This window comes from Prosthecobacter sp. (genome assembly GCF_044226605.1).
GTDB lineage: Bacteria > Verrucomicrobiota > Verrucomicrobiia > Verrucomicrobiales > Verrucomicrobiaceae > Prosthecobacter.
Window position 1 is genome coordinate 229,390 of record NZ_JBGAGS010000013.1, and the last position, 57,591, is coordinate 286,980.

Sequence of the window (57,591 nt, forward strand, 5' to 3'; positions counted from 1 at the left end):
GCGTTTTCTGACCACCGCAATGACACGCCTCGCCTACCTCTTTCTTCTTGGCCTGCCCGCCGCCGGATTCGCCGTCGATTTCAATCGCGATGTGCGGCCTGTGCTGGCGCAGCACTGCTTCAAATGCCACGGCATGGACGATCAGGGGCGCAAAGGCAAGCTGCGCCTGGATCTGCGTGATGCGGCGATTGGCCAAGGCAAGTCCGGAGAGCTGGCCATCGTGCCGGGCAAGCCGGATGCAAGCGAGGTGATCAAGCGCGTGTTCTCGAAGGACGAGGATGAAGTCATGCCGCCACCGCACACGAAGTCGGTGCTGCCGGAGAGTGCGAAGAACATCCTGAAGCAGTGGATCACGGAAGGGGCGCCGTATGAAGCGCACTGGGCGTATGTGCCGCCGAAGCAGGCGGCGCTGCCCACAGCGGGCATGCATCCCATTGATTCCTTCATTCAAGACCGGTTGAGGACGGAAGGACTGAAGCCTTCACCTGAGGCGGACCGTCACACGCTTGTGCGTCGTGTGTATCTGGACCTCACGGGTCTGCCGCCCACACCTGCAGAAGCGGATGCGTTTGTGAATGACAAGTCGGCAGATGCTTATGACAAGCTGGTGGACTCGCTGCTGGCCTCCAAGCAGTACGGCGAGCGCTGGGCGCGGCGGTGGCTGGACCTGGCGCGCTATGCAGATACAAACGGCTTTGAGAAGGACCGGCCGCGCTCGATCTGGCCCTATCGCGACTGGGTGGTGAAAGCGCTGAACGCGGACATGCCGTTTGACCAGTTCAGCATCAAACAGCTTGCGGGTGATATGCTGCCCAGGGCGACGCCGGACGATCTCATCGCCACGGGATTTCACCGCAACACCATGCTGAACGAGGAAGGCGGCATTGATCCGAACGAATACCGATTTTATGCGATGGTGGACCGGGTCAGCGTCACCGGCACGGCATGGATGGGACTCACGATGAACTGCTGCCAGTGCCACACGCACAAGTACGACCCCATCCTGCACACCGACTTCTACCGCACCATGGCGCTGCTGAACAACGCCAGCGAGCCGACCTACTACATATCCACGCCCGAGATCGAGGCCCAGCAGAAAGCTCATGCGGAGAAGATTGCCAGACTGAAGGCGGAACTCCCGGCAAAGTTTCCCGGCGGCAAGGCTGCCATGGAGAGCCGTTTTGCAGGCTGGGTGGAAGGAGAGGCACACCGCGCTTCCAAATGGGAGGTCGTGCGCCCGACGAAAATGGAAACAACCATGCCGCATCTGGAGCAGCAGGCGGATGGGTTCATCCTTGGCAGCGGCGACATCTCGAAGAGCGATGTTTATGATCTCAGCTTCAAGGCGCCGATCAAAGGTGTGCGTGCCCTGCGGATCGAGGTGACATCTCATCCAAGCCTGCCAAACAACGGCCCGGGACTGACCAATTATGAAGGTCCGCTCGGCGGCTTTTTCATGAGCGAGCTGCAGGCGTTTCAAAACGGCCAGCGCCTTAAGATCACCGCGGCGGAAGACACCAATGAAGATGAGGATGACCGCATCAATGACGCTGCTGCAGCCAACCCCAATCCCAAGGCCAAGGCAAAAGCCGCCGCGAAAAAGAAGAACAACGCAGGCGCCACGCTCGATGGCGAGATGTCCAGCGGGTGGCAGGTGCTGGGTGGTGATGGCGTGCAGCACGCGGCGGTGTTCCATTTCGAGCAGCCGGTCGATTTCACGAACGGCTTTGATTTGAAGCTGCTCTTTGAGAAGCACTTCGCCTGTCCGCTGGGACACTTCCGCATCTCCGTGACCACCAGCGACCACGCTGAAGCCACCGGGCTGCCGCCGGAAGTCGAGGAGGCTCTGGTCAGTGGTGACAAATCCAAACAAGACCTGCTGCTGAGCTGCTTCCTGGAAACGACGCCGGAAATGGAAAAGGCGGCGAAGCCGCTGCTGATCGCCCGCAAAACGCCGCCGCGTGGCCAGCCTACACTGGTTCTGGAGGAACGTCCGGCCAGCAACCCGCGCACCACGCATCGCTACCATCGTGGTGAGTTTCTGCAGCCGAAGGAGGAAGTGTCTCCGGCAGTGCCTGCGTTTCTCCCTGCTCTGCCGAAGGGTGCGCCCGCGAACCGGCTCACATTTGCGAAATGGCTTTTTGCACCGGAAAACCCTCTAACCGCCCGTGTGACGGTGAACCGCCAGTGGCAGGCATTTTTCGGACGCGGCATCGTGAAGTCGTTGGAGGATTTCGGTTATCAGAGCGATCCACCGTCACATCCGGAACTGCTCGACTGGCTGGCGGTGGAGTTGGTGAAGCAGGGGTGGTCGATGAAGAAGCTGCACCGGCTGATCGTCACCAGCGCGACGTACAAGCAGAGCAGCCGCATCACTCCCGAGCTCGCGCAGAAGGATCCGGAGAATCTGCTGCTGGCACGCGGGGCGCGTTTCCGCCTGGATGCGGAGGTCATCCGCGATTCCGCGCTGAAGGCAGCGGGCGTGCTTTCGCCAAAGATGGGAGGGCCGGGTGTGTATCCGCCGCAGCCTGCCAGTGTCACTTCCGAAGGCACGTATGGCAAAGTGGAGTGGAAAACCAGCGAAGGGGAGGATCACTTCCGGCGCAGCCTCTATACTTTTACCAAGCGCACTGCGCCGTTTGCGATGGCGACGACGTTCGACGCGCCCACAGGGGAGTCCTGCCTGGCGAAGCGGGAGGTGTCCAACAGCCCTCTGCAGGCGCTGACGCTGCTGAATGACCAGATGTTCATGGAGGCTGCTCAGGCTCTGGCAAAGAAGGTCATTGCGGAGTCTCAGACGGATGACGAACGCCTGCAAAACATCTTCCGCCGTGTGGCCACGCGGCCCGCGGCCCCAGACGAACTGGCCATGCTCAAAGCCTTTCTGCAAAAGCAGCGCGAGAGAAAAGTCACGGATGAAGCCCTCTGGGCGGACGTGAGCCGTGCCGCACTGAACCTCGACGAAGCCATCACGCATCCATGAACATCTCCAACATCACCCGCCGTCATTTCTTCCAGGACTGTGCTGTCGGTACGGGCAAGATCGCGTTAGCATCCCTGCTGGCCGAGTCGGCCTATGGTGCGGCACAGAGTCCGAATGTGCCTGCGCCGACGCATTTTCAGCCGAAGGCCAAGGCGGTCATCCACATGTTCATGGCGGGTGCTCCCTCCCAGCTCGAGATGTTCGACAACAAACCCATGCTGACGAAGTATGAGGGCAAGCCGCTGCCGCCTTCGATCATCGGCGGGCAGCGTTACGCCTTTATTCGGCCGGACGCGGCCGTGCTGGGTCCGCGCTTTAAGTTTGCGAAGCATGGGCAGTGTGGCGCGGAACTTTCCGAAGTGCTGCCGCATCTGGCCACCGTGGTGGATGACATCGCCATCGTGAAGTCCTGCCGCACGACGCAATTCAACCACGCACCGGCGCAGATTTACATGAACACTGGCTTCTCGCAGCCGGGGCGGCCGAGCATGGGGTCGTGGGTCACTTACGGACTGGGAGCCGACACGCGCGATCTGCCTTCGTTTGTGGTCATGAGCACGGGCAGCGGCATCAGTGGTGGTGCGGCGTGCTGGAGCAGCGGCTTTCTGCCGAGCGTGTATTCTGGAACGCGCTTTCGCAACACGGGCGATCCGATTTTGAATGTGAGCACGCCGCAGGGCATTGAGGCAGGCACGCAGCGCGACACGATTGAACTCATCAACGCGATGAACCAGCGCCGCCTCAAACTGGATGGCGACGGCGAGACGGCCACACGCATCGCCAATTATGAAATGGCGTACCGGCTGCAAAGCTCCGCGCCTGAGCTGATGGACCTGAGCAAGGAAGACGAGGCCACGCTGAAGATGTATGGCTGCGATCCGAAGGTGCCGTCGTTTGCACGCGCGTGCCTGCTGGCGCGGCGAATGGTGGAGCGCGGTGTGCGCTTCATCAACGTCTATAACGAAGGCTGGGATGCGCACAGCAACGTGGAGGGCAATGTGCGCAACAACTGCAAGGCTACGGACCAGGCCAGCGCGGCGCTGGTCAAAGACCTCAAGCAGCGCGGCCTGCTGGACAGCACGCTGGTGGTGTGGGGCGGGGAATTTGGGCGCACGCCGATGGTGGAGGCCAGCGTGTCACTGGGCCGCAGCCTGGGACGCGATCATCATCCGCAGGCTTTCACCATGTGGATGGCGGGCGGCGGCATCAAAGGGGGCGTGACACTCGGCGCGACGGATGAAATGGGCTTCAACATTGTGGAAGACGAGACGCATGTGGCGGACCTGCAGGCGACCATTCTGCACTGCCTGGGCATCGACCATGAGCGGCTGACCTTCAGCAAAGCGGGCCTCGACTTTAAGCTGACGGGTGTGGAGCCGTGTCATGTGATCAAGCAGATCCTGGCTTAGGGAGGCGAGAGCTTCACTTGTCTGATCTCAGCGGACTGCATGAACTCGTGAATCACGTCTTCATGCAGTTCGGTTGAGTCAATGCGATGGGCCGGAGATAGAGACAGCCAGGCCATAGGCCAGGGATAGCCGCCGCAAACCGCTTCACCGCCGTCGCCAAGTTTCAAAGCACATCGTGTGAGTTCTGTCTTGTAGGTGTCCCCGTTGAAAATCAAACCCGCCAACCCGGGCCTCAGATGGGCTCCGAAAGTCGTTTCCATCTTGTACGGAATCCCATCAGGCACTTCGTCTCCCCAGGGAAAGAGGTGCCCTCCCATGGCTGCCTCCAGTTCGTCTTCCGTAGGCAACCGCGTGCCAAACTGGGCAAGTACACGGTCCACGGCATCGCAATAGTCTTCAAGGGTCTCGATTTCTGCGAAAAGCTTTGGATTGAGATCCATCACGTTTTCCAGTTTCAGGCAGTTTTCAGAGATTTCAAAAGGTGGAAGCTGGACCTGCCGCTGCTTGGAGAGACGACAGGCAAATTCGTTCCAAGGCATCCAGACCTCCACGGATGCCACTGCATCCTTAGCCAATGAATGACGCCATCCCAGTTCCATGGTGCCGCCGGGAATCGATATGAAACTCATGAGTCATGTGTGGACGAAAGGACGAGAAAGGCAATCGTCTGGTCTGACCACCTTTATGAACTCTCCCAGCATGATCTCCGCCACCATCGTCCAGGGGCATCGCGTGGCTTCCGGCTTGAATGGGAACCCGAAGTTTCCCGGCGGCACGGTGCGCATGCAGCTGCCGTTTTTCAAGGAGCTGGGGCTGGATCTGAGCGCGTTTTATCCGGGGACGTTGAATGTGAGCATCGCGCCGCTGAGCTACCGGGTGGTGCAGCCGCAGCATACGTATCGGGCGTTGAAGTGGCATCCGGAGGATCCGGCGGAGGATTTTTCGTTCTTCGATGTCACCGTGCATCGAAAGGGCGCAGCGCCGGTGAGCGGGTGGATCTACTTTCCGCATCCGGACACGAAGCCGGTGCATTTTCAAAAGCCGGATGTGCTGGAACTGCTGCTGCCGTGGACGGCGGGGCTGGAGTATGGCACGAAAATCAGGCTGGAAGTCCCGGCGGAGCAGATGAAGTTCGAGCCATGAAGGTCCTGTTTTTCTTCCTGATTGTCCTTACTGCCACAGCACTCGCTGACACCCAGACAGACATTGAATATGCCAAAGTGGGAGAGGTTTCGCTCAAGCTGGACCTGCACCGGCCACCGGGTGAGAACCCACCTTTGCTGGTGTATGTGCATGGCGGCGGATGGCGTGCGGGATCGAAGGAGGATGTGCCTGTCGTGGATCTCTATGACAAAGGCTACGCCATCGCGAGCGTGGACTACCGTCTGTCCACCCAGGCGCCGTTTCCGGCGCAGGTGCATGACATCAAGGCGGCCATACGTTTTCTGCGGGCCAATGCAGGGAAGTATCACGTCAACGCCGGCAAGATCGCCATTCTCGGTTCATCAGCGGGAGGGCATCTGGCGGCGCTGGTGGGAGTGAGCAATGGGAGCAAGGAACTGGAGGGCAAAGTGGGGGAGCACCTGGACCAAAGCAGCGATGTGCAGGTGATCGTGAGTTATTTTGGGGCTTCGAATCTGGAGACGATTCTTGCCCAGAGCACGCCGAAGGGCCTGGAGTTTCGCATTCCGGCGCTGAAGCTGCTGCTGGGCGACACGCCGGACAAGAAGCCGGAGCTGGCACGTCTGGCGAGTCCGGTCGCGCATCTGGACAAGAAAGATCCACCGCTGCTGCTCATTCATGGCGATGCGGATCCGCAGATGCCGCCGCAGCAGTCCCAGGAGCTGGCGAAGGCCTATGAGGCGCTGGGGCTGCCGGTAACGCTGATCGTCATGCCAGGGAGCAGGCATGGCGGCGCGGAGTTTTATGATGAGGAACGCACGGCCATTGTTACCAAGTTTCTCGACAAGGTGCTGCGTTGAGCCAGAGTGAAGGTTCATGCGTAAACCACTCATCGCCATTACCATGGGCGACCCTGCCGGGGTCGGTCCCGAAATATGTCTGCAACTGCTCGCCAACGAGGCTGTGTGCGAAGTCGTCACGCCGGTGGTGTTTGGCGATGCGCGCCTGCTCTCGCGCTGTGCGCGGCAGACCGGCCTCCCTGCGCCCAACCGTATCATCAGTGAGATTGGCTGGGACGAGAAGTGCGGGGGCATCGAAGAGCCTGCTGTGCTGGATGTTTACGGATTTGATGCGGAGGATTTCACGCCAGGCACCGTGAGCGCCAAGACCGGAGCGGCCGGTTTTCGCTACGTGGAAAAGAGCATCGTGGCAGCGCTGGCGGGGCAGGTGGCGGCGGTGGCCACGGCTCCGCTGAACAAGGAGGCGTTGCATGCCGCAGGCATCACCTATCCCGGCCACACGGAGATGTTTGCAGAGAAGATGCAGGCGGAGCGCAGCTGCATGACCTTCTTTTCCGAGGAAATGATCTGCAGCCTGGTGACGGTGCACATCGGTTATCAGGATGTGGTGCCAGCTTTGACCACGCAGCGCATCCTGGATGTCATTGAACTCACCGCGGAATCGGTGCAGCGAGTGCGAGGGAAGAAGCCGCGCCTCGCGGTGTGCGGCCTCAATCCGCATGCGGGTGAGCATGGGCTGTTTGGTCGTGGCGAGGAGGAGAAGATCATTATGCCCGCCATCGCGGCGGCACGGGCCAAAGGCCACACGATTGAAGGCCCTCTCCCGCCGGACACCGCCTTCATCGCGCCGAAACGTCGCGCGGTGGACGCTTACATCTGCCTGTACCATGACCAGGCCCTCATCCCGCTCAAGGCGCTGGCGTTTGACACGGCGGTGAACACCACGCTGGGACTGCCCGTGCCGCGAACGAGCGTCGATCACGGCACGGCTTGTGACATCGCCTGGCAGGGCAGGGCGAATGGCCGCAGCCTCGTGGAAGCGGTGCTGCTGGCGGCGAAGATGGCGGGCTGATTACTTGCTGCGTTCCGCCACCCAGCGCGGCACACAGCCCTGATGGGCCTGCGTCACGGTGGCGGCGAAGTCTGCGAGGTAGCCGAAAGGATGGCTTACTGGAAAGATCGTGCGAGTCCGCGCATCGAGGTCCGCATTCACATGAATGGTGCCGGCGAGCAGATCGAATTCGATTTCATCGCCATCCTGCACCACGGCAATCGGGCCGCCGACGGCCGCCTCCGGGCTGCAATGCACCCCCACGGCACCGCCGGAAACGCCGGAGACACGCGTGTCTGAAAGCAGGGCGACCTTGCCATAAAGCTCAGGCACTGCGAGGGCGGCGCTGGCCACATGCATCTCGGGCATGCCGAGCGCCACCGGGCCGCAGCCGCGAATGACCACGATGTGGCCCGGCTTGATGCGACCGGCCGCGGCGGCATCAGAGACTCCTTTGGAATCCGTGAAACAAATCGCGGTGCCGCGGAACTTGGGTTCGTCCAGCGAGGAGACTTTGAAGACGACCCCGTCGGGGGCAATGTTGCCAAAGCAGATCTGGATGTCGGCGAACTCTTTGAACGGCGCATCGATGGGCGCGATGAGTTCATTGGGGAAGGGCACCTCAGCGGCATTGGCGAGGTTTTCCGCCAGGGTCTGACCGGTGACGGTGATGCAGGAGCCGTCCAGCAGGCCGGTTTTCATGATGTGCTTCAGCAGCATGGTGGTGCCGCCGAGGCGATGGAGATCCACCATGGTGCCGCGACCACGCGGGGCGAAATTGCACAGCACCGGCGTGCGACGTGCGATGGCCTGCACGTCCCGCAGGTCGAAGTCGACACCTGCCTCGCGAGCGACGGCGAGGATGTGCAGGACGCCGTTGGTGGAGCCGCCAATGGCGCAGATGGCGGTCATGGCGTTGGTGATGGAGGCCTTGGTGATGATGTCGCGCGGGCGCAGGTTCTTCTCCAGCAGGCGGCGCACTGCTTTTCCCACACGCAGGCATTCCTCGCGCTTGCCTGCTTCGATGGCAGGCATGGAGGAGGTGTCCGGCAGGCTGAGGCCCATGGCCTCAAGGGCGATGCCCCAGGTATTGAAGGAGGCGGCGATGCCGCAACCGCCCGCGCCAGGACAGGCGGTGCGGATGATCTGCTCGGACTCCTCATAGCTCATGGTGCCCTGCTTCTCCTTCGCGGCGGCATCGTACACATCGAGGATGGAAGTGGAATGCCCTTTGTGGCAGCCGGGCATGATGCTGCCGCCATTGACGATGAGGCCGGGATAATTGGTGCGGGCCAGGGCCATGGCAAAGGCAGGACCGTTTTTGTCGCAGTGATGCAGGCCGATCAGCGCATCGTAGCTGTGCGAGGTGCAAATCATCTCGGCACCATTGGCCATGAGATTGCGGGAGCACAGGGAGGCAGCGCCGCCAATGTTTCCCTGCGTGATGTTGTCACTTACCGGGGAGACGCCGAAGGGAAAGCCGATGAGTCCTGCTTCTTTGCAGCCCTGGGCGATGAGCTGGGCGAGCTCGTGGGCATGGACATTGCAGATGTTGCCGTCCAGCAGCGGCGTACCGATGCCGATCTGCGCCTTGTTGAAGTCTTCTTCTTTAAAACCCAGGCCCCAGAAGAAAGCGGTGACGCCGCGCTGCCAGCCGTGGGTGAGGTTGTTCGAATTCCAGTTAAGCGGGTGTTCAGTCATGCGGAGCAGATGCTAAGCAGGAAGAAGCGCCGCGCCAAAACAAAAGCTCCCGGCCAGTTGAACGGCTGGCCGGGAGCTACCTAATCAGATGTGTTTTTGTGAGGCATCAAGCCCCCGCAAATTAGAACGCGAAGCTCAGCTTGGTTCCCCAGTAGAACTCGTTCTGAGTCGTGTTGAGGGCGGCACGGAGCTTGTCGCTGTGGTTCAGCGCGACGTAGGTCGTCCAAGTGACGGCCTTGGTCAGCTTGACTGGCACGGCGATGGTGTAGAGCTGGTGGGTGAAACCAGTCTTCGGAGTGTTCTGCAGGCTCTGGCCGGCGTTGCCCACCAGACCGGTGCCGGCGGAGCCGTTGCCGGTGTAGTAGTCGATGCCGTAGCCAGTGGCAAAGGAAGGAACGATGCTCAGCCAGTCGTTGACAGCGAAGGTGTAATCAGCCCCGAGGGAGATGTACTGACCATTGACTCGGAAGTCATAGTAGTAACCTGCATAGAGGTTGAAGGACTTGATCGGCACGGTCACGGTCCAGCCAAGTTCACCCGCGCCTTTGAGCGCGAATTCTGGGTCGGAGCCGGCGTTTGGAAGGCCGTTCATGCTGCCACCGTAGTTATCGGGATAGAAGTAGTATTGGTACTGCATTCCCAGTTTGGCCCAACCAGCGTTGTAGGTCAGGTTGGTGATGGCATCGACTTCAGAATATTGGAAGCCCGAGGCGCTTTTGTTGCCAGGACCGTTTGGATAGGGAGTGCCGGCGGTGTTGATGTAGGCGCCGCCGATGCCCCAGGTCAGAGCTCCGACACCGTCTTCACCCGAGCCACCGAGGATCGGCACGGCGAGGTTGAAAGCGGACCACATGATGTTGTCAGCGAACCAAAGACCGCGGAAGTAGTAGCGGCTGTCGTAACCGGCGTCGAAGGTGGCGCCGATCGAGTCGAAGAGAGCGCCGGGTTCGGCGGGAGGCGGGACGGGGTTCTTGGCGGCAGGGCCTTTGGCTGCCGGAGTGTCAGCGGAAGCGTTCAGCGCTGCACAGGCAGCAAGAACGGTCACCGACTTGGCAATGAATGATGTCATGCTTTTGGGCTTCATGTGTTGGGTCGAGTTTAGTTATTGTTGGTGTTGAGGCGCCGAACTGACCGGGATGGCAGTGCAGCTAGCGATGTTTGATCAAGCAAGAGGCGTGCCAAGTTAAGGAGGGGTCCAAAATAGTTAAAATTTTATCAAAAACTGCGATATCCAGAATGGTATTGGCTTGGAGAAGGGGATTGCGTGGGTTGTCTGCCGATGTGACTCAGTATTTCTCTGACGTGGCTAAGGAGGCGAGCGGCCCCCCGTTCGCTCAGGAGGCGCGGACTGTGGCAAGAAGGGAGTGCAAAATGGGGCGCTTTTGTCGGGCGCTGGAAGCGTCTAGGCACAGGCTTCCACTTCCCGCCCTTCGCCCACCGTCTCTCTTCTAGTGGCAGCCGCTTTGAACTCACGTGCTTCGCTGGGATTCGAGCATGTGGAGATGCACACCGGTCGTTTTTCAGAACGGCTCTCAAGGGCCTTGTTGTGACCTTCTGCATCCAGGTGTGGAGTCTGTGCTCCATGGTTTGCCTTGCAGCCAATGCTCATGGCACGAGCCATAAAAACGGGGCCGGAAAGGCACGGACAGGCGCGGCGTTTGCTCCGGCCGTTGGCTGGATGTGCCTGCCTTCACATCTTTTCTGCGCTTCGCTACAATCTCCGCCAACCCGTCCGACCACGAGGGTGCGCGCATGCTCTGGCGTTTGCCTTACACTGACAAACGTGGCCGCTGCTGACACACCCATTCTAGAACGGCGGGCATGCAAGACACCGGCTGCTTGGTTAAGCCTGCCACACCAGCGCGCATAAAACCTGTTCTTCCAGGCTGAGTGTTTATTGGCATGAGGATTGCCTCGTGGTCGCGCGATCGTGGTGTCAGTCCAAAAAGCGAAGCTGGAATCAGGGCAGTGGAATACCATGCGTTCTTCGGAGGCCTGAAGCCTTCAATCGCAGCCGGAAACAGTCAGGCCTGTTCTCCAGAGGGACCAGCACTGCAAATGACCGCACGTGGGTTTCACAGGTTGGAGTGTGGAGGGCTGGTCGGCCTCGTCCGCTGACGATAAACAAAAAAAACCTCCCGGTTTGCACCGGGAGGTTTTGGAAAACCTTGGAAAGGTTGAAACCGTTCAGAGAACGATTAGAAGCGGACGCTCAGGGTCACGCCGTAGTAGGCAACGCTGTGGAAAGCGGTGGCAGGGCCGCCGCCGATGCCAGCGGCATACGGAAGGGTGGAGGAACGAGCCAGATTGGAGAAGGGGCCCATTGGCAGGTTGAAGGCGACGTAGGGGGTAAGGGTCGCACGGCTGTTGAGCTTGATTGGGAAATCAAGGCCAACGTTCAGTGCGGTCCAACCGGTGACGCCGTAACGAGCAGTGCTGGTGCCGAAGATGCCGCCGCCACCGATGAGGTTGCGGGAAGCCTGGGTGAAACCAGCATTGTAGTGCAGGCCGTAGCCAAGACCAGCGTGTGGGACGATGCTGATGGCATCGGTCACAGCGATGGTGGACTTGGCGTTCACGTCGAAGTACCAGCCCAATCGTGAGCTGCTGGATGTCGTTCATGCCGTAGCCGCCGCCGATGGGGGCGCCAAACTGGTTGATGCCCAGGCCGTTGGCCAGGGAGCCCATGTTGTGGATGAAGCTGTAGCCGAAGCTGACGCTGGCAGGACCGAAGTCATGCGAGACGGCGGCACCAAGCTGAAGGCGCTGGAAGGAATTGGTGGTCTTCACCACGCCTGCCAGAGGGGGGCCAAGGGTAGGGGAGAAGCTGTCCTGGTCGCCTGCAAGGGAACCGTAGTCCACATTCCAGAGGAGGGAGGTGCTGCCTGCACCGTCTTCGGCGGCACCGCCGACGAGGAGGAGGGCGCCATTGAGGCCGGCACGGACCCAATGCTGGCCGTAGTTGATGCCACGCCAGACGTAGTTGGAGTCATAGCCCAAGGAGGCGGTGATTCCAAGGTCGTCGTTCACCGGAGCGGGAGCGATCGGGTTCTTAACAGGGGCGGATGGTCCGGCCACAACGGGAGTGGCGGCCAGTGCCAAGAACCCCAGCGTTTTCAGCAATGCGTTCAATTTCATAGTCTGATTAGTTTGGTATTAGGTTGGTTGGTTTGAGGTCGGACACTCGCATGAATTGACACGGAACTTGCGTTCCGGGCCAAAGTACGTGAGCCGTTCAGACGGGAAACTAGCAGGTGCTGTAACTACTGGAAAGTATTTTCTTTACCTTAAAGTGTTTTTTCGCGCATTTTTTTGCCTATTATGAATGAAGGCCACCTGGGGTGATCACCCCGCGGCGCGGGGGCCTTAAAACTTGCTGGTTGAACGATATGCGCAGGGAGGCTAGAGAGCGGGATGTGCCGCCTGCTGATATTCTCTGCACTAGTTCTCGGCTCGTGTGTGGCGGGAGCTGCGGAAGAGCTTCCCCGGATCACTCTGAAGGTTCAAGCGCACTTGGTTAGATCAAAGATGAATCCCAGGTTGCAGACCACGCTTACGGAAAAGGAGGTGCGTGCACTCTTTGCCGAGGTGAATACGATCTGGGCACCCGCAGGAATTTACTTTGAACTGGAGGGGGTTGACACGCTGCAAGCCCACGAAATTCCTGCGAAAAGGTGGTTCATCAAGGATCGAAACTGGGTCAAGTCTGCCATCCCGACGCATCAATTCAGTCCCACGGCCATCGATGTGTGCTTTGTGCAGGACATGGGACCCAACGGCTTCTTTTATGGCGAGCCGGTCGTGGTGTGTGAGAATCCCGAGTTCCACAAGGTCACAGGCGGCACGGCAAACATTGTGGCACGGGTGACGGCGCATGAACTGGGGCATGTGTTGTTTTTGCAGCACCGGCAGGAACGAACCAACCTGATGGCCTCGGGGAAAAACGGGATCGCTCTGAACCGGCAGGAGGTCCAGGACGCGCGCAAACGGGCGCTGGAAATCTTGGGACAGCAACCCCGCCCGTGAGCCTCAAAGCAGACCTCGCAGAGCCCTGCCGAGGCCTTCGATCTGCGCGGTCGAATGGCACGCGCTGAGAGTGATGCGCAATCTGGCACTGCCCCGGGCCACCGTGGGGTAGCGAATGCAGGGGATGAGGAACCCTGATTCACGCAGGCGCGCGCTGAGATCCATGGCTCGTGACGCTTCACCCAAAATCACCGGCAGAATGGCCGCAGGCACTGGTACCGGAGCGAGGCCGATTTCCGACAACTGCTGCTGCATCTGCTGTGCATGCCCGTGCAGCCGCTGCCGCAGCGCGGTGCCCTGCTCGCTGCGGATCACTTCCAAAATGCTGCCCAGCGCATGGGCCAGATGGACAGGCGGGGCGGTGGTGTAGATGAAGCTGCGGGCGCGCTGAATGAGGAGATCCACAACCTGCCTTGAAGCGGCCAGATAGCCACCACTCAGGCCAAAGGCCTTGCTCAGGGTGCCCATGTGCAGATCCACCTGTTGATCGACGCCAAGCTCTGCAGCAAGTCCGCGACCCTGCGGTCCCAGCACTCCCACAGCGTGAGCTTCATCCACAAGCAGCCAGGCGCCATGCCGTGCTTTCAGCTCCACCATTTCGCGCAGCGGCGCGGCGTCTCCGTCCATGCTGAAAATCGACTCGGTCACCACCAATGCGCGTCCTTGTGCGGTTTGCAGCAGGCGCTCAAGCTTCTCGAGATGGTTGTGCGGGAAGACGCGGATCGTCGCTCCGCTCAACCGTGCGGCGTCCACCAGGCTGGCGTGGCAGAGTTTGTCCAGGATGATCGTATCCCCAGCCCCTACAAGCGCGGGGATGGTGCCCAGTGCGACTGCGAATCCGCTGCTGAAGGTCAGGGCCGCCTCCGTGCCTTTGAAATCCGCCAGGGCCTCTTCGAGCGCGGCATGAGCGCGATGGGTGCCGCAGACCAGCCGTGACGCGCCTGAGCCACCGCCATATTTGGCGATCCCTTTGGCCAGTGCGTGCTGCATCTCGGATGAATGAGCCAGGCCGAGGTAGTCATTGGAGGAAAAGTTGATCCATTCCCGTTCCCCAGTGCGCACGATGACACCTGCTGACTCGTCCAGCGGGCGCAGTTCCCGCCACAGACCCTGCACGCGCAGTTCTTCGAGTTGTGGAGCAAGATTCCAAGGTTCGGCGGATTTCTGCATGCGTCACTCCTTGAGCCGGCGTTCCACCACTTCATCCTTCGTCACGCCGAGCGCCAGCGCCTTTTCATAGTGCCTGCGCGCCAGCTCGATGGAGGGCGGGCGGCGTTCCAGAAACATCAGCGCCAGGTTGAAATGTGCGATGCCGTAGTCGGGTTTCAGCTCAATGGCACGGTGCAATTCCGACTCCGCCGCGTCCGACCAGCCGAGGTTTTTCGCAGCGATGGCGAGGTAGTTGTGCGGGCGTGCATCTTCCGGATCTTCATGGATCGCGCGCGTGAAGCAGGAAACTGCGCGGTAGGTGTCGCCCTGCTTTTGCAGCAGCAGGCCCAGCGCCGTCCAGGTCTGCGCGAGCTGCGGATTGATCTGGGTGGACTTCTCGAAGCATTCGATGGCGCGCTTGAGATCTCCCGCCTGCTGCTCCACGGCGCCCAGGTTGGCCCAGATGAGAGCGTTGCCGTCGTCGATCTCCAGCATTTCTTCGTAGGCTTTGCGTGCGGCGGGCCAGTCTTGTTTGCCGAAGGCTGCTGCGGCGCGCTCTCCCAGCACCTTGGTGAAGGGGGGCAGCATGCCGGTTTTATCCATTTTCGCTGGATTCAAGGGTGCAATCTCCTGCGCATGCACCGCCGCGGAGAGCAGCAGCAGCCCAAAGATTGTCAGGTAGATATTACGCATCATGCGCGGACTATGCGCCGAAACCGCCGCAGGAAAACATCTTGCGTATCTCGTATGAAGGGGAATGTTCGCACGAACAGCCTCTCTTCCCATGTTCATCGACACCGATTCCCGGCTCACGGCCCGCCAGCAGGAACTCCTCGAGTACCTGCGCAGCTACCAGCGATCCAACGGCGTCATGCCTTCCACGCGTGACATCCAGCGTCATTTCGGTTTCTCCAGCCAGACCGCCGCCATGAGCCATCTGCGCGCGCTGGAGAAGAAAGGTGTCATCCAGCGCCACCCTCACAAGGCTCGTGCGGTGGTCTTTCCGGAGGACCTTGACCGCGCTGAAATCGTGGACATTCCGGTCTTCGGCCAGATCCCTGCCGGCATGGCTGCCGCGGACATGGTGCAGAATGCGGACCGGTGCATCTCCGTCGATGTGAATACGCTCGGCATCCCACGCTCCGCCAAAAGCTTTGCGCTGCAAGTGCGTGGCGAGTCGATGATCGGCGCTCTCATTGGCGATGGCGACCTCGTCATTCTCGAAATCCGCGAGCCGCGGCCGCGTGACATCGTCGCTGCGCTCATTGATGGCGAGAGCACCTTGAAACGCTACATTGTCAAGGACTCCCAGCCCTACCTGAAGGCGGAGAATCCGGAGTTTCCCGATCTGCTGCCGGCACGGGAGCTGCTCATTCAGGGCGTCATGATCGGACTCATCCGGCATGTGCGCCAGGGCTAGGCCAGATAGCGCTCGCGCAGGTGCTTGATGTGCCACTTGGCATCGGTCGGCTTGCCGGTGGCCTGCTCCATGATCTCTCCCGGCAGCAGCGCCGCGCCCTTGCTGTGCACATTGGCGCGCAGCCACTGCAGCAGCGGGGCGTAGTCGCATTTCTCCAGCGCGCTGGCGATCTTGCGCTGCTTTTTCGCCGTGGCGAAAAGCTGGGCGGCATTCAGATTTCCGAGCGTGTAAGTGGCAAAGTAGCCTAGCCCGCCCATGCTCCAGTGGATGTCCTGCAGGCAGCCGTGGCGGTCGTCCGGCGGTGTCATGCCAAACAACTCGCGGTATTCCTCGTTCCACACTTTGGGCACGTCATGCACGGTCAGCTCGCCCTTCACCAGGCGGCGCTCGATGCCGAAGCGCAGGAGGATGTGCAGGTCGTACGTGGCCTCGTCCGCCTCCACGCGGATGAAGCTGAACTCGCTGCGCCGCATTTCCTTCATGAAGGCCTCCGGCTTCACCTTGCGCAGGTGTGGGAAGAGCTCCTGCACACGCGGCAGCCACTTCTCCCAGAACAGATGGCTGCGGCCCACGTGGTTCTCCCACAGGCGGCTTTGTGACTCGTGGATGCCCAGCGAGGCTGCGCTGCCGCTCGGCAGGCCGTAGTCCAGCCCTGGCAGCCCCTGCTCGTACAAGCCGTGGCCTGCTTCGTGCATCACGCCAAAGAGCGAGGAGAGGAAATCCGTCTCATCATAGCGCGTGGTCAGGCGCACATCGCCTGGCCCGAGCGTGGTGCAGAAAGGGTGCGCTGTGGTGTCGATGCGGCCGGCCTCGAAATCAAAGCCCAGGCTCTCCGCGATCTCGCGGTTCAGGATCTGCTGCTTCTCGATGGGGTAGCGCCCTTTCAGCGCACCCCGTTTTACCTTGGCGGATTTTGCCACCGCCTCGCGGGCGATCTCGGCCAGCTGCGGGCGCAGCTTTTCAAACAGCGCCGCCACCTCGCGCGTCTTCGCGCCGCGCTCGTAGAGGTCCAGCAGCGCGTCATACGGCTCGTCGCCGTAGCCAAACAGGTCCGCCTTCTTGCGCGCGATGCCGAGCACTTTCTCCAGATGCGGCGCAAACATGACGAAGTCAGATTTCTCCCGTGCCTCCACCCACGCCGCCTTTGCATGGGCGCAGACGTTGCTCTCCTCCTCCACGAGCTTCTGCGGCAGCTTCGTCGCACGGTTGATGTCGCGGCGCAGTCCGCGCACGTTCGCCGCCTGCGTCGGGTTTTCCGGCATCTCGGCCTCGGCGCTTTCCAGCAGCTTCAGCGTTTTCTTCGAGGTCAGCAGCGCATGCGCCTTGCCCGTGAGATACGCCATCTGCCGCGCCCGATGGTCCAGCGAATGCGCCGGCATGTAGGTCTCCTGGTCCCAGCTCAGCACCGCCTCCGTGGAGGTCAGCAGGGAGATTTCAGAAACAACGTCGCAGAGAGATTGGTAGGCGGTCATGGAGGCGACATTTTTGACGCGCAAGTCCACGTTAGCAACTTCAAGCCCCCACGGGATGCCATGTCGTCTTAAACTCGACCAGCGCGCGGATTTGCTCCACGCCCTGCTGTGTGCCGGCAAACCAGTCGATGGGTTCCTCGGCTTTGAGCAAAGACACGCGCTTCACGCTTTCGGCCGCGCCGAGTTTGAGGGCTTTGCGGTCTGCGGCATTCACGGCACCGCTTAGCGCGCGCAGGTGCTCGTGGGTGGCAAAGGTGGGGAGCATTTCGCTGCGCTGGCCGGTGAGAAGATTGACCACACCGCCGGGGAGATCGCAGGTGGCCAGCATCTCGCCGAGCAGGATGCTGGGATAAGGCTGAGTATTGCTGGCCAGTGCGATAACACAGTTGCCGCTGGTGATGGCGGGCAGGATCAGGGAGATCAGCGCGAGCAGCGGTGACTCATCAGGCGCGATGATGCCGATGATGCCCATGGGTTCCGTGACCGTGAAATTGAAATGCGCAGAAGCCACCGGGTTCACACTGCCGAGCACCTGCTCATACTTGTCCGTCCAGCCTGCATAATGTATCACGCGCTCGATGCTGGCGGAGACTTCGCGCGTGGCCTGGGCTTTCGAAGCGCCACCCAGCATCACCGCTTCAGCCAGCTCAGCTGCGCGTGCCTCCATCATTTCCGCGAGCCGGTACAAGATCTGTCCGCGATTGAAAGCGGAGCGCTTGGCCCAGCCCGGCCCCGCTTTCGCGGCAGCTTCCACGGCATTGCGCAGATCCTTGCGGGTGCATTGTGGGATGTTGGCGAAGAACGCGCCGGAGGAGTCGCAGAGTTCCGTCACGCGTCCGCTCTCACTGCGGATGAAGGCACCGCCGACGTAGCACTTGGGAGTTTTGGTGATGTGAATTCTCATTGGACGATGCAGTAATCGAGCAATCCCTGCTTCCCGCCTTCACGGCCAAAGCCGCTTTCCTTGTATCCGCCGAAGGGGCTGGTGGGGTCAAACTTGTTGTAGGTGTTGGCCCAGACGACGCCAGCTTTGAGCTGGGTGCTGAGCTTGAGGATGCGGCTGCCTTTGTCGGTCCACACGCCGGCGCTGAGGCCGTAGGGAGTGTTGTTGGCTTTTTCGACGGCTTCCTCGGGCGTGCGGAAGGTGAGAATGCTGAGCACAGGGCCGAAGATTTCTTCGCGCGCGATGCGCTGGCTCATGCTCACATTGGTGAAAATAGTAGGACGGAAGTAGAATCCTTTCGCGGGAAGTTTGCAGCCGTTGTCGTACATCTCAGCGCCTTCGGTCACACCGCTTTGGACGAGGTCAGCGATCTTCGTGAGCTGCTCGCGGCTGTTGATCGCGCCGAGGTCGGTGTTCTTGTCCATGGGGTCGCCCACTCGAAGTGTGGCGATCCGACGCCTGAGTTTGGCCAGCACCGCATCGGCAATGCTTTCCTGAACGAGCAGGCGTGAGCCGGCGCAGCAGACGTGGCCTTGATTGAAAAAGATGCCGTTCACGATGCCCTCCACGGCCTGGTCCAGCGGCGCATCATCGAAGACGATGTTCGCGGCTTTGCCGCCGAGTTCGAGCGTCAGCTTTTTGTCCGTGCCTGCAAGGCTGCGCAGGATGCTCTTGCCCACCTCGGTGCTGCCGGTGAAGGCCACCTTCGTCGTCAGCGGATGATTGATCACCGCCGCACCGGTTTCGGCAGCGCCGCTGATGATGTTCACCACGCCATCGGGCAGGCCGGCTTCCTGGCAGATCTCGCCAAACTTGAACGCGGTGATGCTGGTGGTCTCCGCCGGTTTCAGCACCACACAATTGCCTGCCGCGAGCGCCGGGGCGATCTTCCACGCGAGCATGAGCAGCGGAAAATTCCACGGGATGACCTGCCCCACCACGCCATGCGGCGCAATCTGCCTGCCGGGTGCGAGATGCTCCAGCTTGTCCGCCCAGCCCGCATGATAGAAGAAATGCGCCGCTGCCATCGGCACATCGAAATCGCGAGATTCCTTGATCGGCTTCCCGCCATCCAGCGTCTCCGCGATGGCAAACTCCCGCGCATGATCCTGCAGCAGCCGTGCAATACGATACAGGTATTTGCCCCGCTCTTTGCCCGGCATCTTGCTCCACACGTTCGCAAATGCCTTCTGCGCCGCCTTGCAGGCCGCATCCACATCAGCAGACTCTGCCTGCGCGATGTCGGCGATTTTCGTTTCATGCGCCGGATTGATCGTGGCGAAGTACTTGCCGGCACGTGGCGCAACGAACTCGCCGTTGATGAACAGGTCATACCGTTTCTTCAGCTTCGGGTCCGCGGTTTCGGGCGCGGGATCGTAGTCCCAGAGATCGCCGAAGACGAGTTCGCGGGCGGGGTTTGTTTTGGCAGAGGTCTTGGGCATACGAAATCAATAACCTTCGGTGGCTTCGCTGAAATTCCATGGCGCCTGATACACACCGGTGCGTTCCTTTTCGAACTGGCGCACGAGATCGTTCAGCAACGCGGAGGCGCCAAAGCGGTAGCGGCGGTTGGTGAGCCATTCGTCACCGAGGGTTTCTTTGACAGCGATGAGGAAATGCAGCGCTTGCTTGGCCGTGCGGATGCCGCCGGCAGGTTTCATGGCAATCGGGACTCCTGTATCGAGGAAGTGATCACGAATGGCCTCCAGCATCACCTGGTTGTTGCCGAGCGTGGCATTGGAGGAGGTCTTGCCGGTGCTCGTCTTGATGAAGTCGCCGGGGCGTATCACGCGCATGGCCAGGAAGCTGGCAGCGCGGATGTTGTCGTAGGTTTCGAGTTCGCTGACTTCGAGAATGACCTTGAGCGTGGCTTCTCCGCAGGCCTCCACCACAGCTGCGATTTCATCCTGCATGCGGCCGAATTCGCCGCTGAGAAAAGCACCACGGTTGATCACCATGTCGATTTCATCTGCGCCGTCGTTCACGGCGGCATGCACTTCCGCGAGGCGTGTTTTCAGCGGGGCCTGCCCGCTCGGGAAGGCGGTGGCGACGGAGGCAATTCTCACCGATGTGCCGCCGACGTGCTTCTTCGCATGTTTCACCATGGAGGGGTAAACGCACACGGCGGCGGTGGCTGGAATATCGCCGATATCATGGGGGCGCAGCGCCTTCTGGCACAGCGAGGCCACTTTGCCGGGAGTGTCTTTGCCTTCGAGAGTGGTCAGATCCACCATCGAAACCGCGAGGCGCAGTCCGAAGACTTTCGAGTTTTTCTTGAGGCTGCGCGTGGTGAACTTTGCCACGCGCTCCTCGATGCCGACGTGATCGACGGTGCCGATCTCATCGAAGAGACGGCGGAGGCTGGTGGGTGCTTTGGCGGCGGGCATGCAGGCGATTTAGTTCGGAGACGGCCCGCACTGTCAAGACACCAATTTTCTGCATGGCAAAAAAGGACCGCTGCGCGTAATTAGAGGCACCATGAGCAACACGATCCCGCAAGTTTATGACACGCCGATTTTTCGCATGGCCTGCCAGCAGTTTGATTTGGTGGCCGACTTTTTGGAGATTCCCGAGAGTGCACGTGACCGCCTGAAAATGCCCAAGCGAGCTGTGAGCGTGGCCATGCCCGTGCGGCGGGATGACGGCAGCACCACCGTCTTCATGGGCTACCGCGTGCAGCACCACCTCACGCTTGGGCCCACCAAGGGCGGTGTGCGTTTTCATCCGGACGTGACGCTTGGTGAAGTGGGCGCGCTGGCCATGTGGATGAGCTGGAAATGCGCCCTCACCGGCCTGCCCTACGGCGGCGCCAAAGGCGGCGTCACCTGCGATCCGCGCTCGCTTTCGCTCGGTGAACTGGAGCGCGTGACGCGCCGCTACACTCAGGAACTGATCCCCTTCATCGGTCCTCAAATCGACATTCCTGCCCCGGACATGGGCACCAATGAGCAGACCATGGCGTGGATGATGGACACGTATTCCCTTCAAACCGGCCACTGTGTTCCAGCAGTGGTGACGGGCAAGCCGGTGAGCCTGGGCGGTTCTCTGGGCCGTAAGGAATCCACCGGTCGCGGCGTGGCTTATTTGATCTCACGCGCCATGGACACCGTGGGCATCAATGCCCAGGGCGCTACGGCGGTGGTGCAGGGTTACGGCAATGTGGGCGGTGTGGCCGCCGCCTCGCTCTCCCGGATGGGCCTCAAGGTCATCGCCGTGAGCGATGCCTTCGGCGGTTTGTACAATGCGAACGGCATCGACCTCGCCAAGCTCGACGAGCATGTGGCCAAAACGCGCAGCATCGTCGGCTTTGACGGGGCGGATGCCATCACCAACGAGCAGCTTCTTGTCACTCCCTGCGATGTGCTGGTTCCCGCCGCCATGGAGCGCCAGATCACCGGAGACAACGCCGCAAAAATCCAGTGCCGCATTCTCGCCGAAGGCGCCAACGGGCCTACGACGCCGGAAGCCGATGCCATCATCGCGCAGCGTCCTGAAATCTTCGTGATCCCCGACATTCTCTGCAACGCCGGCGGCGTGATCGTTTCCTACTTCGAGTGGGTGCAGGATCTGCAAAGCTTCTTCTGGGATGAGGGCGAAGTGATGAGCAAACTCTACCGCATCCTCGAGCACGCCTTTGTGCAGGCGCTGAACTTCAGCAAGAAGCGCGGCGTCAGCATGCGCTTTGCTGCACTGAGCCTCGGCATCCAGCGCGTGCATGAGGCCAAGCAGATGCGCGGACTGTTCCCGTGATGTAGAGCATCACCATCTTTCTCCTCCTCCCGGATTCCGGAGCTCCAGAAAGGGAGGAAGAGGAGGAGTAGGACGAAGAGGAAGATCGAAACTCACTGCATGATCTCCGTCGGACACTCCGGCAGAGACGCCAGAAACGCGCGTCCATACGGCTTCGTCAAAATCCGGTTGTCCAGAATGGCGCAGATGCCTTTGTCCGTTGCGGTGCGGATGAGGCGGCCCACGCCCTGGCGCAGTTTGAGGATGGCTTCCGGCACACTGTATTCGGTAAAGGCGTTAAGACCCTGCTCTTCCAGATGCTCGATGCGCGACGCGGTCAGCGGATGATCCGGCACCGCGAACGGCAGGCGCGTGATGATCACATTGCTCAGAGCTTCGCCCGGCACATCCACGCCGGTCCAGAAGCTGTCGGTGCCGCAGAGCACGCTGTGGGTGTCGTTCTTGAATTCGGCGAGCATCTGATGCCGTGGCATGCCGCGGCCCTGTACGAGCAGCCGCCAGCCGCGCTTCTCGCAGTGCTCTTCCAGCTTGTCCGCCAGCGAGGTCATCTGGCTGTAGCTGGTGAAGAGGATGAAGGCGCGGCCGATGCTCAGATCGATGAAATGGGTGATCCAGTGCTCCAGCTTGTCGAGATAGCCCGGCTCGCTCGGCTGCGGCATCTTCTTCAGCAGGTAGAGCTTCATCTGCTTCTTGAAATCAAACGGGCTCTCGATGCACGCGGCGCGTGCGTCTTCAGCGCCGACGCGGTTGCGGAAGTAGTTCAGCTCTTCGTCCGCGCCGATGCCCAGCGTGGCGCTGGTGAAAACGCAGGCCTTGTTGCTGGCAAAGAAGATCTGCCGCAGGCGCGGCGCCACATCCACCGGCGCGGTGTGGAAGGACACGATGCGGTTGTCCGTGTTCGTGCGCTCCACCCAGTGCACGTGGTCTTCATTCTCCTGATCCAAGAAGGCCTTGATGCCCACGCGGATGTTGGTGAGCCGTTTGGCGAGGTCGAGCAGTTCCAGCTTCGTCCCTTCGCGGTCCACGGCATCGCCCGCTTTCTGCGCACGCAGGGCGAGGCGTTGCAGCGGCAGGCTCAGCGTGTCTTCAATCAGCCCCGCCTCACGCACGCGAAATTCGCGCCCCAGCGCGTTGAATTTGCACGCGGCCTCGGCATCGCGGAAGAAGTTCTCCACGTGATCGAGTGTCTGCAAAACTTCGCGCACGCCATCCTTGTCACCCACGAGCTGGAAGAAGCCTTTGCGGCTCCGCGGATTGTGCAGGCGGCCAAGCTCGAATTTGATGTTCGATTCACTGATGTGCAGCCCAAAGGCTTTCGCCGCCACGTTTTCAATGGTGTGCGCCTCATCCAAAATGACGAAGTCACGCGGGAAGAGGAAGTTGCAGTCCTCAGCGGTGGTTTCATCCGCGGAGGCCAGCAGCGTAAAGAAGAGCGTGTGGTTCAGCACCACCACGTCCGCCTGCTCCATGCGGCGGCGCACATCCTGGTACCAGCAGCGGCTGCCAGGCGGGCAGCGGCGCGGCGTGCAGGCATGCGGCTCGCTGCACACGAGCGACCACACGCGTGCGCTCGGCGTGAAGTCCAGATCGCTCAGCGTGCCGTCTTCCGTTTCAGCCACCCAGTCGAGCAGCATTTTCAATTCGCCCGCTTCAGAGCTGGAAAAAAGATCGGCTGATTCATTGAGCGCCCGCTTGAGCCGCGTGGGGCAGATGTAGTTTCCCCTGCCTTTGAGAATCTCAGCGTGGAAATTTCCCACGAGCTGTTTGACGATGGGAATGTCCTTCGAGATCAGCTGCTCCTGCAGGTTGATCGTGTGCGTGCAGATGATGGCCTTGCGCTTCTGCTCCAGGGCAAACGTGACGGCTGGCACCAGGTACGCCAGCGACTTGCCGACTCCTGTCGCAGCCTCACACACAAAGGCGTGGTTGCCATCCAGCGCCGCTCCCACCAGCTCCGCCATGCGCTGCTGCTGCGGTCGATATTCAAACTGCGGAGACGAGGCCATCTTGCCCTCATGCGAGAAGGCATGGTGCATGCGCGGCGCCAGCGGCGGTCGCGAGACGCGGCCGGTCATTCCTTCTTCGTGATCTTCAGCGACGTAAAACATGCGGGGGGAAACAGATGATAGCAGCGAGAGGAGCGTTCAGGGCAACGATGTTTTCGGGCAAGGCTTCATTTTTTGTGTTCAAACCAGACGACATTCAGGTGGTATTGTGCCGCCACGCGCCGTCCTTCCTTCGGACCCAGAACCATCAGGGCGGTGGCGAAGCCGTCAGCCTGCGCGGCAAAATCGTCCACCACCGTGACGGACTCGAGGCTGTGTTCAATGGGACGGCCATTGCGCGGATCGAGGATGTGGGAGTATTCCTTGCCAGCCGCTCCAAAGTGCTGGCGATAGACGCCGCTGGTGGCGATGGACTGGTTTTTGAGCAGCAACGTGTGCGCGGCCTCTCCTGGCGGCGCCGCAGGTGTTTGCACACCCACCCTCCACTCACCCCGGGCGAGGACTTCACCGCCGATTTCGAACAGGAAATTCGACAGCTCGATCAGTTCGAGCTGTCGTGCTATTTTGTCCATAGCCCAGCCTTCCGCGACCGCACTGACATTGATGCGCAATTCGGGAATGTCTTTACGCAGGGCAGGGGGCTCGTGGCGGGTGTGCAGGCGCTGCCACCCGCATTGCGCTTTAGCCTTGGCGATCTCGGCCTCGGTCGGCGGCACTTCACGCCTGCCAGTGGCGCCAAAGCCCCACAAATCGATGAGAGGCGCGAGCGTTATGTCCAGCGCATGGTCGGTTTCATTGCCGATTTGCTGCGCGAGTTCAACGACCTCGACGAGTTCCCCGGGAACAGAGATCCAGTCCGTGCTGGAGGAGGCATTGAAGCGTGAGACGGCGGAATCAGGCCTCCAATGGCTGAGAATGTTTTCCCACTCATCGAGCTGGTGCTGAATCTTGGTCTGAACAAAGCTTGGGCTGACTGTCCGATAAGTGGGGGAATAAACTTTGAGACTCCACGTGGTACCCATGGTGCGCCCCCCGAGAGCGACCGGCGGGTCATCACGGGAACAACCGCAGAGAAGCAGAAGCAGAAAGGCGAAACGCATGGGTGAGAGAAAGTGCATAGGCCTCGCGTTTCAGCCAGCACGATGAATCCCTCGCTCCTTTCCCGCCGCCGCGCCATTCAGACTCTCTTTTGCTCTTCCGCAGCTCTCGCCCTGAACTTGCGTCCGGACCAGGCCTCGGCGGAGATCGCCCAGGATGCGCTGCACCTGCTCATGATCGGCGATTTCGGCACAGGCGGTGCGGACCAGGCCAAGGTGGCGGCCGCCATGCAGAAGTTTGTCAAAGACAATGGCATGAAGCCGGAGGGCCTGCTTCTCATCGGAGACAATTTTTACGGCGGCGTCAAAGAAGGCTTCAAGGTGGACTCTCCGCGCTGGCAGAAGGACATCGAGGCCATGTACCCGTCCAGCGTCTTCCCCGGACCGATGTGGGCGGTGCTGGGAAACCACGACTACCACGATAACGCCGGCGGCGAGAAGGTGCAGCTGGCCTACGCGTCGCAGCCCGGCGTTCGCTGGAAGCTGCCCTCGAAGTGGTATCGCTTCGATCTGGGTCCCGTGGGCAAGCCCTTGGTCACCTTCATCTGCCTCGACACCAATTTTCCTGCCATCTCCGGCGGCGTGGACAAGAAGACCAAAAAGCCGCGTGGTGCTCTGACTGAGGCGGAGGAAAAAGAGCAGCTCGCCTGGCTGGAGGCGGAGCTGGCCAAGCCCCGCGCGCCCTTCACCATCGTGGTGGGCCATCATCCGCTCTATTCGAACGGCGACCACGGCGATACCAAGCAGCTCATCGCGCAGTGGGAGCCGCTGTTTCAGAAGCACCAGGTTCACGCCTACCTCTGCGGTCACGACCACGATCTGCAGCATCTGGAGATGAAGGGCCTCTTCACCTCCCATCTGCTCTCAGGCGGTGGCGGTGCGCGGACCCGCAAGCTGGACGGCAAGCACGAGGCGCCCTTCGGCAAAGACGTCCACGGCTTCACTCATCTGCAGATCACTGCGGAGGCCCTCACCTTCACCCATCATTCGGCGGATGGCGGCGCGCTTCACACGTTCAAAAAGATGCCCGACGGCAGCTTCAAAGTGGGCTGATCATTTGTAGCCGGTCGCCATCGAGACGGGCACTTCCTTGCGTTTGCCCTGGTCCGTCTGATGAACGGCGATCATGTACATGCCGGTTTTCTTCGGTTTGTAGAAGAGCACAAAGCCCCAGCCGTCCAGCACGGGCAGGATCTCGCCCGCAGGCTTGCCTTCGAGGTCCAGCACCGCGCCCGTGATGTGCACACCGGAGCCTTTCGGCACCGCCACGCAGAAGCAGTACTCGTTGCCCTTGTAAAGCTGCATGCGCGTGGCCTTGCCCAGCTTGGCTTCCAGGGTTTTCGTCACCACCTCCGCACGGATGTTGTAGCCTTCCGCCTCCTGGTCATAAGCCAGGGCGCTGGCGGCTTTCTCGGCATCCTCCTGCTCGCCGGCATGCAGCCAGACCATGGGGCTGAGCAGCATCAAGGTGCAAATTACGGTGCAAAAAAGGGAGGTAGGGGCGGCGGGTGTGCGCATGACACGTTAGGCGGATAAATTCACTCTCTCACGCGAACATAGCCGTTGCATCAGGAAAATCCCAAGTTTCTGTTCGGCTGTTCGTGCCTCATCCAGGTTTTACGATCCTTCACCCCCTTTTTATCCACAGCATTCATGGCCTCTGTAGTTTTTTACATGGAGGACGGCACTACGCTCGTTCACAAACTGGAAAGCGATGTCACCACCATCGGGAGACATCCTGATAGCAATGTAGTGCTCACGTGCCCCTCGTCTTCGGGCAGGCATGCCATTCTCAAGGAAACAGACAAAGGCGTCTTCGTGCAGGACCTCGGTTCCAGCAATGGCACCCGCGTGAACGGCGCGGAGATCGAAGAAGCCCTGCTCAAGGACGGAGATCGCGTGGGCTTCGGAGATGTGCAGGCCGTGTTCTATTCCGGAGACGCCCCCGAGGTCCTGGAGGAGAAACCCATGGCTGGCCCCCGTTTTCCCAAGTCGCTGCCAGCACCCGCGCCCACCATCAATGACGAACCTCCTTCCCCCGGGGTCAAAGCCAGGAGCGGGCTCAGCCCGGTGCGTCGAGCCTACGGCAAGCCTGCGGCCGGCAGCTACCCGGACACCACGGAAAGTGGGTGCATGACCGGCATTATCGTCACCGGCCTGTTTGTCTTCGCCTTCGTCACGGGCCTTGCCCTGCGCCATTCGAAGGAGATGAACGGCAACATCCTCACCGACACCATCGACAAGATTTTCGGCACCATGCCGAAGATCAAAATCGAGCGTAAAGAGGACTAGTCTGCCTCAAAGTTTCCGTCGGTAGCCATCGCAGCGGTTGTGCCACCCGGCCAGCCAGCGCTGCTCCTTGCGGTCAGCCGGGGCATTGGCCACACGGCGGCTCAGCACGCGCTTGGCTGCTTCAGCAAACGCACCCGGCATCTGCCCCACGGTTTTCTCGCGCGGCATTTCCTCCAGCACTTGCAGAAGTCCCCAGCCCTGGCCCTGATAGCGTTCTTTTGAACTAGTTCCCTCGCCCTTGAAGTTCACATAATCGATGAGGCAGAAGGAACCTTCGGGCGTCTGTTTCAGCCCGTTGAAAGACCACTGCACGTTGGAAGGATTCCGTGATTGAGCCAGCATCTTGGGCAGAGACGCCTCCATGCGCGCCATGATGAATTCCGTCTGCTGTCTCACGGTGCGGCTCAGCAGCGCGCGCAGTTCCTGCTGTCTTTCGCCATTCTTATCCGCGTCAAAGGCAGCTTTCGTGGGCCAGGGGCAGGCGCCTCGTGCCCAGGCCGGGGTGGCAATGCCTCGGGCGTTCAGAAAAGCCAGCAGAGGCGGGAAGCTTTCCTGAAACGGTCCGCTGCGCCCCTGCGGGTACCAGATGAAATGGCCAATGCCCAGCGAGGCAAACTCCTCCCCGCCGTTCCAACTCGTCAGCCCGGCCACAGTTCCGCCACACTCATTCTGCCAGATTCGCCTGCCCACCTGGTCCATTTGGGCTGCCGAAAGGAGGGTTTCGGCAGGGGCTGCCGGTGCCGGACCGGCCGCGCAACCGTTCAAACCGCTCAAAATCAGCGCTTGGAAGCCGAAAAATTTAAAGAATTGCAAGACCTTCATATTTTAGAAATCTTAAATGATGCTGTCCTGTTGAAGTGGTTTTTGTAACAATAGGATCTTTACCCATCTTCCCTATCGACTGATTTCATTAAGTTTGATTCACTGATTTTCCACCCTTATTCTCTCAACCCTTCAGTCCTTTCTGCTCGTCCGGCATGCCGTATCTGGCCTTCAACCTTAATGATGGAAATGAGTTCGTCTTCGACATCCTCGAAGAGCGTCTTTCCATCGGGCGTGAAGCCAGCAACGACATTGTCATCGACAATACGTTTATCTCCAGCTTTCACGCGGAGTTTCTCCGCCAGGCGGACGGAGGCTACGAAATCGTCGATCTGAAATCCTCCAACGGCACCTTCGTCAACGGCAAGCGCGTGGAGCGCGCTCGCGTCAAAGGCGGGGACCGCATCATGTTTGGCCAGCTGGAGAGCCGTTTTCGTGAGCGCGCACCCAAGGGCCTCGCTGCAGACGGAGGGTCCAAATCTGTCGCCGCTCCCAGGGGACAGCCCAGCCGTGAAGATGGCAAAAAGGGCGATACCGAAAGCATTCCTGCCCGTGACAAGGATGGGCTGCAGAAGTCCAGTCCGGAAACCGGCAAAATCGAAGTCACCAAGCCCGTCGTTCAGCGTTCTTCGGCCGATGTGCCGAGGCAGCCAGGCGGCAGCACCCCGCCTGTTTCCCTCATTCCCAAGCCTTCCGCAGTCGCGGCACCAGCATCTGCTCCCGCCAAGCCCGCGGTTGAGCAGCGGAATGACACCGAAAAACTCCGCCAGCAGCGCGAGGAAGTCCGCTCCCTGGATGGCACGCTTGAAGCCCGCCGCAAGGAGCTGAGCCAGACCCAGGCCGAAATCTCCGGATTCAAGAGCGAGCTCGAAAAGCTGCGCGGCCAGGTGCAAAACGCCCGCGCCGAGGTGGTAAACGCCAAGGCGGATGCCGCCAAGCTCGATGCCAAACGCCGGGACCTGAGCAACCTCGAGAGCAAGCTGGAGTCCACCCGCACCCTCACTGTCAATGCTGAGGCGGATCTGGCCACCGCCCAGAAGGGGCTTCTGAGCCTGCACGCAGAAGCCGAGCAGCAGCGCAAAGGCCGGGAGACGGCCATCTCAAAGCTGGCTGCAGACGAAGCTGCGGCGAAGGATAGACTTGCGGCCGTCAACCAGCTTCTCGCCACCGCGCAGAAGTCCGAAGCGGAGCTGAAAACCCAGCGCAGCGCTGAATTGCAGAGCCTGGAATCGGAACTCACGGTCAAACGCACGACGCTGGAGCAGCTCAACGCCTCCCTCGCGAAATCGCAGGAGGAATCCTCTTCGAAGGCCGCAGCGGCTGCAAAGGCAGCGGCCGAGCTGGCAGCCACCAGCGGCAAACTCGGCCCCCTGCAGACCGAGCTGGCGGCTGCGGAAACCAGGCTCAAAAGCCTTTCCCAGCAGCTTGCCGAGGCGGAGAAATCCGAGTCCGAGCTCAAATCAAAGCGTGGAGGCGAGCTCAAGACGCTCGACACCCAGCTTGCGGCAAAAACAGCCGAGCTGTCCCAATCCCAGGCCGCGCTGGCCCAGGTGCAGGCAGACCTTGCCACGCGGCAGGCGTCGTTGAGCCAGGTTTCAGAGCAGACGAAGGCGCACGAGGCTGCGCTGGCCAAACTGACGGCGGACGAAACGGCGGCGGCTCAAAAACTCGCAGCCCTGCAGCAGCAGTCCGCAGCTGCGGAGGCCGAAGTAAAACGACTCACCACGCTGCAGGCTGACGCGCAAAAGTCCGAGGCCGACTTGCGCGCCAAACGCAGCGCGGACCTGCAGGAGCTCGATGGCCGCCTGGAAACCACGCGTGCTGAGTTCGACAAAAGCGCGGCGGAACTGGCCAGAGTACAGGCAGATCTGGCCGCCCGAAGTGACACCCTTCAGAAGACCATCACGGAGGCATCCGCCCGTGAGGCGGCCTTGGCAAGACTCAGCGCTGACGAGGCTTCCACCACCCAAAAACTGGCCGACCTCCAGCTGCAGGTCACCAGCGCCGAGGCCGTGGTCCAGCGCCTCGTCACCCTGCAGGAAGACGCCCATAAATCGGAAGCCGAGCAGCGGACCAAGCGCGGCGCGGAACTTCAAAAGCTCGACCTGCAGTTCCAGGCGCAGAACGCCGAAGTCACCAAAACGCAGGCCGAACTCTCCCGGCTTCAGGAGGAACTTGCCAGGGCGCGCACGGACCTCGCCACCCAGCAGGAGGCACTCCAGCAGACAGCGGAGGCCGCACGGGAGCGCGAGGCCGCCGTGGCCAGGCTTGCTGCGGACGAAGCCGCCACCGGGCAGAAGCTAACCGGATTGCAGAAGCAGATCGCCGATGCGGAGTCGGAGGTGAAGCGCCTCGCCGCCTTGCAGGCGGACGCCCAGAAATCTGAGGCCGAGCTGCGCGCCAAACGCGGCGCGGAACTGCAAGACCTCGACAAGCAGATCGACGCACGCCGCGCCGATCTCACCCAGACCCAGGCCGAACTCGCGAAGGCGCAGCAGGCCTTCACGGCGCAGAGCGATTCCCTCAAAAAGACGACTGCGGATGCCGCCGCACGCACCGCCGCCCTCGCCAAGCTCACGGCCGACGAAACTGCGACCGCGCAGAAACTTGCCGGTTTGCAAAAACAGGTCGGCGAGGCCGAGGCGGAGGTAAAACGCCTCGCCGCAGCACAGGCGGATGCACAGAAGGCGGAGGCCGAGCAGCGCGCGAAACGCAGCGCGGAGGTGCAGGAGCTCGACAAGCAGCTCGACTCCCGACGCGCAGATCTTGCGAATCTCGACTCGCAGCGCGATGCAAAGCAGAACGAAATCGAGGCCGCCAACGCGGCTCTGGCCAAAGCGCAGGAGCAGGTGCAGCACGCGCAGTCCCAGATTGCACAGCTAGGCGGTGAGGAGAAGGCCATGATGGCCCGCGTGGAGGAGCTGCGCGGCAATGAGGACCGTCTCAACGCGGTGACGCAGAAGCTGGGGCAGATGGAGGACCAGCGTGGCATGCTTGACGCCGCCATCGCTGCCTTGCTCGGCCGCCAGCAGTCGCACGAGGAGGATGCTGGCGCCGCCGAGCAGCGCATGAAAGCTGTGCGCGGCCAGCTGGCCGAACTTGAGCAGCAGCACCTGGCGGCCGAGGAGAAGATCGCTTCCCTGAACGCTCTGAAGGCGGACGCGGAAGCCGCCTTTTCCCAGCAGGAGAAAGACGCGCTGGCCCGCCTTGCAGACATCGACCGCCAGGCCCAGGCCACGCGGAAGCTCGATGAAGAGGAGCGGCTGGATGCCGAGAAGCGCCAGGCTCTCCTGGAGGCGCAGATCGCCGCCAGCGGCACCCGCCTGGCCGAGGTGCAGGCGCAGGTGAAGGAGCTGGATGACAAGGCGGCGGATCTCACCAACAAACTGGAAGACCTGGCCTCCACCGACTCCAGGCTTCATGATGCCACCGAGGCGCTCAAGGCCGTCGAATCTCACAAGGCCGAGGTTGTGGCTGCCGTGGCCGCATTGGTGAAGGATCGTGACGAACGCACCCGCGAGCTGCTTGCCGCCACCGAGCACGGCCGCGCGCAGACCCTTCTCACACAGACTCTCACGCAGCGCCGCGAAACGCTGGAAAAGGAGGTGCAGTCCATCGACGAGCAGAGAACCGCCCTTTCTCAGGAAATGGGCAGGCTGCGCGAGCAGGTTCGCACTGCGGAAGCCGAGCTGAAGGATCGCGAATCCAAGATCGCCGCCGCCGAGCAGCGCACCAAGAACCTGGAAGACCTTGCCAGCAGCGCCGATCAGCAGTTCAAGACCCTGCAGGCGGAGCATAAAAAAGTCGCCGAGCAGCTGGCGCAGGCCAGGACGGATCTGGAGCAGTCGCTTGCCTCCGCAGCCGAGAAGAAGAAGGAGGCTGCCGCCGCTTCCGCCAGCGCCGAAAAAAGCACGCAGCAGCACCTCACCCTGGTGGAAAAAATCAGCGGGCTGGAGGCCGTCATCGCCACACTCACCGCCACTCATGCCAGCACGCAGCAGAAGCTTTCCGCTGCGGAGTCGGATCATCAAAACCTGCAGGACCGCCTGGCTAGTAGGCAGAAGGAGATCGCCGCTGCCGAAGCTCGCGTGGCCGAGCTCACGCACCAGACGGCCGGTCTCGATGACCGCGTGAAGGAGCTGGCGGCTGTGAACAAGCAGAGCGCGGAACTCAGCGGCGCCATCGCCTCCGCCACCCAGGAGCGTGACAAGCTGCTGGCCGAAACCCAGCGTCTGACCAGGGAACGCGCCGAACTGGAGTCCGTCCTGCCGGATCTGCGCGGCCATGTCACGCAAACCCGCGCTGAAGCAGACAATTTGAAGGCGGAGCTCGCGGCTCTCGTCAAGGAGCGCGATGCGGCCGCAGCCACGCTGAAGGACTCCATTGCGCACCGGAAGGAAGCCGACTCTGCCGTCGAAGCCCTGCGCATCGAATCCGTCAATCTCGACAAAATGCTCAATGAGAAGCGCTCCAGTCTCGAAGCCGAGACGAAAGCGAAACTCGCGGAGGCCAACGCCGCCGAGACCCGCCTCAAGGGCGTGCAGGACCGCATCGCCGCGGCTGAGAAGCGCCTGGCCGAGCTGGCGGATGTGGAAACGCGCATCGCCGCCGCCACGAAGACTCTTAGAGACACCGAAACGCAGCGCCAGGCGGAAGACAAAGCGCTGGTGGAGCTTCAGCGCACTCAGGACAGGCTGAAGAAGGAATGCGCCGCGCTTGAGGCTTCGCTGAAGACAGAGAACGCCAGGCTCACGGAACTGACCAAGACCGTCAAAACCAGCGAAGCCAGGGCGGTGGATGCCGAGAAACGCACGGAGAAGGCCGTGGCCGCCCAGCAGGCGGCGGAGCAAAAACGCATCGAAGCCGATGCCGCCGCCGAGAGATCGCGCACCGAGGACAAGAACCTGCGCAAACAGATTCCCGTGCTCACCACGGAGCTGGCGGGCATCCAGGCCATGCTGGTCAGTGTCACGAAGGAGCGCGAGGAGGCTTCTCAGTTTGTCACACGTCTGAACGTCACCACGGACAGCCAGAACAAGAAGCTGAACGAGCTTCAGCAGCAGATCACCCAGCTGGAGGAGGCGCACAAAGTACGCGAGGAACGCGTGATGAAAGCGCAGGCGGATGTGGACAAGGAGGCCCTTCGCCTGAAGGCGGCACAGGAGCAGGCCCGCGCAGCGGAGACCCAGCTCGCCGAACTCGAAAAAAGCGTCAAAGAATCCAAGGCCAAATCGGATGCGGCCAGGAAAGACTCAGCCGCCATCGAGGGCGAACTGCGGCAGCGGCTTGACCGTGTGCAGAACCTCAAGGCGGACGAGGAACGTCTGCTCAAAGTGGTCGAGTCGCAGAAGCAGGCCCTGGCCGATGTGGAAATGTCCCACAAGGAGCTGCACTCCAAGATCGAGGCGAAAAAGACCGAGCTGGGAGAGTACATCAACGTGGGCGGCAAAATCCTCGGCCTCGGCCAGGCGCTGGCAGGCCTGGAGTCACGCCAGACGGAGATCAACAAATCCCTGCGCAAGGCCTCCGAGGAGGACTTGGCCATCCAGGTGAAGCTGAATGCCGCCCAGGAGTCGCTGAACCGCGAATCCGCACGTGCCGAGCAGGCGCGCAAGGATCGGGAAGCCGCGGACGCCGAGTTCAGGAAGTTCAGCGCCGATGTCCAGAAGCAGGCCGCTGCTTTGCAAAATTACGAACTGGAGCAGAAGAAGCGCATCGCCGAACTGGAAAAGCGCATCGCCGATCTCGGCACCACGCAGCAGCGCGCCCTGGGCCAGATTGAAGAAACCAAGGCCGAGCTGGTCCGCCTCGAAGGCAGGAAGCGGGAGTTCGCCCAGGCGGAGGCGCAGATCAAGCAGTGGCAGGACATTGAGAAGCGCCTGCGCGGCCAGCTCGTCGAGCTGGAGGAAAAACACGAGATCATGCGCCGCGGCCTTACCACGGAGGAAAGCACGGTCATCATGTTTGCGAATGACATCGTCAAGCGCATCGACCTCATCGATGCTCTCGTCGCCCGCTACACCGGTTCAAATGGGGGCGATGTGCCCCAGCAGCTCGCCACGCTGCGCGCCTCCTTTGAGGACATCTTGCTCCAGCACGGCGTCAGTGAATTTGACGTCGCTCCCGGCACCGAGGTCGACATCGATCTCCGCAAACGCATCACCGTCGTGGATTCGCTTCCCGGCAAGGCCAAACCCCGCGTCACCGAAAGCTGCCGCTCCGGTTTTATCTTCTCGCGTGGCGAGGGACACGAGATTATTCTGCGCAAAGTGGAGGTCCGGACCTCCAGCCAGTAACATTGCTTCCGGAATCCTTTTTATACACATCGTTATGGCTGAATACGTTGGAATCGACCTTGGCACCACCCTCTCCGGGCTGGCCTACCTGAAACCTGATGGCAATCCTGAAATCGTGCCCAATGCCGATGGTGAGCGCCTGACCCATTCCGTCGTGTTCTTTGACTCCCATGAAGACGTGAAGCTCGTGGGCAGCGCCGCCCGTGATGGCGGCGAGCCCGACCGTACCATTTTCCAGATCAAGCGCTACATGGACGATCCGGAGCATCTCGTCGAGATCGACGGCAAAAAGTGGACCCCGGCGGAGATCTCCGCCCTCATCCTCTCCAAGCTCAAGCGCGACTGCTCCAAAATCTGCGGAGACATCAACGAGGTCGTCATCACCGTCCCGGCCAACTTCAACGAACTGGCCCGCAAGAGCACCATCGCCGCCGCTGAAATGGCTGGAATGAAGGTGAAGCGTCTGGTGAACGAGCCCACCGCCGCCGCTGTCTACTACGCCCACTCCCAGGGTGTCAAAGGCCGCATCCTCGTCTTTGACCTTGGCGGCGGCACGCTGGACACCACCATCCTGGAAGTGGAGGGAGACAACATCAAAATCCTCACCTCTGAAGGCGCACGCCACCTCGGCGGCAGCAACTTTGACGACATCCTGCTCGAAGCCTATGCCGAGCAGTACACCAAGCAGACCGGCGCGGCTCTTTACAGCGACGAGCGCCACCGCCGCCGTGTGCTCCAGGCCACGGAAGACGCCAAGAAAATGCTCTCCAAGCTCCAGCGTGTGAATGACACGGTGGCCAATGACCAGAACAGCGGCATCGCCCGCATCGACCTGAGCCGCGACCATTTTGAAAAGATGATCCGCGGCATGCTCACCCGCACCGTTTTCCTCGTCGAGCAGGCGCTGGATTCCGCGAAGCTGAAGGCCTCCGACATCGACCACGTCGTTCTCGTGGGCGGCTCCACCCGCATCCCCAAGGTCAAAACCATGCTCGAAAAAATGTTCGGCAAGGCGCCCAAGTCCTGCGGCAATGTGGACGAGTGCGTGGCTCTCGGCGCCGCCCTCTTCGCCAAAAAATCCTCCCGCATCCAGGAAGTCTGCAATGCCAGCTACGGCACCCTGGCCATGGTGTACAATGCGAAGACGAAGGAGGAGAAGCTGATGAACTCCATCGTCATCCCCAAAAACACCCCCATTCCCTGCTCGCGCACCCAGGTCTATCAAACCTCCGAGGACAACGAGCGCGTCATCGAGGTGGACATCACCCAGGGCGAAGACGAGGACGCCAAGTTCGTGGACGTCATCGGCCGCCTCACTCTGGATGTTCCGCCGAACCGTCCCAAAGGCTGCGAAGTCGCCGTGACCTTCAGCTACGACGAGAACCAGCGCGTGCGCGCCCTCGTGGTGGACAAGCAGTCAGGCCGCAGCAAGGAGGTTGCCGTGACCTACAAGGGCGCCGGAGTGCTTTCCGACGAGGAGCTCAAGCGCCGCAGCGCCCACCTTCGCGCCATGCGCATCGAATAACCATCCATTCATTGAAGGAGCCAGCCCATGTTCAAGATTCTCAAATCTCTCTCCAAATCTCTCGGTGGTGCCAAGCCCGCCGAGGCACCCAAGTCCAAGGCCAAGGAAAACACCCTGCTGGACAAGGTCAACAAAGGTACGCCTCCGCCCGCCGCACCCAAGGTGGAAGCACCCAGGAGCCCCGAAGATCTCTGCGGCATCACCGCCAAAATGCCCAAGGAAGAAATCAAGGCGCAGCTCAAGCTCCTCTTCCGCCGCTACAACCGCAGCGCCTCCAGCCTGGACGCCAAACTGCGTGCCGAAGCCGAGCAGATGCTCGACGCCATCGTCCAGATGCGCGAAAAACACTTCGGCGAGATTTAAGCACAGCAGCCTTTCGTACCGCAGCCATCTCGCTCCGCGAGATGAGCCCGGCGCTCTCTCACTTGCTCAGAAGTTCCTTGATGGAGTGACTCTGAGTCCGGCAGTTTCCCCGCCAGCCGGCATGCGGCGACGCCGCAGGCAGACAACAATACCTGCGCAAAGCAGGAGCAGGCCGCGTCCTGGCTCCGGCGCCGCCGACGCAGGAATGCTGATCGGCGCTCCCGTATTATCATAAGACCAGTCTTCGATGAGGCCACCGGCGCTGTTGTTCGTGAAGATCACACGCATCCATCCGTAGTAAGGGCCGGCGCTCGCATCCGTGGTGAAGCGAAATCCCAGATACCCTTCCTGCCCCACTGCAAACTGGCCCGTACCCGTGCCGAGGTGTGAGGCCGGATCCCCCGAGCCGCCAAAACCGGAGGCATAAAACAAGCCGCCGCTGATCAAATCCCCCGCGCTAAAATTGACCACGGGATCCGTGCTGCCTGTTCCAGTCCGTGCCGGTTGAAACGCTGCACTGTTGGCAAGGCCGGCTCCGCCAAAGAAGGGATTGATATCCCAGCCCGTGATGGCGGAGCTGCTGGTGGAGGCGTTGTCGAGATTGACGTAGACACCGTCAAAGGTGGTCGGGATGGCGAGGTTTTGCAGCCCGCTGTAGATCACCGCGGCCTGCGCGGCATGACCCATGACGAACGAAAGAAGTGCGAAGGTAAGGAGGCGTTTCATGACCGGTGTGTGCGCCAAGGTGGGCGGGCTCAGTTTGCGGAGATCGAGACACGGAAGAAGCGGGCCTTCTGGCCGCTGACGAAGAAGGGGTATTTCACCGTGACCACCTGGTAGGTGCCGTCGTCCGCAGTGACCGTCGGCGTGACGGTGCTGGACTGCCATGTGGTCAGATCCGAGCTGAACTGCACGGTATAGGTAAGGCCCGCAGTGCTCTGGTCCTTCCTTCGGCAGAAGGCGGCGCGGAAGTCCACCCCATCAGCGGTGTTCGTGATCGAAACATCCGGCTGACCACGCTTGGTGATCACACCATTGACCACTTCGAGTTTGCCATTGTCGCTCGCGCCTGGATTCGTGCCAAAGGCGAACTCCACGAGGTTGCTCACCCCATCCCCGTCGCTGTCCGTCGTGGCGTCCGTGGCGCTTTTGCGGTTGAGTCCATTGGCGATTTCAAATTCATCCGTCAATCCGTCCCCGTCGCTGTCCGCCGCTCCCTGCTTGATCATCGTGAAGGTGTCATTTGCCACTCCAGTCTCTCGCAGGAATGTCGCGTTCAGCGTATTGCCGTTCACATCGAGCACCAGGGAGCCGAGGTTGTTCAGACTGATGAAGTGCGCCGGATGATTCAGCGATCCACCGCTGGTCTGACCTGCCGACCCAGTCACGCTGTACACTGCGCCGAAGTGGTCACGCGGGCCTGTGAGCGGCTTCACATAAGCGCCGCTGCCCGAGGTGCGGCCGTCGCCCGCATTCTTCTTCATGGCCGCCGTGAGCGTGGTGGAGAGGCCGTAGTGGCCGTCCAGCAGATACGAGCGCTCATAGCAGTGGCTGTGGCCGCAGAGCACCAGATCCACGCCGCCCGCTTCGAGAATCGGCAGGATGTTTGAGCGCATCTCCATCAGCTCCGTTTCCGTGTCGGAGTTGTGCGAGCCTTTGGTGTAGGGCGGATGGTGGAAGAAGCAGATGATCCACGTGCGTGTGGTGCTGGCCAGGTCATTCGTGAGCCACGAGGCCATCGCTCCCGTCGCGGAGCGGCTGGCCGTCATCGAGTCAAGGTTGATGAAGTGGATGTTGCCGTAGTCAAAGGAGTGGTAGTGCTCCGTGCCTGATGGCACCCCGCCGCACTCGCCATTCTTCGGCAGCGTGTATACGGAGAAGTAGGGATACGTGTCCACAAAAGAGGTCGCCTGATTCGTTTCGTGATTGCCCAGGCAGGACCAGAACGGCACCCGCTTCATGAGACTGCCGTAGATATCGAAGACCTTCGCTTGGAATTCGCTGTCCAGTCCCGAGTTGTACGCGTTGTCGCCGAGTTCGAGCACCAGGCTCGGGTCACGTGCGCCAGTCCAGTTGTAAAAAGCATCCCGCACACCAGTCTGGCTCGCGGTGCCCGTACCCGCGTCTCCGAGCACCCAGATGCGTGTGTTCGGCGTGCTCCCTGCCACGGGTGGCGTGGTGAACGTGTGCGCTGCATCTCCACCCGCCAGTGTGTCATACGCGGAGCCCACGCTGTAGAAGTACGTCGTGTTTGGGGTGAGGCCGGTGAGCGTCACTTCATGGTCCGTCACCGCCGCGCCTTCATCCGCTGTGCTGGTCAGGGTGGTGGCCGCCGGACCAAATTTTACCCGCCCAGCGATGCTCTGGCTGCTGCGCCAGCGAATCGTCATCGTCGTCGGCCCCGCCTGCTGCAAATACGCGGCACGTGTCAGTGTCCCGGAGCCAGGGGCTGCATTGACCGTAATGCTGACAGGACTGGAAATGGTGATGTTGCCATCATTGTCCGTGGCCCGTGCGGTCACGCTGTAACTCGCAGCCGTCACATTGGCCCAAGCATACGCATAGGGCGAACTCGTGGCCTCACCGAGCTTGGTCGCTCCATTGTAAAACTCCACCTTTGTGATCGTGCCGTCGCTGTCGCCGGCATTCGCAGTAATGTTGACCGTTGCCGGCGCAGTGAAGCTGTCCGTAGCCAGCGGCGCGGTGATGGCCACCGTCGGCGCATTGCCAATCTGCGCGCCAGCAGCGGAAAGTGTCACGTTGTCCAGACCGATGATCTGGTCCGGCGAGGTGGCCACGGCATTGTCATCCACCCAGCGCAGCAGCAGTGCCGCACCCGGTGCCCATCCGCTGCTCAGCATGAAATCCGTCGGCGGCACCGTCGTCACACCGACCGTGTTTGGCACCTGCACTCCGGTGCCGCTTAACGTCGGGTTCAGCGCGGACACATTGGTCCACGAGGTGCCGCCGTCGAGGCTGTAGAAGAGCCAGTAGCCCGGCAGTTCGTTCGCTGCCGATGCCGCGGTGTAGCGTCGTGTGTCGTAGCCGATTCTCAGCGCCGTCACGGTGGTGGTTCCCGTGTTGGTCACCTGCCACTGGATGGCCACGCCTGCCACGGAAGTTGGAGATGTGCAGAGCACCCTGTCAGCGCTGCTCGCACCCTGCGCATTGTAGCCGTTGTTGCTGGTGGCGCTGGGTGCGTTGTTCACGGTCAGTGCACCCGCTGCCGCCACCATCGCGGCGACACTATTGGCGCCATTTCCAGCAATCGGAATGGAGTCGGTCCACGTGGCGTTTGTGGTTCCGCTGTTGGCGTTTTTCATCGACCAGCCAGTGGGTGCAGTCGTGCCGCTGGTGCCCATGGAGTCAAAGTTCTCCGAGAAGGCCAGCGGCGCGTTCTGCACCGTGATGTTCACCACCGCGGAGGTCGTCACCGCGTTGTCATTGTCGGTGGCTTTGGCCGTGAGTGTGTAGGACCCCGCCGTCACACTGCTCCAGACAAAGCTGTAAGGCGCCGTCGTGTCCTCGCCGATTTTTGTGCTTCCATTGAAAAACTCCACCTTGCTCACGCTGCCGTCTGTGTCCGTGGCAGCCGCGGTGACGGTGATGGTTCCCGCATAAGCCACTCCACCCGCCGGCGATGTGATGGAAACGGCAGGTGCCGTGTTGTCGAGATTCGTCACGCTCACATCCAGCGTTGCTGAAACTGCAAACGCGCCGCCATCGTCGATGGCTTTGGCAGTGAGACTGTAGTTTCCGGTGATGACATTGTTCCAGAAGAAGGCATAAGGCGCTGCGGTGGCCTCGCCCACCTTGGTGCCATTGGCGTAGTATTCCACCTTCGCCACCGTGCCATCGCTGTCACTCGCATCCGCCGTCATGTAGATGGAGGCCGGGGCGTCAAAAATTTCACCGGGGTCAGGCTCAGTGAGTGCCACCGTCGGCGGAGTGTTGTTCACCGAAATGGTGATGAATGCCGAGAGCGTGCTGGCGCCTGCATCGTCAGTCGCCACCGCGCTCAGGGTGTGGTTGCCGGCCGTCGCTCCTGTCCACGCGAAGGAGAAAGGCGCGCTCGTGTCTGTGCCAATCTTTGTGCTGCCGTCAAAAAATTCTACCTTCGCCACCGTGCCGTCGGCATCCGCGGCACTCGCTGCCAGGTTGATCGTCGTGTTCAAACTCACGCCCGTGCCATCCGTGGGCGCGGTGATGGCCACCGTCGGCGCAGCGTTCGCCGCCGTGCTGAAACGTGCCGTCGCGCTGCTCACGGTGTTGATCGTGTCCGTCACGCTCGCATACCATTCATAGCTGCCACCGGTTTCCAGGCCGGTCCAGTTCAGCGTGGCGCTCGTGCCACCCGCCGCCACATTGGCAGATCCCAGCGGAATCCAGTCCGTCACCGCGCTCTGCATGTTGTAGGGCAGCGTGTAGGCCGCCGTCCATGAGGGCACGCTGTCGCTCGCATTGACCGCGCGGTCCAGCACCGGCGAGTAGCTCTCCACGGTGATCTGATTGTTCGCAGGGGAGAAGGTGTAGATGCGAAGAAATCCCCTGCCGCCATCCGCGATGTCCTGGTAGTCCTGCAGGATGCTGTAAACTGTGCGCCCTTGGAATACATCGCTGCGCCGCCCTTCGCCGTTCACATGGCCGCACAGCATGAGAAACAGGTTCGGATTGTCTTTCAGGTTGTCGTAGATCGCCTGGCCCTGCGTGCTGAAAGTCGCCGGATTGCCCGTGTTCACAATCCAGTGGCTCATCACGATCGCACGCCGGTTGGGGTAGGCTTTCAGCAGGGCGTCCGCCCAGTCCAGCATCGCCTGGTAGCTGCTCACCGCGCCCGCATTGTATTCCAGATGCAGAATGATGAAGTCGAGGCCGCTTGCGCTGAAGAGTTCATAGTTGCTGTTGTTGTTCGTGCCAAAGTGGCCGCCGTAGTAGTTCCGCCCCTCCCAGCGGCTGCTGCCAAAGTACTGGTTGTAGAAGGTCGTCGTGCCCGTGCCGCCGCCTGTGCCAAAGTCATGGTTGCCCGGCGCGCCACCCCACGGGATGCCGTAAGGCCGCAGGGTCGACGTCAGGTTCTCGATCTTCTTCATCGCGCCGTCCGCGTTGATCCACTCCTGCTCTTTCGTGTCGCCGTTTTCCACAATGTCTCCCATGTGGCTCACGAAGGCGATGTTCCTCGTGCTGCGGTTGTCCACCATCCATTGCGTCTGCGCATTGTACAGGCCGATCACCGCCCCAGAACTTCCACCGGAGGGATTGTGCCCTGCGTTCTCCGAATAAAACTGCGTGTCCGGCACCGCGATCAGGCTGAAATCAGCGCCGGGAGCCGCCGGCGATGTTTTACGGCCATAGAAAGTCACTGCCATCGCATCGCCCTCCGGATCGCTGAGCGTCACATTCAGTGTCGTGCTGCTGCCTATGCCCGTGGCATTGTCCACCGGAGACGCCAGCCCAATCGTCGGTGCCCGGTTTGAATTCGGCGAGACTGTGATCGGCACCGTCGCGGACACGGTCGCGCCGCCCTGATTGTCGATCGCCTTCCCGCTCACCACATAACTGCCTGCGGCCACCCCGGTCCAGTCAAAGGCATAGGGTGCGCTGGTGGCTTCGCCGATCTTCGTCGCGCCATTGTAATACTCCACCTTCGCCACCGTTCCGTCGGTGTCAGCCGCCGTCGCGGCAAAATGAACCGTCGCAGGTGCCATGCCCGAGTACGCAGCCGTCGGTGCATTCAGCGTTATCGTCGGCAGTGTGTTCGGTGTAAAGGAAGCGCCATCCACCCAGATCGGGCCGTTCGTCAAAGTGCCCGCCGGTGTGCCGCTGCCCACACTGCTCGCCGCCGTCGTTCCTGTTCCTTCATTCAAACCGTAGCGCCCGATCAATCCCGTCGCGCTGGTGATTTCATAATCCTTCGTTCCCGCGATCTCGCTCGCGCTGCGCGCATAATTCCACACGCGAACTTCATCGATGCGCCCCGCAAACGCACCCTCCGCCACTCCGGCCGAGGTAAATGCCGCGCCAATGCCGAAGTGCTGGATGGAATCATAGCGCGGCAGCGCGCCCGCCGCTGCGGTGGCGGTGCCGCAGGCCACGCCGTCCAGATACATCGTCCACGTCGCCGTGTTGCCGTCATACGTCACCGCCGCGTGGTGCCAGACGTTGTTGGTGATCGGCGTGTTTGTCCCAGTGATGGGATAATTCTGCCCGCCGGTGATGCCATTCACGGGATAGGCTTCAAAGTCCGCCACCAGCAGCCCGCTTGTGTTGATACCAAAGAAGTAGTTGCAGTCCACATTGCTGTTTTCCGCTTCGCCTCGTCCTTTGCCAAACAGCGGAACGCCAGTCACGCCACCATTGCCTGAGCTGGAGGGCACACCCGTGCCTTCTTTGCGGAACCAGCACTCCAGGGTGAATCCATTCGAGGGCGGCCCGCCGGCATTGAGTTCCGGCGCCGCTCCCATTGTCACGTAATCGTTCACCCCGTCAAACAGCAGGCCAGTGCGGGTTGCATCGGTCAGCACGCTCACGGAGACCGCGCTGCTGGTTGTCACCGCATTCCCATTGTCCGTGGCGCGTGCCGCATAGCTGTGCACACCTGCCGTGACGGTGGAGTCCGTAAAGCTGTAAGGCGACGTCGTATCCGTAGCGATGACGCTGCCGTCGCGCAGGAACTCCACCTGCGTCACGCTCCCGTCACTGTCGCTCGCCGTCGCTGCCAGCGAGACTCCCGCGCTGACGGTTGCCGTCGTTCCATTGCCCGGTGCCGTCAGCGCCACGCTGGGCGCCACGTTGGCATTGAACGGTGCGCCATCCACCCACATCGGGCTGTTCGTCAGCGTGCCGAGCGGCGCACCCGCCGTGCCCACCGCGTTGCTGGCGGAAGTCCCAGTCCCTTCGTTCAAGCCGTAGCGCGCCAGCAGCCCCGTGGTGGCGCTGGTGATCTCAGCACTCTTGCTGGCGGAGATCTGCGCCGCGGTTCGCGCCACATTCCACACCCGCACTTCATCAATGACACCGTGAAACGCACCGGAGGACACGCCCGTGGAGTTCAATGCCGTGCCGATCGCAAAATGCTGAATGCTGTCGTTTCGCGGTGCCGCGCCGGTTGGATTGGTGAAGGAAGCGTCGAGCACTCCGTTGAGATAGATCTTCCAGGTCCAGGTGCTCGTGTCATAAGTCACCGCCGCGTGGTACCATGTGTCATTCTGAATCACCGTCGTGCCGGTGATTGGATAGTTCTGCCCGGCGGTGATCCCGCTCACGCCTGCCTGCGCTTCAAAGTCCGCACACAGTTTGTTCGTGGTGGAGTCGATGCCAAAGAAATAGTTGCAGTCCACGTTGCTGCCATCCGCTTCAGAGCGCCCCTTCGTCACCAGCGGTATCGCCGCTGTGACTCCGCCTGTTCCGGTCGAGGTGGTTGTGCCCGTGCCTGTGCGCTTGAACCAGCACTCCAGCGTCAGATTGCTCGCGCCGAGCGTCGCCGTCGCGGCCCCCATCGTCACATACCGCGTGTCATTAAATGCCAGCGCCTGGCTGCTCGCTGCCGTCACCGGCAGTGCGAGCGTCACGTTGTCCAGCCCCATCACCTGGTCCGGAGAGGTCTGCTGGGCGTTGTCATCCACCCAGCGCAGCAGCAGCGTGCCGCTCGTCGCCCAGGCCGTGCCAAGCGTGACCGTGGTGGGCGCGGTCACGCTGACGCCCGTGGTGTTCGGCACCGTGCTGATCGTGGGATTCGTCGCGGAGACGTTGGTCCACGTGGTCCCATTGTCCAGACTGTAAAACAGCCAGTAGCCCGGCAGTTCATTGGCAGTGGCCGGCGCCGTAAATCGCCGTGTGTCATAGCTGATCTGAAAGGCGCTGATGGCCGCTCCGCTCGTGTTGGTGAGAGAAAGCTGAAGCACGACTCCCGCTCCTGTAGTCGGCGAAGTTCCGAGGCAGCGGTCGCCCGTGGCTCCCGTGGTCGCATAGTTGAAGCCGTTGGTATTGCTGGTGGCGGTGTAAGCCGTGGCTGCTGTGAGGGCCGTCGTCTGCGTGCCGCCCACCACACCGCTGGCTGGGATGCTGCTCGTCCACGTGGTGGCGCTGCCACCGAAGGCGCCATACACCGACCAGCCGGAAGGCGGAGCCGTGCCGGAAGTCCCCATCGAGTCAAAATTCTCCTGGAAGACGCCGTTGAAATTCGCCGCGCTCGCTTGGTGCGCGCAGGCAAGGGTGGTCAGTACAAGGGCAAACAGTTGCGGGGCTTTCATGGAGTGAGGGTGACGGAAGTTGATTCGGCGGACGTGGGTGCGAGCGCGGCCAGCGCCCGCTGCGTTTCCTCCAGAATGAGGCTCATGGCATGCGTGCCACGCTCGAGATTGGGCAGGGCCAGAATGCGGTCGCGCAATGCCGTCCATGCCTCGCGTGACTCGTCCTTGCGCCCCGCCTGCGTCAGCAGCGCCGCGCGTTTGGCCATCCACGGTTCCGGTCGCGGCGCCTGCTGCTGCATGGCATCCATTCTTTTCAAAGCCTCGTCATACCGGCCCATGGCCGTCTCCCACTCCATCGCCTTCAGCACCAGCGCCGGCACATTGCCCCGCCTCGCCATCCCCAGTTCCAGCACCTCCACCGCCTCCTCATTCAGCTTCTGCGCCGCCAGCGCTTCCGCGACCTCTTGGTAAAGATCCGGCTCCGGATCGGCCGTGCGCCGCAGCGCGTTGCGGTAGGCCTTCAGCGACTCTTCCGTCCTCCCCATTTTCGCCAGCACCCGCGCATGCGCCGTCAGTGCCACGCCATGCTCCGCATGGGTCTGCAAATATTCTGCCAGCAGCGCCTCCGCCTGCGCATGCATCCCCGCCTGGGCCAGGGCTTGTGCGCGCAGCAGGTCCAGCTCGCTTGTGTCGCTGCCCAGCCGCGCCGCGCGTTCGATGTCCACCAGCGCCGCCTTCCAGTCCTCGTGCTCCAGGTACAGGCGCGTTCGCCGCACATACAGCGTGGAGTCCTCCGGCCGTTCCTTCAGCTCGTACGCCAGCTCTTCCATCATTTCATGGAACGACCCATGACCTGATGCAATCTGAGCGCCTGCCAGCAGCACCGCCATGACGGCGCCTTTCATTCGTGTAAACATGGCCGCCATTCATGACCATCTCATCGCCCTTTGCCGCTGCTTGCTGGTCACAAAAATGGCAGTGAGTTTTTTGTCACATGCTCATGTGGCCAGATCGTCACATGGCATCTACTTGTCTTCTCTCATGAAGCATGCCGCATGAAATTGGATCGCCTCATCGCCAGCCACCAGTCCCAGGGCCGGCAGGCCGCTCACCTCGCCATCGCCGCAAGGCGTGTGCGCGTGAATGGCGTCATCGTGACTGATGGCCACCACCCCGTGGATCGCTTCACCCTGGTGGAGATCGATGACAGTGTGATCCAGCAGCCCGAGCGCGCCCTCTACCTCATGCTGCACAAGCCCGTGGGCATCCTCAGCGCCACCAAGGACGACCAGCATCCCACCGTCATCGATTTGATTGACGATCCCGGCAAACACACGCTTCACATCGCCGGCCGTCTGGACCGCAGCACCTCCGGACTCGTCCTCCTCACAAACGATGGCCGCTGGTCCAAGCGCCTCATGATGGCCGAGGAAAAAGTGCCCAAGGTCTATCTCGTGGAAACTCAGGATCCCATCTCCCCGGATGCCGTGGAGTCCTTCGCCCGCGGTTTTTATTTCCACACGGAGGACATTACCACACTTCCCGCCGAGCTCGTTCTCTTAGGCGAGCGCCAAGCCCGCCTCACTCTTCACGAAGGGCGCTATCATCAGGTGAAGCGCATGTTCCACCGCATCAGCAATCGCGTGCTCAGCCTCCATCGCCAGAGCATCGGCACCCTCGCTCTGCCCGCCGATCTGCCTCCAGGTGCCTGGCGCCACCTGACTCCCCATGAAGTGCTGACCGCAGCGCAGTAAAACGCCTCCCTTCAAAACGACGAGCCAAAAACCAAGAACAACGAAGCTTCCCGTTTTTCAGAAAATCCAGCTTTCCCAGATCTCCTTCACCCCTTATTCTGCCCTTCTTGTGATCTCCCCACGCATGTATTTTAGCATTTGGTTTGGCATCATGTTGACGGCCCAGTCCGGCTGCACAACGCCCAAGGCTGCGAAGCCGGAAAAAATCGACGTCTCCGAAGCTCGCAAGGCGACTCCCTACGTCGAAAAGGAAAATCCGCTCGCCAAGCGCCTCAACAACCCTTCCTCCATGCCCGTCGTGCCTCCAGCAGGCGCGCGCATCTCCTACTCCTCCGTCAAGATCCAGCAGAAGACGCTGGCCATGACCTTCGACGACGGCCCCCATCCCAGTCTCACCCCCAAGCTGCTCGACATCCTCAAGGAGCGAAACATCAAGTGCACCTTTTTCCTCATCGGCCAGCAGGTGAAGATGTACCCCAGCATCGTCCGCCGCATCATCGAGGAAGGGCATGAAATCGGCAATCACACCTGGACCCATTGCAGCCTCACCAGCCGTTCGGACGAGCAGATCCGCAGCGAGCTGAAAAAATCCGAAGACGCCGTCTTTGAAGTCGCCGGCGTGCGCCCGCATCTCGTGCGCCCGCCTTATGGTGCCATCAATTCCCGCATCAAAGACCTGATGTTCTCAGAGTTCGGCTACTCCACCATCATGTGGTCGGTCGATCCCCAGGACTGGCGCCGCCCCGGTGTGGCCGCCGTCACCAGCCGCCTCGTCAATGGCGCCCATCCCGGTGCCATCATGCTCTCGCATGACATCCATCCCCCCACCATCACCGCCATGCCCGGGATGTTTGACCAGCTTTTGGCCAAGGGCTATCAGTTCGTCACCGTCAGCCAGCTCATGAACATGGAAAAAGCCTCCATGCCCGTCGGCGTCATCATCCGCCCCGCCGAAAAAATCAACGACGCCGACCCCAAGCCCCTCCCCGAGAAAAAGCCGAAGGCCTGATGCAGCGCGGTATCCCGATACCGCGCCGGCACCAAACTCGGTGTCGGAATACCGAGCCGCACGGCAGACTTTAAGCCTCCGGACTCTCCCTCCGAAAGCGCGTAGCGCTGACATAACCGTAGCCGTGGGTGCCAACCCACGGAACCGTATCACCCATCCCTTTCAATGTCGTGGAACCGCGTAGCGGTGACACCAAACGCCGCCCTCACCCAAACCTGACAGCACCAGCGATAGAGCGGGTGTTTCAAACACCGTCCAGATTGTAGAGCGCGGGCAAATATCCAGACAGGAAGCGGCGGATTGAAATAGTTGAAAAAGGAAAGCGCCCCGGGCGGAGCCGGGACGCTTTCAAACCCACATGTGCCGTCCGAATACAAAGGGCTCACGTATCCCATGAGTCCAGGTGGGAACCCGCATGATGAAGCTCTGTCTTCCAGTAAAGGCATGACATGTCACTTCAGTGCGCAGCCCCCGGGTTAGATTAATCGGGCCGGGCCACAAAGCTCGAAAACGAACACCGCAGGAAATTTTTCAAAGAACAGGCCGCGGCAGAATGCCCGGCCGGAATGCACGAAGAGTATCCCTTGATCGGAGCCGGATCAAGCGCGGTGTCGTCTCTCTTCTTTGGAGAATCCACACCCTCTCTGCGTTTGTTTTCTCTTACATTCATGACGCGAATCCTCCTCTTTCTCCTGCTCTGCTCCACTTCCAGAGCCGCCTCCATCCAGCGCATCTGGCTGACCATCCAGCGCGAGGAGCCCACGCACCTCACCGTGAACTGGGAAACCGCCCAGCCCGCAGACTCAGAGGTTTCCTATGGCACCAGCGCATCTCTGGGAAGCAAGGTGGCAAAAGCAGAGGAGGTCACGCTGCACCACATCGAAATCCCAATCTCTGAAAAAGACGCCACCTATCACTACCAAGTGCGCAGCGGCACCGAAACGTCTGAGGTCTGCACGTTCAAATCCATGCCCTCCCAGGAACTTCGCATCGCCGTCGTGGGCGACTGGGGCTTCGCTCAGCCAGACCTCGCCGCTTTGATCAAAGACGACCCGCATGTGCTCATGACCGCGGGGGACAACGTGAGCAGCCTCCATCAGCAGGGCAGGGAAGGGACGAGGGCCTTCAGCGCGCTGATCGACTCTCAGCCCAAGGTCTTCAGCAGTACCATCTTCATGCCCATTCTCGGCAATCATGACCGCGAAATCCGCTCACGAGGCCCCAAGCCGCCACCCGAGGCCGTGTATGACGTGGACGCCACCGCCTATCGCGAATTCTTCGCCCTGCCCGGCAATGAATGGAACTGGACGCTCTCCTTCCCCGATTTCTCCGCTCGCATCGTCGCTCTCGATCTCGAGCATATCCAGGACATGGGCACCACCTGGCAGACCGGTCATCCCTTCGATGCCGCCTCAGCCCAGCTCGCTTGGTATCGCCAGCAGATGGAGCCATCGCATACCGGCCACACCATCACTCTCCAAAACGAACGCAACGCCACCATGCGCAGCCAGCTGAAAGGCGAGTGGGGCCGCCTCTTCCAGCAGGGCACCGCCGTCATCACCGGCTTCGGCTACTTCGCAGAGCGCGCCATGGTGGACGGCTTCCCCTACTACAACACCGCCCTCAAAGGCAACGGCGACAAATATCCCGATCCCAAGTCCTCCTTCTTCGCCAGCGAGCACAGCTACATCCTCCTCACCTTCAAACCCAGGTCGCCCATGAAGATCGAGATCAAAAAGCTCACAGGAGAAGAGATGGATGCCCAAAGCTATCCGGCAAAGTAGCCCTCTCGCTCCGCGAGAGGAGCCCAGCGCTCCATGCCCGCCCGTGCTACCGCATTACGAAGCGCAACATTCCCTGCGCCCGCACGTTTCCCGCGCCACCACCATGAAACTACTCGCCTTCCTCTGCCTCGCCACGCTCGCCTCCGCCGCAGACATCCCCGCCGAACCCATCGCGCAAAAAGGCGAACTCATCCTCGACGACAACTTCGAGCGCAAAGATCTCGGTGAATGGAAATCCCTCATCCCCACTTTCGCCATCGAAGGCGGCGAACTCAAAGGCTGGCAGACACGCTCTGACCACGGTGCCGTGGGCCGCGTGTACCGCCCGATGAAAGACGTGGTCGTCGAGTTCAAATTCAAACTCGTCGGCTCCACCGGATTCAACGCCGTCTTCGACGATCAAAAATTCAAAGGCTCCCACGCTGGCCACATCTGCCGCGTCGCATTCGCCCCCACTCAGATCCGTCTCGGCGATGACAAAGAAGGCGTCATGCGCAACGACATCTACGAAATGCGCAAAGACCCCGCGCACAAAAAAGACGCCGACAAACTCCTCGAAGGCCGCGGCTCCGCCGCCAGCTTCAAACTCGAGCAGCAAAAATGGTATCAGGTCACCATCGAACTGAAATCCGACGAACTCCGCGTCAGCGTGGACGGCAAGCCCGTCGGTTACCTCAAATCCCCCGGCATCGCCCACGAAACCAAAAGCAGCTTCCACTTCACCGTCAACGGCCCCGGTGCCCTCTTCGACGACGTCAAGATCTGGAAGGCCAAGTAAGAAAGTACGATGGGCACTCCTGCCCGTCGATCAGCGCTCCCGCCAAAGCCTCTTGTTCTCGAGAAACCCATCCTGCCGCCACAACAAAGGCATGGCCCTCCCGCGTCCGCACTCTTGTAGGTGTTAACATAACACACCAATTCCCCCTTCCTCCCCATGAACCCCCTTTCCACCGGCGTTCTTCTCCCACAATCCCAGCCATGAAACACACGCTCCTGCTTCTCTCCCTGTTCGCCGCTCAAGCCTGCGCCCAGGACAAAGCCCTCGCCGATCTCACGCTCGAACCGCCCGTCATCAACACCCAGCCCGGCCCCGAATACGACGCCGAGAAGCGCCCCGGCAACATGATCATCGGCATCGACCGCACACCCAAAGGCCGCCTCTGGGCCGCATGGGTCGGCAATGGCGACTCGCCCAATGGCTTCTTCATGCTCGCCTCCAGCGACGACGACGGCAAATCATGGTCCAAGCCCCGCGTCGTCATCGATCCCCAGGACGGCGAACTCAACGGCGTCAAATACGAACGCCGCGCCCTCGTTGGCAATCTCTGGACCGATCCTCTCGGCCGCCTCTGGTGCTTCTTCGATCAAAGCCTCGGCTACTTCGACGGCCGCTGCGGCGACTGGTTCATCCGCTGCGATGACCCCGATGCCGCCGAGCCCAAATGGACCGCCCCCACACGCTTCGCCGACGGCTGCACCCTCAACAAGCCCACCGTCCTCTCCAATGGCGACTGGCTCCTCCCCGTCTCCCTCTGGACCCGCGACCGCATGCACGGCCCCGGCGTGGACAAAGAAGCGCACAAAGACCTCGACGTCATCCGCATGGCCAACGTCTTCGCCTCCACCGACCAGGGCAAAACCTGGACCCGTCGCGGCGGCGTCGCCTTCCCGCGCACCGACTTCGACGAACACATGATCGTCGAGCGCAAAGACGGCACTCTCTGGATGCTCGCCCGCACCAAGGACGGCATCAGCGAAAGCACCTCCGCCGACAAAGGCGCCACCTGGAGCGAACCCCAGCCCTCCTCCATTCAAAATCCCAGTGCCCGCTTCTTCATTCGCCGCCTCGCCTCCGGCAAACTCCTCCTCGTCAAAAACGGCCCCATCAATGTGCGCCTCCCACGCCGCTCAAACATGAAAGCCTTCCTCTCTGAAGATGATGGTAAGACCTGGGGCAAAGGCTTCCTCATCGACGATCGCGCCGAAGTCTCCTATCCCGATGGCTTCCAGGCTCCCAATGGCGACATCCACATCCTCTATGACTGGAACCGCCACACCGACGCCGAAATCCTCCACGTCAAATTCACCGAGGAAGACATGCAAAAGCAGGCCGAAATCGGCAAGCTCACCATGGACCCCGAGGAGATCAAACGCCGCGCCAAAGTCGGCAAAGACCTCGTCAACAAAGCCCTCGCTCCCAAGCTCCCCAAATCCATCACCCCGGACCCCAAATGGGCCGCACAGGCACTTGAAGACGCCAAACAAGATTTCAAAAGCATCCCCTACGATGGTGTGACCCCCAACAAAATGGTATGTGATACCACCCTGCGCGAGCTCCCCGACGGCTCCTGGATTCTCTTCATCCTCGCCGGTGGCGATACCGAACCCAGCCCCCTCAACTACACTGGCGTCACCCGCAGCCACGACCTGGGCAAAACCTGGACCCCGCTGGAGCGCTTCGATGTCGGCTTCCCCCGCGAAGGCAAAACCATCGGCCAGGGCCCCACAGAACTCATGATCCTCGGCCAGCGCAGCACCCTCTTCTTCTCCACCCACTCCAAGCACTGGGCCAATGACTGGCGCTCCTGGTATCTCACCAGCGATGATTCCTTCAAAACCTGGAGCAAGCCCATCGAAGTCCCCGGCCGCCTCAAAGAGCGCACCTTCATCCGCAAGCACATCGTCTGCAAAGACGGCCGCATCATGGCCCCCTTCCAGCACTACGTCGGCCCCGACGATCAGCAGGATCGCGCACCGCTCGACCGCGACTTCACCAATCCCCGCAACGGCGTCCTCATCAGCAGCGACGGCGGCAAAACCTGGAGCGAACACGGCAACATTCGCCTCACGCCGAACAGCCGCTATTTCGGCTGGGCCGAGAACGATCTCTTCGAGCATCCGGATGGCCGCATCACCATGGTCATCCGTGGCGACGGCCTCGGCGGCATGCTCTACAAAGCCGAAAGCAAAGACGGCGGCCTCACCTGGCCCGAATTCGCCTCCATCACCCACATCCCCAATCCCGGCAGCAAAACCACCCTCTACAATCTCGGCGGAGATCGCGTCGCCATCCTGCACAATCCCAACAGCAAACACCGCAGCCCCATGGCCCTGTGGATCAGCTTTGATGGCATGAAGACCTGGCCCTACCAGCGCGTCCTCCAGCAGGAGTCTGTCGATGGACCCAAAGGCCGCATGAACTACCCCGACGGCTTCGTCAGCAAAGACGGCCAGTGGCTTCACTTCGCCTTCGACGACAACCGCCACCGCGCCGTCCACTACAGCGCCAAGCTGCCTCCAGCGCAGCCTTCCGCACATTAGCCCTCTCGCTCCGCGAGAGGAGCCCAGCGCTCTCACCCGCACCCATATCTCCCAAACCTTCTCCCGCTGCACATGAACAAAAGGAAGTGATGGCGCCGTACTGCCTGGCAACGGTTCTCCCACCATGCGTTCCTCATCGGCTGCCCTCTCTGTCCTAGTTTCACTGGCTCTGTGCACAGACAGCTCCCTGGGCCAAGGACCCCAGGACCTGTTAAAGGAATCGTTTCAAATCGCGGTTAAACGCACCGACAAAGGCGACACGCCGCTCACAGCCGCTCTGCGTCTCGGGATCACCATGCGCATGGCTGGCATGAAGTCGGAGGCGGTCGAAGCGCTCGATCATGGTCTCAAAATGTGTGCTGCCACCAGCGATGACGATGTGCGCGATGAGACGACCGTGGAATTCTGCCGGGAGCTGGTGCTCACCGGCCAGATTGCAAAAGCACGCGAGCTCGTGGCCGGGATCAAAATGCGCGAGTATGATCTCGTCGCATGGCTTTTCATTGCCCAGGCTTCACTCGAAACAGGTGATACCGGGGAGGCCGGCCGCGCCATCACGGATGCCCTGAAGCGCGTGGAGACGAGCGGACGCAAGCTGGAGAACATGGGCCATCCCACCGTCTGCGCGCTGGCCCGTCTGTGCCGCCACGTGGACAGGCCGGAGCAGGCGCGGCGTTTCATGGCCTGCGTGGCGGATGCACGTTGGAAGTCCGCCATGCTGGGAGACGAGGCAGAGGCCCTCGCGCAGAAGGGGGGGATCAATGACGCCCTTCGCGTCGCAGCCGAATGTGGTGACACTCACCTGGCCGTACTGGCTCACGCCCGGGTGGCGGCGTCACTGATCCGGCAAAAACAATCACCAGAGGCGGCTCTGGCGGGGCTGCAGAAGGCAGCCGCCAAAATCGAAGCGGGAGACACGCGAGACTTTGCACTGCGCGTTGCCTCCGGTCGGATCGCGGCTGCGGGAGATGCCGAGGCCGCAATCAAGATCGTGCAAGACATTCGCAGCCCGGTGATACGTCTCCTGGCAACGATGCCGATGGTGACCGCTCAAAACTTCGGAGCGATTCTTTCTGATGTCTGCGCCACTGAAGAGTCGGACAAGCCGATGCTGTCTGAAGTGCTCGTGATCTGCTGCGCTAAAAAAGGCATGGTGGATGAGGCGCTGAAAGCGGCGGCGCAGACCCGTGAAGGCTGGCCGCGTGTGCGTGCTCTGTGCGGCGGGGCCAGGCACCTCAAAGCACCTGCTGCCGCAAAACTGCTGGAAGCCGCCACTCGCGAGCTGCCGGCCATTTCAAATCCCTCCTGGCGCTGCCACGCGCAGGAGGAAATGGCGCTTTGCGCCTACCGTGCAGGAGATGCGGAGGCTGCGGCCAGGCACATCGCTGCCGCCTGCGACTCTGCGCTTCGTCTTACGGTTCCGGAAGAAACGGCACATGCATTGCCCCAGGTGGTGGAGTCCGCCCTTGTCGTGCAGAACAAGGCGGTGGCTTTGAAAACACTCACCGAAGCGCTCAAGCGTGAGCTGGAAGCACCGCTGCGCGAGACCCTGCTCCCGATGTTGATCGATGCGGGCGCGGCCGATGAAGCGCTGCAAGCTTGCGCCAAGACTCCGCTCAAGGAAGATTTCCCTCAGCGCATGGTCGCCTATCGTCTGGCAAAAGCAGGCCGTGTGGCCGATGCGGTGAAATACGTCAGCGCCGCGCACTATCGGGTCAAGGCGGAGGCGCTTGCGGACATTGCCCTGGCCCAGCTGCCTGCGCCGAAGATCGTGGAGACGAAGCCGAAGCTCGTCGGCATGTCATTCCATGGCGGATGGATGTACTGGATGGCGCGCCTGGAGCGCCTCGGCCTGCCGTGGGAGATCATGCCCTTCAGCACGCCCTATGCCGCAGGATCCGCGGGCCTCGCGGCGAAGTATTCCATGCTCGGCTACCCGGGCACCGGCGGTCATCAGATCCAGGTATCAGCGGCAGGTGAGGATCATGTGCGCGATTTCCTGCACGGCGGCGGCGGCCTGTTTGGCATCTGCGCGGGCCAGTTGTTTGCGAACGGCCATCCCTACGGTCACAAATTTGTCCCCACTGACTTTTACTACATGCGCGGGCAGGGCGCACATCAGGTGCAGATGCCCAAAGCCCATCCCATGAGCCTCACCCTGCCGCGTGAAATGATCATCACCCGCATGAACGGAGACTTCCTTCTGCCCCGTGCGGGCTGCGATGTCATTGGCTGGTATGATCGCCAGAATATTTGCGCAGCCGTGGTCACGGCAAACTATGGCCTCGGCAGGGTGGTGGCCTCCAGCCCGCATCCGGAGAGCGGCTCTGAATACAACGCAAACGACCGCCTCTGCATCGCCGCGATGCTCTGGATTCTGGAGGAGATGCCATGAGACTTTTTCTCCTTGTCGCTCTCATGATGGCGTCCACTGCCGCAGCATCGGCGGCCGATGTTCTGGTGCTGGATGCGCCAGACGCAGAATTCATGCACGAGGCACTGAAGCGCATCGCGTGTCCGTTTGATCGCGCGGCCAGTGTGGACGGGAAGCATCGCATTCTGATCCTCTGCGGCAAAGATGTGCAGGCCCGGGAAAAGGAAGTGGAGGCGTTTTTGCAAAGCGGTGGAAATGTTCTCGCCATCGGCGAAGGCGCGAAGTGGATGCTGGAGGCGAAGCTCTTTGACGCGCAGGCATATTATCCGTCCGGAACCACCCTTCATCAGTCCACCTTTGATGGCTATCACCGCCTGACCTTCGGCTATCCCGAAGACAAACCCTACAACAATTGGATCACCGGTGTGCCCATGCTGCTGCGCGCTACCGAAGGGCCGCTGCTGCGCCTTGGCGCGAATGCCACTTCCGTTCTGGCGGCCGGCGGTCCCTTCTCCCTGGCAGCCTTTGAGCGCAGGGGCAGAGGCATGGCCCTGCTGATCGGGCCTGATCCTCAGGGCGGGAACGAGTTCCTCTCGCTGACCAAGCCAACTCCCAAACGCGGGAATGAACTCCACACGGACATGCTGCTGGCGAACGCCATCGAGTGGCTGCGCGATCCCACCTGCAACCTGATCCCCAATGGAGGTTTTGAAGCCCGGGCAGAGCAGGCTTCCGAAAAGAGCCACTGGGAGATCGGCCTCAACAAGGGTGCAAAAAGCGAGTGGATGAAAACGGACTCACTCGAGGGAAAAGTTTACCTCAAGATGACCGCACCCGCCGGCGGCTCCGCCACCGTGACTCCTTTCATCCCCATCGCCGTGGAGAAGGGCGGAACATACCAATTTTCCTGCCGCTACAAATCGACGGGCATCGCCTCCTTCATGGCCCGCCATCTGACGAAGCCAGACGAAAACATCAGCAAACTCGATCAGCACAATGTGCCTCTTCCCGTTTCACCAGAGTGGACGAAGTTCGAAACCCGGCTGGTGCTTCCGGAGAGCTGCCACTATTTGAAAATCAACCTGCTCATCAACAAGCAGGGAGACCTCTGCGTGGATGACCTCACGCTCAAGGCAGTACCGTGAAGCCTCGGGAATGCGCATGACAGGAGCGCTGAGTTTCCTACGTTGAGCCGCATCTCATGATCTCCTTTCCCAACCCTGCGACACTGTTTGTGTGTTTGCTCTTCGCGTCATGCGGCGCCACAGCCGCCGAAATTCAGGTGAAGAATTCTGGAGACACGCCCCTCGCCAAGGCTATCGCATCCGCAAACGCAGGCGACATCCTCGTCCTCGCCCCCGGCATCTACCACGAGCAAGTCCGCCTCGAAAAACAGCTCACCCTTCGCGGCGAACCCGGCGCTATCATCGATGGCACCACACCTCTTGAAGCCGAATGGTCCGCCGCTTCAGGCATGGACAAAGTCTATGTCGCCTCATTCTCCAAACGCCCCGAAGGCCTCCTCGTCGATGGCAAATTCATCGCCGAGATCCGCCTGGATCGCGCCGAAAAAAGCGGTGAGTGGCACTGGCAAACCCTCCTCGTCAAAGGCCCGTCCCTCGGCGGCTTCAAGCACATCCGCGCCCTGTGGATGTATCACCCCAACGAAAAGAAAATCTACCTCCGCCTCGAAGACGGCGCAGCTCCGGACAAAGCCACACTCTCATTCACCCCTTCGCGTAACCCCCTGATCGAAATCGCCGCCGCAGGCGTGGTCGTCGAAGGCCTCACCCTCCGCGGCGGCAGTGAGGCCATCGTGCTCGGCGAAGGCGCAAAAGACTCCGTCATCCGCCGCTGCAAAGTCACCTCCTATGAAAACACCGGCATCGCCCTCACCGGCGGCGCTTCATCCTGCACCGTCGAGGATTGCGACATCACCCGCGGCGCCTTCGAAGAATGGCGTGCCACCACTGAAAACCGCCGCGAAAACTACGAGATCTGGAAGATCCACAAAGACGTCGGCAAATACGACCGCGTCGGCATCGAACTCATCCGCGCAGGCACCAACAACCGCATCCTCCGCAATCACCTCGACCGCACCTTCGACGGCATCTGCCTCGGTGACTCCAGCACTGAATCCCTCGACAAGCCCCTCATCGATCCCAATCACGGTCGAGGCACCGAGATCGCCGAAAACATCATCGAAAACACCCGCGACTCCGGCATCGAACTCGGCGTCGGCTGCATCGATGTCAACGTCCATCACAACACCCTGCGCCACACCCACGGCGGCCTCCGCTTCAAGCTTCCCCGCATCGGCCCCGTCTTCATCCATCACAATCACCTCATCGACGGCACCCCCTTCAATGTCTGGTTCAGCATGGACTCCTCACCCGCCGAAGGCTACATCTACCACAACACCATCACCGGCGGCTCGGACGCAGCGTTCGTCTATTCCTCCTTCAATGCCAAACGCGACTTCGCCACCCCTAAGTGGCACATCCTCAACAACCTCATCCTGCAGGTAAAAGACGGCTTCTTCGACCAGCGCAAAGGCACCCCACCCCGCGACTTCACCGAATCCCACAACATCACCACCGACGATCCAAGCGCCGCCATCGGCGCAGGCCTCGATCTCTCCACCTACCGCCAAGGCAAGCCCCTCCCCGGCTGCGAACCCGGCTACTTCAAAGCCAAAGCCCCCGACGCCGGCTCTGGACAGTAGCCATCTCGCTCCGCCGAGATGAGCCACAGCGTCCTCGCCGAGCGACGCACATCCCGCCCACCCAGCGCCAGGTAGGGCGGGCTGTCCAGGCTGTGTGAAAACTATTTCACCGGTTTGACCGGGGGCGTTCATGCGCAACAAGATGGGCATGAGCCACCTTCGAGGAACTGATCGCAGCGAACTGCAGATGCTGCCGCCATGCCTGGAT

Annotated in this window: 39 protein-coding genes and 1 other RNA gene; 21 read left to right on the top strand and 19 right to left on the bottom strand. The window is 61.2% G+C overall.

Features of this window, described 5'->3' with window-relative positions:
- Positions 1-19 precede the first annotated feature (19 nt).
- Positions 20-2,983, top strand: coding sequence for a PSD1 and planctomycete cytochrome C domain-containing protein (locus ACILSO_RS19290; RefSeq protein ID WP_395739083.1), 2,964 nt, complete (start codon positions 20-22; stop codon positions 2,981-2,983).
- The gene (locus tag ACILSO_RS19295) at positions 2,980-4,392 is read left to right on the top strand and encodes a DUF1501 domain-containing protein (protein WP_395739084.1); all 1,413 of its coding nucleotides are present in this window, start codon (positions 2,980-2,982) and stop codon (positions 4,390-4,392) included. The genes ACILSO_RS19290 and ACILSO_RS19295 overlap by 4 nt, the downstream gene beginning before the upstream one ends.
- Here the strand turns inward: ACILSO_RS19295 and ACILSO_RS19300 are convergent.
- Positions 4,389-5,021 carry a hypothetical protein gene (locus ACILSO_RS19300; RefSeq protein ID WP_395739085.1) on the bottom strand — a complete coding sequence of 211 codons (633 nt, stop codon included), beginning with the start codon at positions 5,019-5,021 and terminating at the stop codon, positions 4,389-4,391. The two genes, ACILSO_RS19295 and ACILSO_RS19300, sit on opposite strands and share 4 nt — an antisense overlap.
- Before the next feature lie 70 nt (positions 5,022-5,091).
- On the opposite strand from ACILSO_RS19300, the gene ACILSO_RS19305 reads away from it, so the two are divergent.
- The 3 genes from ACILSO_RS19305 to pdxA are packed head-to-tail and all read left to right on the top strand — an operon-like array spanning position 5,092 to position 7,386.
- A complete protein-coding gene (locus tag ACILSO_RS19305) occupies positions 5,092-5,535 on the top strand; it encodes a hypothetical protein (protein WP_395739086.1) in 444 nt (147 codons plus the stop codon).
- Entirely contained in the window at positions 5,532-6,374 is an 843-nt protein-coding gene (locus ACILSO_RS19310) for an alpha/beta fold hydrolase (RefSeq protein ID WP_395739087.1), read from the top strand. Before ACILSO_RS19305 ends, ACILSO_RS19310 begins: the two co-directional genes overlap by 4 nt.
- A 16-nt stretch (positions 6,375-6,390) precedes the next feature.
- The gene (pdxA, locus tag ACILSO_RS19315) at positions 6,391-7,386 is read left to right on the top strand and encodes a 4-hydroxythreonine-4-phosphate dehydrogenase PdxA (RefSeq protein ID WP_395739088.1); all 996 of its coding nucleotides are present in this window, start codon (positions 6,391-6,393) and stop codon (positions 7,384-7,386) included.
- Here pdxA and ACILSO_RS19320 read toward each other — a convergent pair whose 3' ends face one another.
- The 4 genes from ACILSO_RS19320 to ACILSO_RS19335 form a co-directional block, all read right to left on the bottom strand.
- Positions 7,387-9,066, bottom strand: coding sequence for a dihydroxy-acid dehydratase (locus tag ACILSO_RS19320; protein ID WP_395739089.1), 1,680 nt, complete (start codon positions 9,064-9,066; stop codon positions 7,387-7,389).
- Positions 9,067-9,187: 121 nt separating this feature from the next.
- Complete coding sequence (locus tag ACILSO_RS19325) at positions 9,188-10,135, bottom strand: hypothetical protein (RefSeq protein ID WP_395739090.1); 948 nt, start codon at positions 10,133-10,135, stop codon at positions 9,188-9,190.
- 1,129 nt (positions 10,136-11,264) lie between these two features.
- The gene (locus ACILSO_RS19330; RefSeq protein WP_395739091.1) at positions 11,265-11,390 is read right to left on the bottom strand and encodes a hypothetical protein; all 126 of its coding nucleotides are present in this window, start codon (positions 11,388-11,390) and stop codon (positions 11,265-11,267) included.
- Between the two features lie 61 nt (positions 11,391-11,451).
- Positions 11,452-12,204 (bottom strand): hypothetical protein, encoded by a 753-nt coding sequence (locus ACILSO_RS19335; RefSeq protein WP_395739092.1) that lies wholly within the window; start codon positions 12,202-12,204, stop codon positions 11,452-11,454.
- Between the two features lie 390 nt (positions 12,205-12,594).
- On the opposite strand from ACILSO_RS19335, the gene ACILSO_RS19340 reads away from it, so the two are divergent.
- The gene (locus ACILSO_RS19340; RefSeq protein ID WP_395739093.1) at positions 12,595-13,092 is read left to right on the top strand and encodes a hypothetical protein; all 498 of its coding nucleotides are present in this window, start codon (positions 12,595-12,597) and stop codon (positions 13,090-13,092) included.
- A gap of 3 nt (positions 13,093-13,095) precedes the next feature.
- Here ACILSO_RS19340 and bioF read toward each other — a convergent pair whose 3' ends face one another.
- Entirely contained in the window at positions 13,096-14,262 is a 1,167-nt protein-coding gene (bioF, locus tag ACILSO_RS19345) for an 8-amino-7-oxononanoate synthase (RefSeq protein ID WP_395739094.1), read from the bottom strand.
- Positions 14,263-14,265: 3 nt separating this feature from the next.
- A complete protein-coding gene (locus ACILSO_RS19350) occupies positions 14,266-14,937 on the bottom strand; it encodes a tetratricopeptide repeat protein (RefSeq protein ID WP_395739095.1) in 672 nt (223 codons plus the stop codon).
- A gap of 88 nt (positions 14,938-15,025) precedes the next feature.
- On the opposite strand from ACILSO_RS19350, the gene lexA reads away from it, so the two are divergent.
- Positions 15,026-15,661: a transcriptional repressor LexA gene (lexA, locus tag ACILSO_RS19355; protein ID WP_395739096.1), complete on the top strand. Its 636-nt coding sequence runs from the start codon at positions 15,026-15,028 to the stop codon at positions 15,659-15,661.
- Here lexA and ACILSO_RS19360 read toward each other — a convergent pair.
- Genes ACILSO_RS19360 through deoC form a run of 4 tightly spaced genes read right to left on the bottom strand, consistent with a single transcriptional unit; the run spans position 15,658 to position 20,463 of the window.
- Complete coding sequence (locus tag ACILSO_RS19360) at positions 15,658-17,133, bottom strand: carboxypeptidase M32 (protein WP_395739097.1); 1,476 nt, start codon at positions 17,131-17,133, stop codon at positions 15,658-15,660. The genes lexA and ACILSO_RS19360 overlap by 4 nt on opposite strands.
- Before the next feature lie 40 nt (positions 17,134-17,173).
- Complete coding sequence (locus ACILSO_RS19365; protein WP_395739098.1) at positions 17,174-18,037, bottom strand: aldehyde dehydrogenase family protein; 864 nt, start codon at positions 18,035-18,037, stop codon at positions 17,174-17,176.
- Positions 18,034-19,518 (bottom strand): aldehyde dehydrogenase family protein, encoded by a 1,485-nt coding sequence (locus ACILSO_RS19370; RefSeq protein ID WP_395739099.1) that lies wholly within the window; start codon positions 19,516-19,518, stop codon positions 18,034-18,036. The genes ACILSO_RS19365 and ACILSO_RS19370 overlap by 4 nt, the downstream gene beginning before the upstream one ends.
- Before the next feature lie 6 nt (positions 19,519-19,524).
- Positions 19,525-20,463 (bottom strand): deoxyribose-phosphate aldolase, encoded by a 939-nt coding sequence (gene deoC / locus ACILSO_RS19375; protein WP_395739100.1) that lies wholly within the window; start codon positions 20,461-20,463, stop codon positions 19,525-19,527.
- Positions 20,464-20,554: 91 nt separating this feature from the next.
- Here deoC and ACILSO_RS19380 point away from each other — a divergent pair, with 91 nt between their 5' ends.
- Complete coding sequence (locus tag ACILSO_RS19380) at positions 20,555-21,826, top strand: Glu/Leu/Phe/Val dehydrogenase (protein WP_395739101.1); 1,272 nt, start codon at positions 20,555-20,557, stop codon at positions 21,824-21,826.
- A 92-nt stretch (positions 21,827-21,918) separates the two neighbouring features.
- Here ACILSO_RS19380 and ACILSO_RS19385 read toward each other — a convergent pair whose 3' ends face one another.
- Positions 21,919-23,934 (bottom strand): ATP-dependent DNA helicase, encoded by a 2,016-nt coding sequence (locus ACILSO_RS19385; RefSeq protein ID WP_395739102.1) that lies wholly within the window; start codon positions 23,932-23,934, stop codon positions 21,919-21,921.
- Between the two features lie 65 nt (positions 23,935-23,999).
- Entirely contained in the window at positions 24,000-24,932 is a 933-nt protein-coding gene (locus tag ACILSO_RS19390; protein WP_395739103.1) for an FAD:protein FMN transferase, read from the bottom strand.
- A 42-nt stretch (positions 24,933-24,974) separates the two neighbouring features.
- Here ACILSO_RS19390 and ACILSO_RS19395 point away from each other — a divergent pair, with 42 nt between their 5' ends.
- The gene (locus ACILSO_RS19395) at positions 24,975-25,982 is read left to right on the top strand and encodes a metallophosphoesterase (RefSeq protein WP_395739104.1); all 1,008 of its coding nucleotides are present in this window, start codon (positions 24,975-24,977) and stop codon (positions 25,980-25,982) included.
- On the opposite strand, the gene ACILSO_RS19400 is transcribed toward ACILSO_RS19395, so the two are convergent.
- Positions 25,983-26,396, bottom strand: coding sequence for a hypothetical protein (locus ACILSO_RS19400; protein ID WP_395739105.1), 414 nt, complete (start codon positions 26,394-26,396; stop codon positions 25,983-25,985).
- Positions 26,397-26,582: 186 nt separating this feature from the next.
- Between ACILSO_RS19400 and ACILSO_RS19405 the strand changes: the two genes are divergently transcribed.
- Positions 26,583-27,221, top strand: coding sequence for an FHA domain-containing protein (locus ACILSO_RS19405; protein WP_395739106.1), 639 nt, complete (start codon positions 26,583-26,585; stop codon positions 27,219-27,221).
- 6 nt (positions 27,222-27,227) lie between these two features.
- On the opposite strand, the gene ACILSO_RS19410 is transcribed toward ACILSO_RS19405, so the two are convergent.
- Positions 27,228-28,043 carry a hypothetical protein gene (locus ACILSO_RS19410; RefSeq protein WP_395739107.1) on the bottom strand — a complete coding sequence of 272 codons (816 nt, stop codon included), beginning with the start codon at positions 28,041-28,043 and terminating at the stop codon, positions 27,228-27,230.
- 155 nt (positions 28,044-28,198) lie between these two features.
- On the opposite strand from ACILSO_RS19410, the gene ACILSO_RS19415 reads away from it, so the two are divergent.
- From ACILSO_RS19415 to ACILSO_RS19425, 3 genes are read left to right on the top strand one after another with little or no spacing between them, the layout of a single operon-like run.
- Entirely contained in the window at positions 28,199-34,339 is a 6,141-nt protein-coding gene (locus ACILSO_RS19415; RefSeq protein ID WP_395739108.1) for an FHA domain-containing protein, read from the top strand.
- Between the two features lie 34 nt (positions 34,340-34,373).
- Positions 34,374-35,864 (top strand): Hsp70 family protein, encoded by a 1,491-nt coding sequence (locus ACILSO_RS19420; RefSeq protein ID WP_395739109.1) that lies wholly within the window; start codon positions 34,374-34,376, stop codon positions 35,862-35,864.
- Between the two features lie 27 nt (positions 35,865-35,891).
- The gene (locus ACILSO_RS19425) at positions 35,892-36,227 is read left to right on the top strand and encodes a hypothetical protein (protein WP_395739110.1); all 336 of its coding nucleotides are present in this window, start codon (positions 35,892-35,894) and stop codon (positions 36,225-36,227) included.
- 66 nt (positions 36,228-36,293) lie between these two features.
- On the opposite strand, the gene ACILSO_RS19430 is transcribed toward ACILSO_RS19425, so the two are convergent.
- From ACILSO_RS19430 to ACILSO_RS19440, 3 genes are read right to left on the bottom strand one after another with little or no spacing between them, the layout of a single operon-like run.
- On the bottom strand, positions 36,294-36,953 hold the full coding sequence (locus ACILSO_RS19430; RefSeq protein WP_395739111.1) for a hypothetical protein: 660 nt from the start codon (positions 36,951-36,953) through the stop codon (positions 36,294-36,296).
- Between the two features lie 29 nt (positions 36,954-36,982).
- Positions 36,983-44,476: an Ig-like domain-containing protein gene (locus tag ACILSO_RS19435; RefSeq protein WP_395739112.1), complete on the bottom strand. Its 7,494-nt coding sequence runs from the start codon at positions 44,474-44,476 to the stop codon at positions 36,983-36,985.
- Entirely contained in the window at positions 44,473-45,333 is an 861-nt protein-coding gene (locus ACILSO_RS19440) for a hypothetical protein (RefSeq protein ID WP_395739113.1), read from the bottom strand. The genes ACILSO_RS19435 and ACILSO_RS19440 overlap by 4 nt, the downstream gene beginning before the upstream one ends.
- A 138-nt stretch (positions 45,334-45,471) precedes the next feature.
- Between ACILSO_RS19440 and ACILSO_RS19445 the strand changes: the two genes are divergently transcribed.
- Together ACILSO_RS19445 and ACILSO_RS19450 are read left to right on the top strand one after the other, a co-directional pair.
- A complete protein-coding gene (locus ACILSO_RS19445; RefSeq protein ID WP_395739114.1) occupies positions 45,472-46,170 on the top strand; it encodes a pseudouridine synthase in 699 nt (232 codons plus the stop codon).
- Positions 46,171-46,294: 124 nt separating this feature from the next.
- A complete protein-coding gene (locus tag ACILSO_RS19450) occupies positions 46,295-47,179 on the top strand; it encodes a polysaccharide deacetylase family protein (RefSeq protein WP_395739115.1) in 885 nt (294 codons plus the stop codon).
- A 347-nt stretch (positions 47,180-47,526) separates the two neighbouring features.
- Here the strand turns inward: ACILSO_RS19450 and ssrS are convergent.
- A non-coding RNA gene (gene ssrS, locus ACILSO_RS19455) (6S RNA) lies at positions 47,527-47,708 on the bottom strand.
- A 139-nt stretch (positions 47,709-47,847) separates the two neighbouring features.
- Here ssrS and ACILSO_RS19460 point away from each other — a divergent pair.
- The 6 genes from ACILSO_RS19460 to ACILSO_RS19485 all read left to right on the top strand — a co-directional run bounded on the left by ACILSO_RS19460 (position 47,848) and on the right by ACILSO_RS19485 (position 57,383).
- Positions 47,848-48,963 carry a fibronectin type III domain-containing protein gene (locus ACILSO_RS19460; protein WP_395739116.1) on the top strand — a complete coding sequence of 372 codons (1,116 nt, stop codon included), beginning with the start codon at positions 47,848-47,850 and terminating at the stop codon, positions 48,961-48,963.
- Positions 48,964-49,066: 103 nt separating this feature from the next.
- Positions 49,067-49,741 (top strand): hypothetical protein, encoded by a 675-nt coding sequence (locus tag ACILSO_RS19465; protein ID WP_395739117.1) that lies wholly within the window; start codon positions 49,067-49,069, stop codon positions 49,739-49,741.
- Positions 49,742-49,941: 200 nt separating this feature from the next.
- On the top strand, positions 49,942-52,284 hold the full coding sequence (locus tag ACILSO_RS19470; protein ID WP_395739118.1) for a sialidase family protein: 2,343 nt from the start codon (positions 49,942-49,944) through the stop codon (positions 52,282-52,284).
- Positions 52,285-52,408: 124 nt separating this feature from the next.
- Entirely contained in the window at positions 52,409-54,679 is a 2,271-nt protein-coding gene (locus tag ACILSO_RS19475) for a hypothetical protein (protein ID WP_395739119.1), read from the top strand.
- A complete protein-coding gene (locus ACILSO_RS19480) occupies positions 54,676-55,803 on the top strand; it encodes a hypothetical protein (RefSeq protein ID WP_395739120.1) in 1,128 nt (375 codons plus the stop codon). Before ACILSO_RS19475 ends, ACILSO_RS19480 begins: the two co-directional genes overlap by 4 nt.
- 56 nt (positions 55,804-55,859) lie before the next feature.
- Positions 55,860-57,383, top strand: coding sequence for a right-handed parallel beta-helix repeat-containing protein (locus tag ACILSO_RS19485; protein WP_395739121.1), 1,524 nt, complete (start codon positions 55,860-55,862; stop codon positions 57,381-57,383).
- Positions 57,384-57,591: the final 208 nt, after the last annotated feature.

Bases quoted from the DNA above. Each gene is read 5' to 3' on its own strand.
- ACILSO_RS19290 (WP_395739083.1), top strand. From the start codon at position 20: ATGACACGCCTCGCCTACCTCTTTCTTCTTGGCCTGCCCGCCGCCGGA.
- ACILSO_RS19295 (WP_395739084.1), top strand. From the start codon at position 2,980: ATGAACATCTCCAACATCACCCGCCGTCATTTCTTCCAGGACTGTGCT.
- ACILSO_RS19300 (WP_395739085.1), bottom strand. From the start codon at position 5,021: ATGAGTTTCATATCGATTCCCGGCGGCACCATGGAACTGGGATGGCGT.
- ACILSO_RS19305 (WP_395739086.1), top strand. From the start codon at position 5,092: ATGATCTCCGCCACCATCGTCCAGGGGCATCGCGTGGCTTCCGGCTTG.
- ACILSO_RS19310 (WP_395739087.1), top strand. From the start codon at position 5,532: ATGAAGGTCCTGTTTTTCTTCCTGATTGTCCTTACTGCCACAGCACTC.
- pdxA (WP_395739088.1), top strand. From the start codon at position 6,391: ATGCGTAAACCACTCATCGCCATTACCATGGGCGACCCTGCCGGGGTC.
- ACILSO_RS19320 (WP_395739089.1), bottom strand. From the start codon at position 9,066: ATGACTGAACACCCGCTTAACTGGAATTCGAACAACCTCACCCACGGC.
- ACILSO_RS19325 (WP_395739090.1), bottom strand. From the start codon at position 10,135: ATGACATCATTCATTGCCAAGTCGGTGACCGTTCTTGCTGCCTGTGCA.
- ACILSO_RS19330 (WP_395739091.1), bottom strand. From the start codon at position 11,390: ATGGGCCCCTTCTCCAATCTGGCTCGTTCCTCCACCCTTCCGTATGCC.
- ACILSO_RS19335 (WP_395739092.1), bottom strand. From the start codon at position 12,204: ATGAAATTGAACGCATTGCTGAAAACGCTGGGGTTCTTGGCACTGGCC.
- ACILSO_RS19340 (WP_395739093.1), top strand. From the start codon at position 12,595: ATGAATCCCAGGTTGCAGACCACGCTTACGGAAAAGGAGGTGCGTGCA.
- bioF (WP_395739094.1), bottom strand. From the start codon at position 14,262: ATGCAGAAATCCGCCGAACCTTGGAATCTTGCTCCACAACTCGAAGAA.
- ACILSO_RS19350 (WP_395739095.1), bottom strand. From the start codon at position 14,937: ATGATGCGTAATATCTACCTGACAATCTTTGGGCTGCTGCTGCTCTCC.
- lexA (WP_395739096.1), top strand. From the start codon at position 15,026: ATGTTCATCGACACCGATTCCCGGCTCACGGCCCGCCAGCAGGAACTC.
- ACILSO_RS19360 (WP_395739097.1), bottom strand. From the start codon at position 17,133: ATGACCGCCTACCAATCTCTCTGCGACGTTGTTTCTGAAATCTCCCTG.
- ACILSO_RS19365 (WP_395739098.1), bottom strand. From the start codon at position 18,037: ATGAGAATTCACATCACCAAAACTCCCAAGTGCTACGTCGGCGGTGCC.
- ACILSO_RS19370 (WP_395739099.1), bottom strand. From the start codon at position 19,518: ATGCCCAAGACCTCTGCCAAAACAAACCCCGCCCGCGAACTCGTCTTC.
- deoC (WP_395739100.1), bottom strand. From the start codon at position 20,463: ATGCCCGCCGCCAAAGCACCCACCAGCCTCCGCCGTCTCTTCGATGAG.
- ACILSO_RS19380 (WP_395739101.1), top strand. From the start codon at position 20,555: ATGAGCAACACGATCCCGCAAGTTTATGACACGCCGATTTTTCGCATG.
- ACILSO_RS19385 (WP_395739102.1), bottom strand. From the start codon at position 23,934: ATGTTTTACGTCGCTGAAGATCACGAAGAAGGAATGACCGGCCGCGTC.
- ACILSO_RS19390 (WP_395739103.1), bottom strand. From the start codon at position 24,932: ATGCGTTTCGCCTTTCTGCTTCTGCTTCTCTGCGGTTGTTCCCGTGAT.
- ACILSO_RS19395 (WP_395739104.1), top strand. From the start codon at position 24,975: ATGAATCCCTCGCTCCTTTCCCGCCGCCGCGCCATTCAGACTCTCTTT.
- ACILSO_RS19405 (WP_395739106.1), top strand. From the start codon at position 26,583: ATGGCCTCTGTAGTTTTTTACATGGAGGACGGCACTACGCTCGTTCAC.
- ACILSO_RS19410 (WP_395739107.1), bottom strand. From the start codon at position 28,043: ATGAAGGTCTTGCAATTCTTTAAATTTTTCGGCTTCCAAGCGCTGATT.
- ACILSO_RS19415 (WP_395739108.1), top strand. From the start codon at position 28,199: ATGCCGTATCTGGCCTTCAACCTTAATGATGGAAATGAGTTCGTCTTC.
- ACILSO_RS19420 (WP_395739109.1), top strand. From the start codon at position 34,374: ATGGCTGAATACGTTGGAATCGACCTTGGCACCACCCTCTCCGGGCTG.
- ACILSO_RS19425 (WP_395739110.1), top strand. From the start codon at position 35,892: ATGTTCAAGATTCTCAAATCTCTCTCCAAATCTCTCGGTGGTGCCAAG.
- ACILSO_RS19430 (WP_395739111.1), bottom strand. From the start codon at position 36,953: ATGAAACGCCTCCTTACCTTCGCACTTCTTTCGTTCGTCATGGGTCAT.
- ACILSO_RS19435 (WP_395739112.1), bottom strand. From the start codon at position 44,476: ATGAAAGCCCCGCAACTGTTTGCCCTTGTACTGACCACCCTTGCCTGC.
- ACILSO_RS19440 (WP_395739113.1), bottom strand. From the start codon at position 45,333: ATGTTTACACGAATGAAAGGCGCCGTCATGGCGGTGCTGCTGGCAGGC.
- ACILSO_RS19445 (WP_395739114.1), top strand. From the start codon at position 45,472: ATGAAATTGGATCGCCTCATCGCCAGCCACCAGTCCCAGGGCCGGCAG.
- ACILSO_RS19450 (WP_395739115.1), top strand. From the start codon at position 46,295: ATGTATTTTAGCATTTGGTTTGGCATCATGTTGACGGCCCAGTCCGGC.
- ACILSO_RS19460 (WP_395739116.1), top strand. From the start codon at position 47,848: ATGACGCGAATCCTCCTCTTTCTCCTGCTCTGCTCCACTTCCAGAGCC.
- ACILSO_RS19465 (WP_395739117.1), top strand. From the start codon at position 49,067: ATGAAACTACTCGCCTTCCTCTGCCTCGCCACGCTCGCCTCCGCCGCA.
- ACILSO_RS19470 (WP_395739118.1), top strand. From the start codon at position 49,942: ATGAAACACACGCTCCTGCTTCTCTCCCTGTTCGCCGCTCAAGCCTGC.
- ACILSO_RS19475 (WP_395739119.1), top strand. From the start codon at position 52,409: ATGCGTTCCTCATCGGCTGCCCTCTCTGTCCTAGTTTCACTGGCTCTG.
- ACILSO_RS19480 (WP_395739120.1), top strand. From the start codon at position 54,676: ATGAGACTTTTTCTCCTTGTCGCTCTCATGATGGCGTCCACTGCCGCA.
- ACILSO_RS19485 (WP_395739121.1), top strand. From the start codon at position 55,860: ATGATCTCCTTTCCCAACCCTGCGACACTGTTTGTGTGTTTGCTCTTC.